Source organism: Micromonospora sp. DT46, from assembly GCF_049841735.1.
In the GTDB taxonomy this organism is placed as follows: Bacteria; Actinomycetota; Actinomycetes; order Mycobacteriales; family Micromonosporaceae; genus Micromonospora; species Micromonospora reichwaldensis.
The window spans coordinates 724,775-781,682 of record NZ_JBNCKW010000002.1 but is presented as its reverse complement, the minus strand read 5'-3'; the positions used below and the strand labels follow the sequence as shown (position 1 = coordinate 781,682).

Sequence of the window (56,908 nt, the reverse complement as noted above, 5' to 3'; positions counted from 1 at the left end):
TCGCGCAGGTAGCCGTAGCCGCCGTGCAACTGGAGCGCCTGGTCGACCACCTCGGCGCAGGCGGCCACCGCGACGTTCTTCGCCATCGCCACCTCGGTCACCACCGGCTCGCCCGCCGCCACCCGGGCCGCCACCTGGTGCACGTACGCGCGGGCCGCCTCGGTGCGGGTGTGCATCTCGGCCAGCCGGTGCCGGATCAGTTGCCGGCTCGCCAGGGGGCGGCCGAACGTGGACCGGTCCCGGCACCAGCGCACCGCCAGCTCCACGGAACGCTGCGCGATGGCGTACGCCTGGGTGGCGAGGGAGAGCCGCTCCGCGGCGAAGTTCTGCATGATCGCCAGGAAGGCGGTGTCCTCCGCGCCGACCCGGTTCGCCACCGGCACCCGGACGTCGACGAAGGACAGCTCGGCGGTGTCGGAGCAGTGCCAGCCGAGCTTCTCCAGCCGACGCCCGACCGTGAAGCCCGGCGTGCCCTTGTCGATCACCAGCAGGGTCAGGGCGCCGGTGCCCGGCGGCAGGGTGCAGACGGCGGTGGTCACGAAGTCGGCCCGTACGCCGCTGGTGATGTAGGTCTTCGACCCGTTGACCACGTAGTGGTCGCCGTCGCGCTGGGCGTGGCTGCGGATGCTCGCCACGTCCGAGCCGCCGTCCGGTTCGGTGATCGCCAGCGCGCCGATCATGGTGCCGGCCAGCGTGGGCCGGACGTACCGGTCGATCAGCTCCGCGTCGCCGGAGGCGACGATGTGCGGCAGGGCGATGCCGTGGGTGAACAGCGCCGCGATCAGTCCGGACGAGCCGCCGGAGCGGATGATCTCCTCGGTGACGATGACCGAGTCGAGCAGGTCGCCCCCGCTGCCGCCGACCGATTCCGGGAAGCCGATGCCGAGCAGGCCGAGCTTGGCGGCGGTGGCGTGCAGTTCCCGGGGGATCTCGCCGGCCCGCTCCCAGCCGTCCAGGTGCGGCAGCACCTCCCGGGTGACGAAGGCCCGGGTCAGCTCCCGCAGTTGCCGGCGCTCCGGCGTGTCCACGATGGTCATCGGCCCTCCCGGGGCGTCGCGCCTACGGCCGGGGAGTCCGGGCCGGGCGTGAGTTCCGCCGGCAGGTCGACGAGCCGGGACCGGAGCAGCTCGCCGAGCGCCTTGGCCTGCGGATCGAACCGGGTGGAGGCCGCCACCCCCTGCCCGAGCAGGCCCCGGACGACGAAGTTGACGGCCCGCAGGTTCGGCAGCTCGTACCGCTCCACGGTCAGCGGCGCGGTCTCCGGCAGCAGCTCGCGCAGCCGCGCGGTGGTCAGCCAGCCGCGCAGCCACCGCCAGGTGGCGTCCGTGCGGGCCCAGACGCCGAGGTTGGCGTCGCCGCCCTTGTCGCCGGAGCGCGCCCCGACCAGCTCGCCGAGCGGCGCGCGCCGGACGGGCCGGTCGGCCGCCGGGGCCGTCCCGTCGGGCGCCGTCCCGTCGGACGCCGTTGCGTCGGGTGTCGGTCTGTCGGGTGTCGTTGCATCAGGCGGGCCGGCGGGGGATCCCGGCTCGTCGGGCGGGCCGGCGGTCCGCGCCGGCGGCGGGATCGACACCCGCTCGCCGGAGGGGAGCACCGCGACGTGCGGCACCGCGTCCTGCGGCACGGAGTCGGCGGTGAACACCCCGTAGGGCGTCGCGTCGCCCGGCAGCGTGGTCAGCGTGCAGCCGGGGTAGGAGGCCAGGGCCAGTTCCACCGCGGCGGCCGAGAAGGCCCGCCCGGCCCGCGCCTTGTCGCCGTCGCGCAGGTGTACGTGCAGCAGCGCGCTCGCCGCCTCGGTGTCGACCGCGTCGGCGTGGTCGGTGCGGGCCAGGGTGAACGCCAGCCCTTCCGTGCCGACCGCCGCCTCGACCTGGCTCCGCACCAGGGCCGCCTTGGCGGGGATGTCGAGCCCGCACAGGACGAAGGTCATCGAGTTGCGGAAGCCGCCGAGGTTGTTGACGCCCACCTTGAGCGTGGCTGGCGGGGGCGTACCCCGGACGCCGCTCACCCGTACCCGGTCCGGCCCGTCGGCGCTCAGGGTGACCGTGTCCAGCCGGGTCACCACGTCCGGCCCGAGGTAGGCCGGGCCGCCGACCTCGTAGAGCAGCTGGGCGGTGACCGTCTCCACGGTGACCGCGCCGCCCGTGCCCGGGTGCTTCGTGATCACACAGGAGCCGTCGGGGTGCAGCTCGGCGACCGGGAAGCCGGGGCGCCGCCCGCCGTCGGGCAGCTCCGTGAAGAAGCTGAAGTTGCCCCCGGTCACCTGCGCCCCGCACTCGACCAGGTGACCGGCGACGGTCGCCCCGGCCAGCGCGTCCAGGTCGTCGCGCCCCCAGCCGAACCGGGCGATCGCCGGCCCGACCACCAGTGACGCGTCGGTCACCCGGCCGGTGACCACCACGTCCGCCCCGCCGTCGAGGCAGGCCGCGATGCCGTACGCCCCCAGGTAGGCGTTCGCCGTCAGCGCGTCCGGGCGGGCGAGGGCGTCGCCCTCGACGTACCCGACCCGGACGGTCAGGCCGAGCCGGTCGGCGAGGGACCCGATGGCGGCGGCCAGGCCGGCCGGGTTCAGCCCGCCGGCGTTTGTCACGATCCGTACGCCCCGGTCCAGCGCCGTGCCGAGGCAGCCCTCCAGCTGGCGGAGGAAGGTCTTCGCGTAGCCGAGGGAGGGGTCGCGCAGCCGGTCCCGGCCGAGGATCAGCATGGTCAGCTCGGCGAGGTAGTCGCCGGTCAGCACGTCCACTTCGCCGCCGTCGAGCATCTCCCGCCACGCCGTGAACCGGTCACCGTAGAAGCCGGAGGCGTTGCCCACCCGCAGCACGTCGCTCACGCCGGCACCCCGCCCGCCACGCCGGTCCAGCCGGCCGCCCCGGCAGCGGGGACCGCGTCGGTCGTGTTGGCCGCGTTGGCTGTGTCGGGTGCGGGAGCCGTCGGCGGGCGGCCGGGACCCGGTGGGCCGGCGAAGGCCTGCGCGACGTCCAGCCAGGCGTCGGCGACCGGGCCGGTCGCCGCCAGCGCCAGGTCCGCGCGGTGCCTCCGCTGGGTGACCAGCAGGCAGAAGTCGAGCGCGGGACCGGTGACCCGGTCGGCGGCGTCGGCCGGGCCGTACGCCCAGGTGTCGCCGTCCGGCGCCGCCAGCTCGACCCGCACCGGCGCCGTGGGCACCGGCCGGCCGTGGGCGGCGAAGCTGTGGCCGAGGGTACGGAAGCCGAGGTGCGCCACGTGCCGCAGTCGGGCCGTGCCGGGGCGGGTCACGCCGAGCGCGTCGGCCACGTCCGTGCCGTGCGCCCAGGTCTCCATGATCCGGGCGGTGGCCATCGAGGCGGCCGACATCCGGGTGCCGAACCAGGGCAGCTTCCCGCCCGCCGGCACGCGCGCCAACGCGTCGGCGAGCGCCGCCCGGCCGGCCCGCCAGCGGGGAAGCAACCCGCTCGGCGGGGCGAGGAACTCCGCCACTCCGACGTCGACGAGCCGGGCCGGGTCGGGGGCGGCGAGCACGACGGCGAGGAACGCCTCGGCGTCGGTGGCGGCGAGCAGTGCGACGTGGTCGGTCCAGGCGAGGTGGGCGATCTGGTGCCCGACGCTCCAGCCCGGGGACGGCGTGGCGCGCTCCCAGTCGGTCGGCGGGCCGGTCACCAGGTCGTCGAGCTGCTGGGATTCGTCGGCCAGGTCCGCGAGCAGGTCCTTGAGGTCGACCATGGTGCCTCCGGGGGCTGGGCGGGCGGCCAGGGCGGGCCGGTCGGGGCGGGCGGTCAGGGGGTGAGCAGGGTGGCGAGCTGGCGCTTCCAGGTGTGCAGCAGGGCGGCGCGGCGGGACGAGTCGTCGTTGAGCAGGTTGGCCACGCCGAGCCCGCGGAGCAGGTCGAGGGTCGCCTGCACCGCCTCGCGTACGCCCGGACGGCGTTCGTCCACGTCGAGCAGCGCGACGGTGAGCCGGTGCATCTCGCGGCCGACCCGGGCCTCCAGCGGCACCAGGGCCTCGCGCAGCTCCCGGTCGGTGCGCGCGGCGACCCAGAGTTCGAGGGCGGCGACGAAGAGCGGGCCGGTGAAGGCCGCGCCGAGCAGGTCGATCACCCGGTCGAGCCGCTGGGGGCCGGGCGGCAGCGCCTCGGCCTCGGTGCGCAGCTCCTCCGCCCGCCGCTCCGCGAGGTGGGCGACGGCGGCCGTGACCAGCGCGGCCTTGGTGGGGTAGTGGTGCAGCTGGGCGCCGCGCGAGACGCCGGCCCGGGCTGCGACGACGGTGGTGGTGGTGCCGGACCAGCCGTGCTCGACCAGGCACTCGACGGTCGCCTCCAGCAGCCGCGCCTGGGTGGCGCGGCTGCGTTCCTGCTGAGGGACGCGGGTCGATGCGGACATGGAGACAGCGTGCCGCCGCAGAAACAAACAGTCAAGACTGACTTTTTCTCGGCGGGCGACTCGACCGCATGCCTCGCCGGTCCCGGTGCTTGCAAGCCCGCCATCCGCGCCACCGCGATGGCCCGCGGACAACGTGGCGGGCAGGGCGCCGGGCAGGGCGGCGGATGACCTACGCGGCCCTGTCGAACTGATGTCGTAGCCGACTCACGCGACCGCGCCTTCCTGCGGCGACCGTAGAGACGCGGCGCCGGATTCCTCTGATGTCGTAGGCGATTCAGTTCGACAGGGCGGTGGCCGGGTTCTTCCTCCGTTCATCCTCCGCGTCCTTGTCCCGTCGCCCTCCGCGTCCCTCGTCCCGCCGTCCTCAGCGGCCGTCGCGCGGGGCGAAGACCGCGAGGGCCGCGGCGTCGCTGTGTCGGGAGCGCAGGTACTCGTCCGCCCAGTCGGCGGCGTCGGGAAAGCCCGACTCGGCCGCCACCCGGCCGCAGGCGGCGTCCACGTCGAAGGGGGTACGCCGCAGGTCCACGCCGGGCCCGAGGAGCGCCCAGAAGGCGCCGGGGCCGCCGTAGGGCATCCCGATGCTGCCCGGGTTGACGATCAGCCGGCGGTCGGCCAGCCGGGTGAACGGCATGTGGGTGTGCCCGCAGACCACCGTTCCCACCTCGGCGGGGACGTCGGCGAGCACCTCCGCCCAGCGTTCCATCCGGGAGTCGACGAGCACGACCTCCTCGTCGTCGCGGGGGGTGGCGTGGCAGAACAGCACCGGACCGAGGCCGGCGATCTCCAGGGTGACCGTCAGCGGCAGCGCCGCCAACCGGGCCAGCTGGTCGTCGCGCAACTGCTCGGCCGCCCAGTTGGAGACGTCGACCGGGGAGAGGTGCCCGGCCCGGGCCTCCACCAGCTCACGGTCGGCGTTGCCGCGGACCCAGCAGGCCCGGTCGCCGAGGTCGGCGAGCACGTCCAGCACCTCGACCGGCTGTGGGCCGGCCGCGATGTCGCCGGTGAGCACGATCAGGTCGGCGGCGGCGACGTCCGGCTCGGCCAGCACGGCCTCCAGCGCCGGCAGCGCACCATGGATGTCGGAGAGAACGGCGACCCGGTTCAGCATCGCTCCACCGTGCCCACCGGCCCGTGCCGGTGTCCAGCGGTTCTGCCCCGGGCAGACAGGGCCCGGGGCAGATCAGCGGGTGCGTCAGACGCGGGCGCGGCGGGCCAGGCGCTCCGGGTCGAGGATGATGATGCTCTTGCCGTCCAGGCGCAGCCACCCACGCGAGGCGAAGTCGGCCAGCGCCTTGTTGACGGTCTCCCGGGAGGCGCCGACGAGCTGGGCGATCTCCTCCTGGGTGAGGTCGTGGGTCACCCGCAGCACGCCGCCGTCGCGGGTGCCGAAGCGGCCGGCCATCTGGAGCAGGTTCTTGGCGACGCGGCCGGGCACGTCCGTGAAGATCAGGTCGGCCAGCGAGTCGTTCGTCCGCCGCAGCCGGCGCGCGAGTACGCGGAGCAGCTGCTCGGCGATCTCCGGCCGGTTGTTCAGCCACGGGCGCAGGGCCTGCTTGCGCAGCCGCACCAGCCGGGTGTCGGTCACCGCGGTGGCGGTCGCCGTGCGGGGGCCGGGGTCGAAGAGCGACAGCTCGCCCACCATGTCCGACGGGCCCATCACCGCGATCAGGTTCTGCCGGCCGTCGGCAGCCCGCCGACCCACCTTGATCTTGCCGGACAGCAGGATGTAGAGACTGTCGCCGGGCTCGCCCTCGTTGAAGACGATCTCGCCCTTGCGGACCTCGAGCGTCTCCATCTCCTTGGCGAGCGCCTCGGCAGCCTCCGGGTCGACGCCCTGGAAGATCCCGCTGCGGGCCAGTACCTCGTCCATCGCGCACCTCCGCCTGCGCGTGCCGTCCGTCGGCCGGGTCCGCCGTCCGCTGATCCCTCGCGCGTCGCCAGTCTAGGCGCACGTGAGCAGCAATCAGAGGTGCACCCCTGGAAACTTGATCGTTGGGCGTAACCTGCCGGGCCTGATCAAGCAGTAAAATCGCGCGCCCTCCCGGACGCCGATCCTGCCCCCGACACCCGGGTCGTAGGGTCACCACGTGCTGAGTGAACCCGTGCTGACCGCCCGCCAGGAGGACGGTCGGGACGTCCCGCTGCTGTTCTGGCGCGCCGACCGCCCGCTGCGCGCGGTCAGTTCCGCGCCGCTGGGCGGCGGGATCGGCGTCCGGCACTGGGTCGTCAACGCGACCGTGCCCATGTCGTACGACCGGGACGACCCCGCCGACCACCTGGCCGAACTGGCCGACCGGCTCGACCTCGACGGGCCCGGGGTGGGCCTGCTGACCGGGGTGGACGTCGCCGAGGTGGTCGCCCGGACGGACACCGGCGTGCGGGCCTGGGCGACGGTCGGCCTGGGCACTCCGGTCCGGGCGGCGGAGCCCGCCCCCGCGGCGCTGGCCCAGCGGGTCGGCACCGTCAACATCGTGGTGTACGTCCCGGCGCGGCTCGGCGACGCCGCCCTCGTCAACGCGGTGGCCACCGCCACCGAGGCGAAGGCGCAGGCGATCGCGGAATTGGGCGTGCCGGGTACCGGCACCCCGACGGACGCGGTCACCGTGCTCTGCCCGGTCGACGGCCCCGAGTCGGCGTACGGCGGACCGCGCTCCACCTGGGGCGCCCCGCTGGCCCGGGCCGTGCACGCCGCCGTGACGGCCGGCGGGGCGGGCACCGTGGTCCCGTGGTCGGACCGACTGGCGGGCTGAGACTCCGTCCGATCGGCCCTCGTTTCGGCGTTGCCCAGCCGATAAGGTCGCGCTCGATGTACGCTGCCGCCTCCTCTCCGCGTCGCCGGGCCGCACTCGCCCTCGGCGGACTCCTCGCCGTCCTGCTCACCGCCGGCTGCGGAGGTCCCGGATCCGGGTCCGACGCGGTCTGGCAGCCCGGCGCGGGCGGCGGCAACACCGGCGCCCCGGTCCGCTCCGGCGAGCCCACGAGCACCACCCAGCCCGCCGAGCAGGCGATCTCGCTCTCGGCGACCGGCGACATCATCATGGGCAACGCGCCGAACCGGCTGCCCCCCAACGGCGGGAAGGGCTTCTTCGACTCGGTCGAGAAGGCGCTCGCCGCCGACCTGGTGATGGGCAACCTGGAGGAGCCGCTCACCGTCGACACCGGCACCGGCAAGTGCGGCCCGAACTCGACCCGCTGCTTCCAGTTCCGGGCCCCGCCGGAGTACGCCGCGCACCTGCGCGACGCGGGCTTCGACCTGCTCAACCAGGCCAACAACCACGGCTACGACTTCGGGCCGAGGGGCTACGAGAACACCCAGAAGGCGCTGGAGAAGTACGAGCTCGCGCACACCGGGGCGCCCGACCAGATCACCGTGGTCGACGTCAAGGGGGTCAAGGTCGCGGTTGCCGGCTTCTCGTCGTACGTCTGGTCCAACAGCCTCACCGACATCGCCGCCGCGAAGAAGGTGATCACCAAGGCGGCCGGCATGGCCGACATCGTGGTGGTGCAGGTGCACATGGGCGGCGAGGGCTCCGAGAAGACGCGGGTGCGGCCCGGCACCGAGATGTTCCTCGGCGAGAACCGGGGCGACCCGGTCAAGTTCTCGAAGGCGATGATCGACGCCGGGGCGGACCTGATCGTCGGGCACGGCCCGCACGTGCTGCGCGGCATGGAGTTCTACAAGGGCCGGCTGATCGCGTACAGCCTGGGCAACTTCGCCGGCGGAGGCAACTCGCTGAGCAACGCCGGCCGGCTCGGCTGGGGCGGGGTGCTGAAGGTCTCGCTGAAGCCGGACGGGAGCTGGGCCGGCGGCTCGTTCGTCTCCACGTACATGAACTCCATCGGCAAGCCGACCATGGACAAGGACGACCGCGGGCTGGGCCTGATGAAGCAGCTCACCAAGAGCGACTTCCCGGAGACCGGGGCCGACTTCGACGACTCGGGCGCGATCAGCGCGCCGCAGGGCGGCTGACCGGGGCGGCACGGCGCGTGGACCCGGCCGACCGTCGGCCGGGCGACGTAGGCTGGCCGGCGTGACCACGAGTTCCTCCGGCTTCACCGAGACCGACCTCGGGCGCACCCGTCGCGCCCGGCGGATCGGCCGGGCGCTGACCGACACCCACCCTGACGCGCACTGTGAACTGGACCACTCCAACGCCCTGGAGCTGGCCGTCGCGACGATCCTCTCCGCGCAGTGCACGGACAAGAAGGTCAACGAGGTCACCCCGAAGCTCTTCGCCCGCTACCCGAGCGCGGCCGACTACGCGGGGGCGGACCGGACGGAGCTGGAGGAGCTGATCCGGCCCACCGGCTTCTACCGCAACAAGACCGACTCGCTGATCAAGCTCGGCCAGGCCCTCGTGGAGCGGTACGACGGCCGGGTCCCCGGCAAGCTCGCCGACCTGGTGACGCTCCCCGGCATCGGCCGCAAGACCGCCAACGTCATCCTCGGCAACGCCTTCGACGTCCCCGGGATCACCGTCGACACCCACTTCCAGCGGCTGGTCCAGCGCTGGCGGCTGACCGCCGAGACCGACCCCGTCAAGATCGAGCACGCGATCGGGGCGCTCTTCCCCCGGCGCGACTGGACCATGCTGTCGCACCGGATCATCTTCCACGGCCGGCGGGTCTGCCACGCTCGCAAGCCGGCCTGCGGGGCGTGCACCCTGGTGAAGCTGTGCCCGTCGTACGGCACCGGCCCGACCGAGCCGGCGGCGGCCGCGAAGCTGCTCAAGGGCCCCCGGGCCCGGGACCTGGCGGTGGCGGCCGGGGTCGACCCGGAGCTGGTGCCGGTCCAGGCCGTCGTGGCGGAGGCCCCGTGAGCGCGAGGAGTGAGCCGGTGTTGCGAGCCCCGCAGTCGCGAACCACGGTGAACCGATGAGCGCGAGGAGTGAGCCGGTGTTGCGAGCCCCGCAGTCGCGACCGGTGAAGCGCCGGCTCGTCGCCCTGCTCGTACCCGTGCTGCTGGCCGTCGCGGGGTGCACCGCCGGCACCGAGGAGAAGGACCCGGGCCCCACCGACCGGCAGAAGGCCGCCGCCAGCCGGCCGTCGCCCTTCCAGGACTGCTCCGCCCTCGGTACGCCGCCCGCGTCCGCCGCACCCGCCGCCCCGGCCGGGGGCGGGGGCCAGGCGTTGCCCGAGCTGACCCTGAACTGCTTCACCGGCGGCGCCCCGGTCGCCCTGCGCGCCCTGCGCGGCCCGGCGGTGATCAACGTCTGGGCGTCCTGGTGCCCGCCCTGCCGCAAGGAACTGCCCGCCTTCCAGCGGCTCAGCCAGCGGGCCGCCGGCCAGCTCCAGGTGGTCGGGGTCAACAACCAGGACGGCCGCGAGGCGGCCCAGGCCATCGGCGAGGACTTCGGCGTCCGCTTCCCGGTCCTGGTCGACCAGGGTGAGCGCCTGAAGCGGGAGCTGAACCGCAAGGCCATCCCCCTGACCGTCTTCGTCGACGGGCAGGGCCGCATCCGGCACGTGGACTCCAGCGGCGCCCTCGACGACGCCCGGCTGGCGGACCTGGTCCGCCAGCACCTCGGCGTGACGGTGCCGGCGTGAGCCGTCCGACACGCGCGACGGGGCGCGGGGGTGCGGGCACGGGCCACCGGCAGGACGCGGGAGTGTCGGCGTGAACCGGCGTCCGCCGGGCTGGTTCGACCCGCTGCTGACCCGGCTCGGTAGTGCGCGCAGCGAGGACTTCACCCGGCTGGTCACCCCGGAGAGCGGGGGGCGGGAGAGCGCGGTGCTGGTGCTGCTCGGCGAGGAGCCCGGCGCCGGCCCGGACGTGCTGATCCTCCAGCGGGCGGCCACCCTGCGCAACCACGCGGGGCAGCCCGCCTTCCCCGGCGGCGCGGCCGACCCGGAGGACGCCGACGCCCGGGCGACCGCGCTGCGCGAGGCGAACGAGGAGGTCGGCCTCGACCCGACCAGCGTCACCGTCCTGGCGGAGCTGCCGAAGCTCTGGATCCCGGTCAGCGACTTCGTGGTCACCCCGGTGCTCGCCTGGTGGCACGCGCCGCACCCGGTGCATCCCCGGGAGCCGGCCGAGGTGGCGCACGTGGCCCGGCTGCCGGTCGCCGAGCTGGTCGACCCGGCGAACCGGATGCGGGTCCGCCACCCGAGCGGCTGGATCGGCCCGGCCTTCTCGGCGCGCGGGATGCTGGTCTGGGGCTTCACCGCCGGGGTGCTGGCCGCCCTGCTCGACATGGGCGGCTGGGCCCGGCCGTGGCCCCGCGACCGGGTCGTGGACCTGCCGCCGACCGGGGCCACCCCGGCGCCCTCGGCCGGCACCGACGCGGTCGACGAGACCCCGGTGCGCTGACCGGACGGTCACCTTCCGCAAGCGATGGTCATCTCGCGAGCCCGGTGCCCGTACGCTTGACGCGTGTCCGCCGTGGATCTCGTACTGCTGCTGCTCATGCTCGTGTTCGCGATCAGCGGATACCGCCAGGGCTTCGTCATCGGGGTGCTGTCGTTCTCCGGCTTCTTCCTGGGCGCGTTGGTGGGCCTCCAACTGGGGCCGCTGCTGGCACAGCAGTTCGTCGACAGCGGCACCCGGGTGCTGATCTCCCTGGTGGCGATCTTCGGGCTGGCGGTGGTCGGCCAGGCGCTCGCCGGCTGGCTCGGTTCGCACCTGCGCAAGACGATCACCAATGACGTGGCCAAGCGGGTCGACGACGTCGGCGGGGCGTTCGTCTCGCTCTTCGCCGTGCTGCTGGTCGCCTGGCTCGTCGCGGTGCCGCTCGGCTCGTCGTCGCTGCCCTGGCTGGCCTCGTCGGTGCGCAACAGCGCGCTGCTCACGGTGGTCGACCGGGTCCTGCCCGACCAGGCGCAGCAGCTCTCCACGGCGCTGCGGGACACCGTCGACACCAACGGCTTCCCTGACGTCTTCGGCGACCTCGCGCCCACCCGCGCCCGTCAGGTGTCCCCGCCGGATCCGGCGCTCGCCGGCTCGCAGGTGGTGGTCAACAGCCAGCGTTCGGTGGTCAAGGTGCTCGGCTCCGCCCCGAGCTGCTCGCGCCGGATCGAGGGCTCCGGCTTCGTCTACGCCGACGACCGGGTGATGACCAACGCGCACGTCGTCGCCGGGACCCGGTCCACCGTCGTCGAGCTGAACGGCGAGCGGTACGACAGCAAGGTGGTCGTCTACGACCCCGACCGGGACCTGGCCGTCCTGCACGTGCCGGGGCTGCCCGGCCCGTCGATGCGGTTCGCCGCCGGCAACGCGGGCAGCGGCGCGGACGCGATCGTGCTGGGCTTTCCGCTCGACGGGCCGTACAACGCCCAGTCCGCGCGGATCCGGGACGTCAACCGGATCACCGGGCCCGACATCTATTCCGGCGGCAACGTGACCCGGGAGGTCTACACGATCCGGGCGCTCGTGCAGAGCGGCAACTCCGGGGGCCCGCTGGTCTCGTCGAACGGGCTGGTGCTCGGGGTGATCTTCGCGGCGGTGGCCGACGATCCGAACACCGGCTTCGCGGTGACCGCGGCCGAGGCCCGCCCGGTGGCCCTGGCCGGCGCCGAGCGCACCCGCGCCGTCGGCACCGGCGAGTGCACCTGACCGGTCAGCTCCCCGTACCCGCCGCCGGCCCGTGACCCGTGGGCGGCGTCGGGCGGCCCGGCGGGTCGGCCCGCCAGACGGTGAGGGCGGCGGCGGTCGCGGCCACCACGGCCGCGCCGAGCAGCCAGCCGGCCAGCACGTCGCTGGTCCAGTGCACGCCGAGGGCCACCCGGCTGAACCCGGTCACCAGGGCGAGCAGCAGGGCGGCCGTCCACACCACCCGGCGCCCGGCCGGCCGGGCGTACGGGAGGAACACCACCAGCAGCACCCCGGCCGCGAGGGCGGCGTTGAGCGCGTGCCCGGACGGGAAGGCCAGGCCGGGCGCCTCGGCCACCGGGTCCGGCAGGTCCGGCCGGGGCCGGCCGACGAGCAGCTTGAGCAGCGGGCTGAGCAGGCCGCCGACCGTCATGGTGACGGCCACCCAGACCGCCAGCTGCCGGGCACCCCGGCGGACCAGCCAGAGGACCAGGACCAGGGCGCCGACGCGCAGCGGCATCGGGGCGAACACGTCGGTCCAGAGGGTCATCAGGCGTACCCACGCCGGGTGGTCGGCGGCGTAGCCGACCAGCGTGTCGGTGACCGCCGTGTCCAGCCGGCGCAGCGGGGACCAGTCCCCCAGGACCAGGACGGCCAGCAGCGTGAACGGCACCGCCACCAGGAACGCGGCCGCCGCGGCGAGGGTCAGCCGCAGACCCCGGGCGTGGTCCGGGTGCAGGCGGCGGCCCCGCCACGAGGAGCGCGGCGGGGCGGTGAGCGTACGCGGGCCGGACGGGCTCATGACCGTGCTCCTACCCGGGACGCGGCCCGGTCAGACCCGATCCGGGGCGTCCACCCGGGGCCGGTTGCCCGGTCGGGGCGCCGGCGGTTCCTCCCGCGAGGGCGACGACGACCGGGCCGGCCGGTCAGGGCGCCGGCGGGCGACGCCACGTCCCGGTGCTGCGCCGGGGCGAGGCCAGCGGGGTCCACTGGCGGAACCGGCGCACCATCAACGCGGCCCCGGTCAGCAGGGCGACGAAGAACGCGGCCCCGGTCCACAGCTGCTCCGGAGTGGTCTCCTCCTGCGCGCCCGCCGGCTGCGCCGCCCACCGGGACTGCTGGCGCGGCACCGTGAAGCCGCGCGGGTCGCCGCCGACCCCCGCGACGTCGGGCTGCGTCGCCCCCGGGGCCGGGCCGAAACCGACCACGCCCGGCGAGGACTCGTCGTCCAGTGGGTTGCGGCCCACGGGGCTCACCTCGGCGTCCAGCGCGGCGACCGGGTTCACCATGCCGTACCCGAAACGGTCGTCCCGGCCGGTGGGGCCGATGTCGCGGGCGGTGGCGAGCAGCCGGTTGACGACGTCGCCGGCGGGCATCTCCGGGTAGCGGGCCCGCACCAGCGCGGCGGTGGCGGCGACCAGCGGCGCCGCGAAGCTGGTGCCCTGCACCCGCCAGTAGCCGCCCGGCCGGGCCCCGACCAGGCCGGTCGCGGGGGCGGTGAGCACGGTGGCCCGCCCGGTGATCGAACCGGACCAGAGGTTGTCGCTGTCGCGCTCCGACCCGGCGACCGCGATGACGCCCGGCTCGCGGGCCGGGTACCAGACCTTCGCGTTGGACGAGTTGCCCAGGTTGCCGGTGCAGGCGACCACGACGACGTCCCGGGCGAAGGCGTAGTCGAGCGCCGCCGCCAGGGCGGGGCTGTCGCCGCTGCCGCCGAGGGACAGGTTGATCACGCGGGCGCCGTTGTCGACGGCCCAGCGCACGCCCTTCGCGACGATCAGGGCGTCGTCGTAGCGGTTCTCGGCGTCGAGGACGCGCACCGGGAGGATCCGGGCGTCCGGCGCCAGGCCGACGGCCCCCCGCGCGTCGTCGTTGCGGCCGGCGATCAGCCCGGCCACGGTGGTGCCGTGGCCGACCGGATCGGGGTCGCCGGCGGCGCCCCGGGGCGCGACCAGGTCGAGGCCGGGCAGCACCTGGCCGGCCAGGTCGGGATGGGCGGCGTCCACGCCGGAGTCGATCACCGCGACGGTGACTCCCCGCCCGGTCGAGCTGCGCCACGCGGTCTTCGCCTGCAACACGTCGAGCTGCCACTGCTCGTCGCGGACCTGGTCGGGGCGGTTCTTGCTGTCGGGCGCCGCGAGCGCCACCGGGACGACGACGGCCGGCGGGTCGAGGACCGGCCGGGCGGCGGGCTGCGGAGGGGCGGCGTCGGCCGCCGTGACCGGACCCGCGACCGACACGACGGCGGCCGCCAGACCGAGCAACGTACGTCCGGCGATCCGCCGAGCCGCTGGCGGACAGCTGTGCCGCACGGTCGTCACATCCTCAGGGATTCATCGCGACGCAAACATGACGATCGGAGATTACCGGTTCCTCGCCGCCTTGCGGGGCGTTCCCGGGACACCGGTCACGGCGGCGGCAGATGGGCCAACTGGACGAGGCGTACGCCCTCGCGCCTGGTGACCAGCCGGCCGCGCCCCGGGGGCAGCGGACCGGGCCGGACCGGGCCGACCAGCGCCCCCTCCTCCGGGCTGCCCGCCATCACCAGCCCCGAGGTGGAGAGCTCCCGCAGGCGCTGCACGAGCGGCTCGTACTGGGCCCGTCCGGCGCCGCCCGAGCGGCGGGCGAGCACCAGGTGCAGCCCGACGTCCCGGGCGTGCGGCAGGTGCTCCTCCAGGGCGCGCAGCGGGTTGGACGGCCCGCCGGCGACCAGGTCGTAGTCGTCGACCAGCACGAACAGTTCCGGCCCGGACCACCACGACCGCTGCCGCAGCTGCGCGGGCGTGACGTCGGGCCCGGGCACCCGCCCCGCCATGTAGCCGGCGGCGGACTCGACCAGGTCGGTGGTGTGCGCCGCGGCGGAGCCGTAGCCGATCAGGTGCGGCGACGCCGATTCGGTCAGGTCCACCAGGCTGCGGCGGTAGTCGACCAGGATGACCCGGGCCTGCTCCGGGGTGAACCGGGTCATGATCGAGGTGGCCAGCGCGCGCAGGAACGACGACTTGCCGCACTCGGCGTCGCCGAAGACCACGAAGTGCGGCTCGGTGCCGAAGTCCAGCACCACCGGGCGCAGGTCCGCCTCGGCGATCCCCACCGGGATGCGCAGTCCGGTGGCCGCGGCCAGGTCCAGCTCGGCGTACGGGAGCACCGGCGGGAGCAGCCGCACCGGGGGCGCGACCGGGCCGGCCCAGCCCCCGGCGGACTGCTTGACCAGATCCGTGGTGTCCCCGCCGGAGGCGGCGAGCTGCGGCAGCGCGGTGAGGAAGTGCAGGCTCTCCGCCGTGACGCCCCGGCCGGGGGTCTTCTCCGGCACGTTCGCCGCCGCCCGGCGGGCCACCAGCGAGTCGGCCGGGTCGCCGAGGCGCAGCTCCAGCCGGGAACCGAAGAGGTCCCGGATCGCCGGCCGGAAGTCCAGCCAACGCACCGCCGTCGCCACCACGTGCACCCCGTACGACAGCCCCCGGGTGGCCAGGTCGGTGATGAGGGGCTCCAGGTCGTCGTACTCGCCGCGCAGCGTGGCCCAACCGTCCACCACCAGGAACACGTCGCCGAACGGGTCGGCCCCGGGCTGGCCGGTGCCCGCGAGCGCGGCCCGGCGCTGCCGCCAGGCGGCCATCGACTCCACGCCCAGCTCGGCGAAGCGCTGTTCCCGGTCGACCAGCAGGGTCGCGATCTCGCCGACCGTACGCCGGACGGCCGTCGGGTCGGCGCGGCCGGTGACCCCGCCGACGTGCGGCAGGTCGCGCAGCGCGGCCAGCCCGCCGCCGCCGAAGTCGAGGCAGTAGACCTGTACCTCGGCCGGGGTGTGGGTGAGCGCCAGGGCGCAGATCAGCGTGCGCAGCGCGGTCGACTTGCCGCTCTGCGGGCCGCCGACCACCGCGACGTGGCCGGCGGCGCCGTCCAGCGCCAGCCAGAGCGCGTCGCGGCGCTGCTCGAAGGGCCTGTCGACGACCGCGACCGGCACCTGGAGCGCGCCGTGCAGCTCCGGGTTGCCGAAGGTGAGACCGCGCGCCGGGTCCACGCCGACCGGCCCGAGCAGCTCGTCCAGCGCGGGCGCCCGGCCGAGCGGGGGCAGCCAGACCTGGTGGGCCGGCGGCCCCTGCCCGGCGAGCCGGTCGACCATCAGCTCCAGCAGGCTCTCCGTGCCGCCCTCGTCGGCCGTCGCGGGCAGGGCGGGCGGCCCGACCGGCTCCGGCTTGGGCACGAGGTGGGTGGAGAAGGCGAGCAGGCGCGGGGCCCCGGTGCCGCCCGCGCCGGGCGCCGCACCGCGCCGGCGCAGCGCCCCCGAGACGTACGCGGCTTTGAACCGCACCAGCGGCTCGGTGCCGAAGCGCAGGTAGCCGTGGCCGGGGGAGCGGGGCAGCTCGTGCGCGTCCGGCACCCCGAGCACCGTGCGGGACTCCAGCGCCGAGAAGGTCCGCAGCCCGATCCGGTACGACAGGTGGGTGTCCAGTCCGCGTAGCCGCCCCTCCTCCAACCGCTGGCTCGCCAGCAGCAGGTGCACGCCGAGCGACCGGCCCAGCCGGCCGATCTGCACGAACAGGTCGATGAAGTCGGGCTTGGCCGAGAGCAGCTCGGAGAACTCGTCGCAGATCAGCAGCAGCGACGGCAACGGGGCGAGCGGGGTGCCGGCGGCCCGGGCCCGCTCGTAGTCGCGCAGGCTCGCGAAGTTGCCGGCCCGGCGCAGCAGCTCCTGGCGGCGGACCAGCTCGCCGTTGATGGCGTCGACCATCCGGTCGACCAGCGGCAGCGCGTCGGCCAGGTTGGTGATCACCGCGGCGGTGTGCGGCAGCCGGTCGAACGAGGCGAAGGTCGCGCCGCCCTTGAAGTCGATCAGTACGAAGTTGAGCTGCTCCGAGCTGTGCGTGGCGGCCAGCCCGAGCACCAGCGTGCGCAGCAGCTCGGACTTGCCGGAGCCGGTCGCCCCGATCAGCAGGCCGTGCGGCCCCATCCCGTCCTGCGCCGACTCCTTGAGGTCCAGCTCGATGGCGCCGCCGTCGGTACCCACCCCGATCGGCACCCGCAGCCGCTCCCGGGCGGACCGGGGCGCCCACCCCTGCTCGGCGGTGAAGCTCTCCGGGTCGCCGAGACCGAGCAGCTCGGGCAGGCCCAGCTCCGCGCCCGGCGGGGCGTCCGGGCCGCGTGCCGCCGTGGCCAGCCGCAGCGGGGCCAGCCGCCGGGCGACGGCCTCCGCGTCGACGAGGTCCAGCCGGTCCGCCGTACCGACCTCGGCGTGCCCGTCGGCGGAGTGGGAGTGCAGCCGACCCCCGCGCTGCTCCAGCAGCAGCGCGAACCGGTCCAGCAGGCGCGGCGGCGGGGTGTCCAGGTCGATGATCGTGACCGCGTCGATGCCGCCGTCGCCGGTCAGGTCGGTGGCGCCGGTCAGGTCGCCCCCGTCGAGCACCACCACCACGTGCGGGCCGTCGGTGGCCGGGCCGGCGGGGCTGAACCGGGACCGGCTGGCCAGCACCTCGTCCAGCAGCCCCTCCAGCTCGACCCCCGCGCTGGTGACCAGCCGGATCAGGCCGAGCGCGTCGGTGCGGGTGGGGTGGTGGGCGTGCGGCAGCCACTTGACCCACTCCCAGGCGGCCCGCCGTTCCGGCCCGGCGCAGACGGCGACGAGCAGCTCGTCCGGGGCGTGGAAGACCGCGAGCTGGGCGAGCATCGCCCGGGCCAGGGCCTGGGCGGCGGGTCCGTCGCCGTCGTCGGCCGGGCCGGCGGCCCGTACGAAGACGCGGGCGAAGCTGCGCAGGGAGAGCGCCACCGGCAGGTCCGGCACCACGGAGTACGCGTCCAGGAACCGGCGCAGCGAGCCGGCGGTCATCGGTTCCAGCTCCTCCAGCGGGCGGGTGACCGGGGGGACCAGCGGGGTGGCGAGGGTCTGCGGGCCGACGGCGACCCGGACCACCCCGAAGTCGGGGTCGGTGGGGCGGCGTTCCCAGACCCGGTGGCTGTCGACGGTCGACCAGAGCCGGCCGGGATCCGGGTGCCGGTAGTAGAGCCCGGCACGCTGCTGCCCGGCGGTCTGCCGGACCCGGCGCCGCAGCACGGTCAGGTGCCGCAGGTAGTCCCGCCGGGCGGCCATCATCTCCGACTTCTTCGGCGTGCCGGAGGCGCTGCCCCACGAGGTCACCAGCATGGCCAGCGAGGAGAGCCCGAACATCCCGCCGACCACGTACGAGTAGGCGCCCCCGCCGCGGCCGAACATCATCGCCATCGCCACGGTGCCGCCGAGCATGGGCAGCACCATGAGCAGCTGCTGCCAGCGCCCGCCGGCCACGGCGGGGATCTCCGGCGGCGCGTCCACCGGCAGCTCACCCACCGGGATCTCCGGCGCCGGTCGGCGGGGCGGCCGCTTGATGACGACAGTGGACACTCGACCTCCTGACAGCGCTCGGTAACCCGAGCCTGGCTCATGGTAGGTAAAGTCCTGTCGTCCGCGCAGCCACCAACCCCGCCGAACATGGAGATCAGTCGATGACGATCGGGCTGGCCCGGGTCACCATCAGCGCCCCCCAGCGGCGGGTCGACGTCGCACTGCCCGAGCAGGTGCCCCTGGCCGAGCTGCTGCCCGAGGTGCTGCGGCACGCCGGCGAGGGGCTCGCCGACGACGGCGAGCGGCACGGCGGCTGGGTGCTGCGGCGCACCGACGGCGCGGTGCTGACCACCGCCCAGGCCCTGCTGCCGCAGGGGGTCCGCGACGGCGAGGTGCTGCACCTCGTGCCGGCCCGCGCGCAGTGGCCCGAGCTGGAGTACGACGACGTGGTCGAGGCGATCGCCGACGGCGCCCGGCGGCGCGGCGGGGCGTGGTCACCCGCCGCCACCCGGGCCGCCGCCCTCGCCGGGGCCGCCGTGCCGCTGGCCGTCGGGCTGCTCGCCGTGACGGCCGGCGGTCCGGCGTACGGGACGGCCTGGCCGGCCGCCGCCGTGGTGGCGCTCCTGCTCACCCTCGCCGGGGTGGTGGCGTCCCGTGCCCACGCGGACGGGGCCGCCGGCGCGACCCTGGGCGGCTACGCCCTGCCGTACGCGGCGGCGGCGGGCGCCCTGGCGGTCAGCTCCGGCGATCCGGTCGGGCCGGTCCCGGGGCTGCGCTGGGTCGGCGCGCCCGAGCTGCTCGCCGGGTCGGTGGCGCTGCTGCTGGTGTCGGTGCTCGGGCTGGTCGGCGTCGCCACCCGGCTGCGGGTCTTCGTGGCGGGCGCCACCGCCGGGTTCGTGGGCGCGCTGGCGGCCCTCGGCGGACTGCTGCTCAGCCCGGCCGGCACGGCGGCGATTCTGCTCTGCGTGCTGGTCTTCGCCGTGGGGGCGGTGCCGCTGCTGGCCATCCGGCTCGGGAAGGTGCCGCTGCCCCCGATCACCCTGCCCACCGGCGAGCCGGGCGACGCCGACCGGGTCCGCGACCTGCCGGACCGGGACCGGGTCTACGCGGCGGTGGCCCGCACCGAGGAGATGCTCACCGGGATGCTGCTCGGGCACGCCGTGCTGGCGGTCGCCGCCGCGGTGGTGCTGGGCCTCTCCGGCGGGACGGCCGGCCGGCTGCTGGTGGCGGTGGCCGCGGCCGTGCTGTTGCTCCGCTCCCGGCTGTTCGTGTCCCTGCGCCATCGGGTGTCGACCGTCGTCGCCGGCCTCGCCGGGTACGCCGTGCTGGGCGCCGTGCTCGTCGACCGCTCCGGCCCGACCGGCCGCCTCACGCTGGTCGTCGGCGGGCTGGCGCTGGCCCTGGTGGCGGTGGTCGCCGGCACCACGTACGCCCGCCGCCCGGTCTCCCCGTACGTCGGCCGGATCGCGGACCTGACCGACACCGCCCTGGTGGTGTCGGTGGTGCCCGTCGCCTGCGCGGTGCTCGACCTGTACGAACGGGCCCGGGGGCTGCTCGGCTGAGCGGCCCCCGGGCCCGTCGGTGGTCTGTGCCGGGTCAGTGCGTGGACTCGCCGCGCGCCTCGGCGTCCCGGGCGCGCTGGTACGACGCCACGATCTCCGCCTCGGCCTCGATCCGCCCCACCCACGTGGCGCCCTCGACCGACTTGCCGGGCTCCAGGTCCTTGTAGACCTCGAAGAAGTGCTGGATCTCCAGCCGGTCGAACTCGCCGAGGTGGTGGATGTCGCGCAGGTGCTCCTGGCGCGGGTCCTCGTAGGGCACGCAGAGGACCTTGTCGTCGCCGCCCTTCTCGTCCGTCATCCGGAACATGCCGATGGTGCGGCACCGGATCAGGCAGCCCGGGAAGGTGGGCTCGGGGACCAGCACGAGCGCGTCCAGCGGGTCGCCGTCCTCGCCCAGTGTCCCCTCGATGAAGCCGTAGTCGGCCGGGTACTGCGTGGAGGTGAAGAGGGTACGGTCCAGCCGGATCCGGCCGGTCGCGTGGTCGACCTCGTACTTGTTGCGGTGACCCTTGGGGATCTCAACCGTCACGTCGAAATCCATCTGCACGCTCCCTCGTTTGCCCACGCTGGCCAACGGAAACCAGCGGCACGCCGCTCCCGCACGGGTGAATGCCCACCCGCGGGCTCCGGCCGCCGCATAGTGTTCGGACCGAAGTAGTGTCACCCAAGCAGATTTTCACGGGGCGAGGAGGGGGCCGTGGGGAGGGAAGATTCACACTACCGTCCGGATGCCGACGCTGGACGGGGTACCGGGGGATCTGCTTCCGGCGAGGCGACCGGGCGGTTCCCGGTGCCCGACGCCTACCTTCCCCACCCGCCCGCGTCCCCGGGCGACCCTGCTGTGACGCGGGTCCCGTCCCCGGGCAACGACGCCCCGGCCGGTGCCGACGCCGCGACCGGTCCTGACGGTCCGACGGGTCCCGGCGCCTCGGCCGGTCCGGCCGGTCCGGGCGCCCCGGCCGGTCCGGGCGGCCAGCCCGGCGCAACGGGCCCGACCGGCGCGGCCGGTCCGGATGCCTCGTCGGGCTCGACCGACCTCTGGGCCGCCGCCGCGAACCGACCCGCCGGTGGTCCATCCGGCCCCGGTGGTCCATCCGGCCCCGGCGGCCCCGACGCGTCGCCCGCGCCGGCCTCCCGCCGCCGCCGGACCCTGCCCGTCGTGCTGGCTGCGGTGCTCGTGCTGGTGCTGGCCGCCGTCGGGATCGCCGTGGTCCGTCCGGGACCGGTGGCGGACTGGCTGGGCACCGAGCCCGCCGAGCGGGGGGCCGCCGAGACGGCGGCGGAACCGGCGCCCGTGGCGGTGCTGGCCGGCGTGGACGCGAACGCCCCGATGCCCACCCCCGAGGGCGTACGCGCCGCGCTCGCCCCCCTCGTCGGCGTGCCCGCCCTCGGCGACCGGGTCCACGTCTCGGTGGCCGACGTGACCACCGGCCAGCCGCTCTTCGGCCGGGGCGAGGACGACGGCACGGTGCCCGCCTCGGTGACCAAGCTGGTCACCGGGGTCACGGTGCTCGCCGCGCGCGGTCCGGCGTACCGCATCCCGACCCGGGCGGTGGCCGGCGCGTCCCCGGGCGAGGTGGTGATCGTCGGCGGCGGGGACCCCACGCTGGCGGTCGACAAGAACGGCTTCTACCCGGGCGCGGCTCGCCTGGACGACCTCGCCAACCAGGCGCGTGACGCCCTCGGCGGCACGAAGCCGACGAAGGTGACGGTCGACTCGTCCCTTTACTCCGGTCCGCTCTTCGAGCCGGGCTGGGACGACGACATCCCCACCGGCGGCTACGGCGGGGCGATCTCGGCGCTGATGACCGACGGGGCCCGCAGCGACGTGACCCGCGCGAAGAAGGACGAGGCGGCCGGCAACCACTGGGCCGAGCGGGTGTCCCAGCCCGACCTCGCGGCCGGCAGGGCCTTCGCCAGGCTGCTCGGCGTGCCGGCCGGCGCGGTCGCCCGCGGCACCGCCCCCGCCGGCTCCACCCCTGCGGCCGACGCGGGCACCACCTCCGCGGCCGCCCCGGGGCCCGGCGCGGAGCTGGGCAGGGTGGAGTCGCTGCCGATGGTCCGGCTGGTCGACATCATGATCAGCGACAGCGACAACATCGTCGCCGAGGCGCTGGCCCGGCAGGTCGCGTTGGCCCGCAACCAGCCGGCCTCGTTCGCCGGCGCCGGGGCGGCGATGGACGCCGTGGCCGGGGAGCTCGGCCTGCCGGCCGACGAACTCACCCTCGCCGACGGCAGTGGCCTGTCGCGCAGCAACCGGATCAGCCCCTCGCTGCTCACCGACCTGATCGCGCTCGCCGGCGACGGCAGCCGCCCCGAGCTGGCCGCGATCTTCGGCGGCCTGCCCGTCGCCGACTGGTCCGGCACCCTCGCCGACCGCTACGAGACGGCGGCGACGAAGGCCGGCGCCGGGGTGGTCCGGGCCAAGACCGGTACCTTGACCAAGGTGCACGCCGTCGCCGGCCTGGTCAGCACTGCCGACGGTCGGCTGCTCACCTTCGCCGTGCTCACCGACGCGGTGCCCCCCGACGGGCTGACGGCCGCCCGGGGGGCGCTGGACCAGATCGGCGCCGCCCTGGCCGGCTGCGGCTGCCGCTGACCGCCGCCTGGCGGGACGGGCGGCGCGTGCCGGCCTGAGCGGGACCGGCGTCACGTAGTGCCGGGGCCGGACGGGGACCGCGTCGGACGGGACCGGCGTCGATCGCCGGGCGCGAGCCCGGGCCGGGGTGTCGCGGCGCGGGTACGGTGGGGTGCATGGCGCAGTTCGTGGACTGGGATCTGGCCGCCGCGACCGCGGGGGCGCTGAGCAAGTCGGGCCCCCGGGTTTCGTACACCGAGGCCACCGACGTGGTCAGTGACCTGCGGCGGTTGACCGACGAGGCGGCGGGGCACGTCGCGGACTACACGGGTCTCCGCTCGCAGGTGTCGCACCCGCCCGTGCGGGTGGTGGACCGGCGGGACTGGGCGGCGACCAACATCGCCGGGCTGCGCGAGGTGATCACCCCCCTGGTCGGCCGGCTCACCAAGGACAAGCAGCCAAGCGCGCTGACCGAGGCGATCGGCTCCCGGGTCACCGGCGTACAGGCCGGCACCGTGCTGGCCTACCTCTCCGGCCGGGTCCTCGGCCAGTACGAGGTCTTCTCCGCCGACCCGGGGCAGTTGCTGCTGGTCGCGCCGAACATCGTCGAGGTGGAGCGCAAGCTCGGGGCCGACCCGCGCGACTTCCGGCTCTGGGTCTGCCTGCACGAGGTGACCCACCGCACCCAGTTCACCGCCGTGCCGTGGATGCGGGCGTACTTCCTCAGCGAGGTGCAGGCCTTCGTGGACGCGTCGTCCAGCGGCGGCGAGCACCTGCTGGAGCGGCTGCGCCGGGGCGTCGCCACGCTCTCGGACGCGGTGAAGGACCCGGAGAGCCGCACGAGCGTGCTGGACATCGTCCAGACCCCGGGGCAGCGGGCCGTGCTGGACCGGCTCACCGCGCTGATGACCCTGCTGGAGGGGCACGCCGAGTTCGTCATGGACGGCGTCGGCCCGCAGGTCGTCCCGAGCGTGGATCGGATCCGGGCGGCGTTCAACCGGCGCCGGGAGGCCGGCAACCCGCTGGAGAAGGCCATCCGCCGGCTGCTCGGCATCGAGGTCAAGATGCGTCAGTACGCCGAGGGCCGCAAGTTCGTGCACGGCGTCGTGGACCGGGTAGGCATGGCGGGCTTCAACAAGATCTTCGACTCGCCGCTCACCCTGCCCCGGCTGGAGGAACTGGGAGACCCGGACGCCTGGGTGGCGCGGGTGCACGGGCCGGTCGGCCCGGCCCCGACCGCCGGCTGACCGTACGCCCGTGGCCGCGCTCGCTCCGCCGGTGGCCGCGATCCGGGTCGCGGTCCGCCGGGCGCTGGCCGACCTGCCGCCCGGAGGGCCGGTGCTGGTCGCCTGCTCGGGCGGCGCGGACTCGCTCGCGCTGGCCGCCGCCACCGCGTTCGTGGCGCCCCGGCTGGGTCGCGCCGCCGGCCTGGTGACGGTCGACCACGGCCTCCAGGAGGGCTCGGCGCGGCGGGCCGCGGCGGTGGTGACCTGGGCCCGCGAGGTCGGCCTGGCCCCGGTCGAGTCGGTGCGGGTGGAGGTGGCCGGGCGCCCGGGCGGGCCCGAGGCGGCCGCCCGCGAGGCGCGCTACCTGGCGCTCGCCGAGGTGGCCGGCCGGCTCGGGGCGATGGCCCTGCTCACCGGGCACACCCGCGACGACCAGGCGGAGACCGTGCTGCTCGCGCTCGCCCGGGGCGCCGGCCCGCGCGGGCTGGCCGGGATGCCCGCCCGACGGGACCTCGACGGGGTGCCGCTGCTGCGCCCGCTGCTGGAGGTCGGCCGGGAGCAGACCCGCACGGCGTGCGCGGTGCTCGGGCTGAACCCCTGGGAGGACCCGCACAACGCCGATCCGTCGTACGCCCGGGCCCGGGTCCGGGCCGACCTGCTGCCCGCCCTGGTCCGCGCGCTCGGGCCGGGGGTGCTGGACAACCTGGCCCGGACCGCCCGGCTGGTGGCGGCGGACAACGCCGTCCTCGACGAGCTGGCCGACGCCGCGCTGGCCGACGTCCGCCATCCCGACGGCGGGCTCGCGGTGCGGGCGCTGGCCGAGCTCCCGCCGGCGGTACGCGGCCGGGTGCTGCACGCCTGGGCCCGGGAGTTGGGCGCCTCACCCGCCGCCCTGTCGCACCGGCACGTGACCGCGCTGGACACGCTGGTGACCGGCTGGCGGGGGCAGGGGGCGGCGCACCTGCCGGGCGGGCTGCGGGTGCTGCGCCGCGACGGCCGGCTCGCCGCCATCGGCTCCCGCTGATCCGCTCCGCCGGACGGTGACCCCGTGGCCCGGGCGCCGGTCCGTCGGCCCGGGGCCCGGTTCCGGGGCCGCGGGATCCGCCGGGAGGCGGTAGACATGGCGCATGGCGTACCCCCGACAGCCGCTCTTCGCGCCGCACGGCGCGGTGGCGACGAGCCAGCCGCTGGCCGCGGCGGCCGGCCTGGCCGTGCTGCGACGCGGCGGCAACGCCGTCGACGCGGCCCTCGCCACCGCGATCACCCTGACCGTGGTGCAGCCCCCGTCCAACGACATCGGCGGTGACCTGTTCGCGATCGTCTGGGACGGCGAGCGGCTGCACGGCCTCAACGCCTCCGGCCGGTCCCCGGCGGCCCTGACCCGCGAGCTGGTGCTCGCCGCGACCGGGGGGTCCGGCGCGGCCCCGGTCGACGCCCTGGGCGGCGCGCAGCGGGCCGGGCCGGCGATGCCCGCCCGGGGCTGGCTGCCGGTGACCGTCCCCGGCGCCCCGGCTGGTTGGCGCGACCTGCACGACCGGTTCGGCTCGCTGCCCTTCGCGGATCTCTTCGCCGACGCGATCGGCTACGCCGAGCACGGTCATCCGGTCTCCCCCGGCGTGTCGGGGATCTGGTCACGTGCGCTCGCCGCACCCGGCCCGACCGGCGCGGAGTTCGCCGAGTTCGACCGCGTGTTCGCGCCCGGCGGCCGGGCGCCCCGGGCCGGGGAGCGCTGGCGCAACCCGGACGCGGCGCGGACCCTGCGGCTGATCGCCGACACCGGGGCGGAGGACTTCTACCGGGGCGGGATCGCGGAGGCGCTGGCCGCGCACGCGGCCCGCACCGGCGGCCTGATCACCGGCGACGACCTGGCCCGGCACGCCTCGACGTGGGTGACCCCGGTGTCCGCCCGCTACCGGGGCCACGAGGTCTGGGAGTTGCCGCCCAACGGGCAGGGCCTGGCGGCGCTGCTGGCGCTGCACATCCTCGACGGGGCCGACCTCGCCGGGCTGCCGCTCGCCGAGCGGCTGCACCGGCAGATCGAGGCGATGAAGCTCGGCTTCGCCGACGCGCACGCCCACGTCGCCGACCCGGAGCGGGTGCCGGTGCCGACGGAGGCGCTGCTCTCGCCGGCGTACGCGGCGGCCCGCCGCGCGCTGATCAGCGAGCGGGCGGGGGAGCCGACGGCCGGCGACCCGGAGCGCGGCGGCACGGTCTATCTCTGCACCGCCGACGCCGGCGGCATGATGGTCAGCCTGATCCAGTCGACCTACCTGGCGTTCGGCTCCCGCGTGGTGCTGCCCGGGCACGGCTTCGCCCTGCAGAACCGGGGGCTCGGGTTCCGCCTCGACCCCGCCCACCCCAACGTGGTGGGGCCGGCGAAGCGGCCTTACCACACGATCATCCCCGGCTTCCTCACCCGCGATGGGCGGCCGGTGGGCCCGTTCGGGGTGATGGGCGGGCACATGCAGCCGCAGGGGCACGTGCAGCTCGTCTCGGCGACCCTGGACGGCGGGCTCGACCCGCAGGCGGCGCTGGACGCACCGCGCTGGTACTGGCACGCCGGCCGGTCGGTGCTGGTCGAGTCGGAGCTGGTCGCCACCGCCGAGGGGCGGGCCGCGGTCGACGAGCTGCGGGCCCGGGGGCACGAGATCGCCGTCGCGGAGGAGACGGGGGTCTTCGGGCACGGGCAGGCGATCTGGCGACTGCCGGACGGCGGCTACGTCGTCGGCTCGGAGCCCCGGGTGGGCGGGGGGATGCTCGGCTGGTGACCGGAGCCCCGGGCGTGCCGTCGGCCCCGCTTCCGGTGCCGCGGTCCGACGTCGCGGGTCCGGGGCTCAGGCCTCCACGCGTTCGCGGAACGTGGTCCGGTAGGTGTGGGGCGTGGCGCCGACCCGGCGGGCGAAGTGGTGCCGCAGCGCCGCCGAGTCGCCGAAGCCGGCCCGGTCGGCGACGGCCTCGACGCTGAGCCCGGTCTCCTCCAGCAGCCGCCGGGCCAGCAGCACCCGCTGGTTGGTCAGCCAGTCGTGCGGCGTGGTGCCGGTCTCGGCGCGGAACCGCCGGGCAAACGTGCGCGGCGACATCTCCGCCCGCGCGGCCAGCTCGTCGACGGTGACCGGGCGGTCCAGGTGCCCCATCAGCCATTCCAGCACCGGCTCCAGCGTCGGCGCCTCAGGGGTCTCGGGGATGGGTGCCTCGATGTACTGCGCCTGTCCGCCGTCGCGGTGCGGGGGCACCACCATCCGGCGGGCCAGCCGGGTGGCCGTCGCCGAGCCGTGCTCCTGGCGGATCAGGTGCAGGCAGGCGTCGATGCCGGCGGCCGTGCCGGCGCTGGTGAGCAGCCGGCCGTCCTGCACGTAGAGCGAGTTGCAGCGGACCCTGGCGGTCGGGTGACGGCGTTGCAGTTCGTCGACGTACCGCCAGTGGGTGGTGCACTCCCGGCCGTCGAGCAGGCCGGCCTCGCCCAGCACGAACGCGCCGGAGCAGACACTGAAGACGTACGCCCCCCGGTCGGCGGCGCGGCGCAGCGCGGCGAGCACCGTGCCGGGCACGACGGTGCCGTGATGGGCCGGGACGGCGACCAGGTCGGCCTCCTCCATCGGGCCGAGGTCGGCGTGCGGGGTCAGGTGGAAGCCCGACGAGGTGCGCACCGGGGCCCCGTCGGGGCTGCACACGTGGAAGCGGTGGTCGGGGAACCCGTCGGCGGTGCGGTCGGTCCCGAAGACCTCGGCGAGGACCCCGAGCTCGAACGTGGCGACCTGGTCCAGGGCGAGGACGGCGACCGATCTGAGCATGTGACGAGGGTAACCGCACGGGTGGCAGGAAATCGAGGGTGCGTGGCATTCCTGCCACTGTCCGGGTGGCGGTGGCCGGCGGAGACTGGTTCCAGTCCGGTGCGCACCGGCGGCGAAACCGACAGCAACCATGCGAAAGCGAGCGCCGCCATGGAGATCCTGCTCTTCCTCTTCTTCTTCGTCCTCCTGGCCCTGGCCTCGGCCGCCGGCCTCACCGTCGACAGCCGGGACTCGGCCGACTGGAAGCCGTCCGACGACGGTCGCCGCTGGCGGTCGCGTGCCTGCTGAGGTGGTTCGCGGCCTTCGTCAGGGTTCGTCCGGGGTGGGACCGCGCCCAGAAGGGGCGGCCCCGCCGACGGAGGCCATCCGGCGTACGGCAGGCTAGGAGCCATGGCTGACGGCTCCTGGTACGACGCCGACATCGACCACGTGATCATCTCCGAGGCGCAGATCCGCGAGAAGACCGCGGAACTCGCCAAGCAGGTGTCGGCGGACTACGCCGACGTCGATGACGGGCTCCTGCTGGTCTGCGTCCTCAAGGGCGCGGTGATGTTCATGGCCGACTTCGCCCGGGCGCTGGGCCGCAGCGGGCCGCCCGCCGAGCTGGACTTCATGGCCATCTCCTCCTACGGCCAGGGCACCACCTCCTCCGGCGTGGTCCGCATCCTCAAGGACCTCGACCGGGACATCGCCGGCCGGCACGTGGTCGTGGTCGAGGACATCGTCGACTCCGGCCTGACCCTGTCCTGGCTGCTGCGCTACCTGGAGTCCCGCTCGGCCGCGAGCGTCGAGGTGGTGGCGCTGTTCCGCAAGCCGGACGCGGTCAAGGTGCCGGTGCCGGTGAAGTACGTCGGCTTCGACATCCCGACCGAGTTCGTCGTCGGCTACGGCCTCGACTTCGGCGAGCGCTACCGCGAGCTGCCCTACGTCGGGGTGCTCAAGCCTGAGGTGTACGCCCGCACCTGAGCCCTCGCCGGCCCGGTCACATCGGCACCGGTCGAGCGGACGTTCAGCGGGCTCTCAGCGATTCGGACTACGGTAGAGGCCGGTGGCGTGGAGGCATCCTCCACGCCCGACCCCTCGAACCGCGGGACCGGGCGGACGGGAGGCCGGGCGCGGAGCTCCCGTCACGCCGGCTGGACCCGGTTCGCCCTACGCGTAATTGTTGGGCTCGCAAGCGCGCTCCACGCGCGCACGATGATCGGATCGTGCGCGATGTCGGGGTTCGCAAGCTCGCTCGGTGCGCGCACAGCTGTTCCCTTTGTGCGCGACTGCGGGGCTCGCAAGCTCACTCCTCGCGTGCACGGTGTACCGTCGAATGACCGCGGCGCGGCAGTTTCGTGCCTCGGGGTCGAGCCGGCCCGCACGGCGGCTCCGGCCGCCGCCACAGGCGGCGACACCATCAGACGGTCAGGACGTCGATCAGGAGGATGCGGGCGCCTCGGCGCTCGACAACAGCATGGAACGTACGCGTTTCTTCCGCCGACCGGTGGTCTGGATCATCCTGGTCATCCTCGGCGCCGTTGTGCTCAGTCAACTGTTCACCGCTGGTCCCAGCTACCACCGGGTGGACACTTCCATTGCGCTCGACCAGCTCAACAAGGGCGGCATCGACAAGGTCGTCTTCCAGGACAAGGAGCAGACGCTCCGGCTCGACCTGAAGGACAAGGCCAAGTTCGGTGACACCGACACCGACCGGATCGAGGCGCAGTTCCCCTACGAGGTCGGCGACGAGGTCTGGAACGAGGTCCTCGAGGCCAAGGCGAACAACCGGGTCACCGGCCCGGCCAACGTCGAGGTGTCGTCCGACAGCATCTGGGTGAGCCTGCTGGTCAACCTGCTCCCGATCGCCCTGCTGGTGCTCCTGCTGCTCTTCTTCATGTCGCAGATGCAGGGCGGCGGCTCCCGGGTGCTCAACTTCGGCAAGTCCAAGGCGAAGATGATCACCAAGGACACGCCGAAGACCACGTTCGCGGACGTGGCCGGCGCCGAGGAGGCCGTCGAGGAGCTGCACGAGATCAAGGACTTCCTGCAGAACCCGGCGAAGTACCAGGCCCTGGGCGCCAAGATCCCGAAGGGCGTCCTGCTCTTCGGCCCGCCCGGCACCGGTAAGACGCTGCTGGCCCGCGCCGTCGCCGGCGAGGCCGGGGTGCCCTTCTACTCGATCTCCGGCTCGGACTTCGTGGAGATGTTCGTCGGTGTCGGCGCCAGCCGGGTCCGCGACCTCTTCGAGCAGGCCAAGGCGAACGCCCCGGCCATCGTCTTCGTCGACGAGATCGACGCCGTCGGCCGCCACCGCGGCGCCGGCATGGGCGGCGGTCACGACGAGCGCGAGCAGACCCTCAACCAGCTGCTCGTCGAGATGGACGGCTTCGACACCAAGGGCGGGGTCATCCTGATCGCCGCCACCAACCGGCCGGACATCCTCGACCCGGCGCTGCTGCGCCCGGGCCGCTTCGACCGGCAGATCCCGGTGGACGCCCCCGACATGGAGGGCCGCAAGGCGATCCTGCGGGTGCACGCCAAGGGCAAGCCGTTCACCCCCGACGTCGACCTCGACGCGGTGGCCCGGCGTACCCCGGGCTTCAGCGGTGCCGACCTGGCCAACGTGATCAACGAGTCCGCGCTGCTCACCGCCCGCAAGGACCAGCGGGCGATCAGCAACGACTCCCTGGAGGAGTCGATCGACCGGGTGATCGCCGGTCCGCAGCGCCGCACCCGGGTGATGAGCGACCAGGAGAAGAAGATCACCGCGTACCACGAGGGTGGGCACGCGCTGGTCGCCTGGGCGCTGCCGCACGCCGCGCCGGTGCACAAGGTGACGATCCTGTCCCGCGGTCGGTCGCTGGGCCACACCCTGGTCCTGCCCACCGAGGACAAGTACACCCAGACCCGCGCCGAGATGGTCGACACCCTGGCGTACGCGCTGGGTGGCCGGGCCGCCGAGGAACTGGTCTTCCACGAGCCGACCACCGGCGCCGGCAACGACATCGAGAAGGCCACCCAGCTGGCCCGCGCGATGATCACGCAGTACGGCATGAGCTCCAAGCTCGGCGCGATCAAGTACGGCACCAGCGGCGACGAGCCGTTCCTCGGCCGCAACATGGGCCACGAGCGGGACTACTCCGACGTCGTCGCCGCCGAGATCGACGGCGAGATGCGGGCGCTGATCGAGCTGGCCCACGACGAGGCCTGGGAGATCCTGGTGGAATACCGGGACGTCCTGGACAACATCGTGCTGGAGCTGATGGAGAAGGAGACCCTCTCCACCGCCGACATGGCCCGGATCTGCGCCCGGGTGGCCAAGCGGCCGCCGATGGCGCCGTACAACGGCTTCGGCAAGCGCCAGCCCTCCACCGAGCCGCCCGTGCTCACGCCGGCGGAGAAGGACGCGCTCAAGGTGCAGGCCCAGGCCGACGGCGCCCAGGCGACGGTGGGCGGCGGCACCTCGAACAACTCCAACAACTCGGACGGTACGCACTGAGCACGGACCCGACGGCCAGTTCCCGGGAGCACCGGGGACTGGCCGTCTCCGCGACCGAGCCGGACGGCGACGACACCCTCGACTACGTCGCCGCGCGCCTGATCAGCGGCAAGCTCACCGGTCGGCCCGTCGAGGAGACCATGGACCTCGGGCGGATCGAGAAGGCGGTCCGCGAGATCCTCATCGCCGTCGGGGAGGACCCGGACCGCGACGGGCTCCAGCAGACGCCGGCCCGGGTCGCCCGGGCGTACGCCGAACTCTTCGCCGGCCTCCGGGTCGACCCGGCCCAGGTGCTCAGCACCACCTTCGAGGCCAACCACGAGGAGCTGGTGCTCGTCCGGGACATCGACGTGATGAGCCTGTGCGAGCACCACCTGCTGCCGTTCCGCGGCAGCGCCCACATCGGCTACATTCCCGGGCCGGACGGCCGGATCACCGGCCTGTCGAAGCTGGCCCGGCTGGTCGAGGTCTTCGCCCGCCGGCCGCAGGTCCAGGAGCGGCTCACCTCGCAGATCGCCGACCTGCTGATGGAGCGGCTCGCGCCGCGCGGCGTGGTGGTGGTGCTCGAATGCGAGCACATGTGCATGGCGATGCGCGGCATCCAGAAGTCGGGTGCCAAGACCATCACCTCGGCCGTACGGGGCACCCTCCAGCGCGACGCCAAGTCGCGCGCCGAGGCGATGGCGCTGATCATCCCCCGCTGATTGCGACAGACCGGCCGGCCGAACCCACACCCGGGTCGGCCGGCCGTCGCGCGTCAGCCGGCCAGCATCGCGAGCAACAGGCCCGCGCTGACCAGTACCGCCGGGACCAGGCACACCAGGGCGCCGAGCCGGGCCGTGCGCTCCACCCGGCCACCCGCCGGCGGCGGAAAGAGCCGCCCGACGCCGATCCAGCCCGCCACGAACGCCACCGCCGGCATCGGCAGCCCGCAGACCAGCGCGGCCACGCTCGCCGCCCCGGTGCCGGTCGTCACGAACAACACCAGCTGGATCGCCGGCACCAGCAGCGCCAGCGGCCCGTACACCAGCAGGTTCCGCAGGCGCGGCGGCCAGGCGGCCAGGCGGGGCAGCCCACGCGCGGCGAGCGTCGCGTCCGCGGCGTCCGCCCGGCCCCGGGCGGTGCGCAGTGCGGCCAGCACCGCCGCCGGCCCGCCCGCCATCGCCCGGGTCGCCTCGGTCAGCTCCGGCGGCGTCGGGACCAGCGAGATCGGCGGTACGCCCCGCTCGTGCAGCCGGGCCTCCTGCGACGCCAGCCGGGTGCGTACGGCGGTCAGTTCCTCGCGGGCGGCCTGCACCGACCGGGCCTGCTCGCCGGCGGCGGTGGCCGCGTCGCGGCGTACCCCGTCGAGCTGGCGGGCGGCGGCGAGGTACTCGGTCCACGCGGCCCGCACCGGGTCGACGCCCCCGACGCTCTCCGCCTGCCCGGCCGTGTCGGCGCGTTCCGGCGTCGGGTCGGCGCCGGAACGCTGCCGCCCCGGCGCGGCGTGCCCCGTCGTGGTCCGTGCCCCGCCACGGGTCATCCGGGCTCCCCCTCCTCGCCGAACGGGACCAGCACGGTGCCCTGCTCGCCGGGACCGTCCCAGAGCACCGCCCGGCCGGGGCGGGGCCGCCACTGCACCTGCCGCCCGAAGACCGACGTCAGCTGCGCACCCGGCAGGTCCACCACGGCCACGGCGGCGAGCTTGTCCACCTCGCCCTCGGGTTCGAGCAGCGCCGCGAACGACGGCACCGTTCGCCAGCGGCCCAGCAGGTGCCGGCCGGCGGGCGGGCCCTCCAGCAGCCGCGCGCGCAGCCGCTCCGGAGGCAGCTGCTCCGGGGTCGGCACGTCCAGCCCGAAGACCACCAGGTAGGCCGGCACGGCGTCGTCCACGGCGGCGAGCAGGCCGGTCAGGTCCACTATGTCCACCGGATGCCGCCCGGCCAGCTCGGTCGCCAACGCCTCGGCCACCGGCCGGCACTCCTCGTCCGGCGCGGCGAGCACGAAGCGGGCGGCCCCCGGCGCGTGGTGCACCGCCACGCTGCGCGCCGCGGTGACCAGCAGCCGGGCCGCCTCCGGCCCGGGACCGAGCACGGCCAGGTTCCGCCCCGGAGCCGGCCCGAGCGACACGGCGACGGTGCTCCGGGGCACGTCCACCGCCCGACCCAGCAGGGCGGCGGGACCGGGCGCCTGCCCAGCGAGCGCGGCCCGGTGCCGGGGATCGTTGCGCAGGAGCGGGCGGGCGTAGCCGGCGAAGACCACCGGCGGGGTGGCCCCCTCCGGGCGGGCCGACCAGAGCCGGTGCCGCAGCGCCTCCACCGTGTCGGGGTGGTCCTGCGGATCCGGGAACCGGACCATCCGCTCGTGCCCCCGGATCGCGCCCCGGGGCCCGCCGAGCCCGCCTGCGGTGTTCACCACCGCGCTGCCCACCGGCAGCCCGGCGGCAGAGTCGTTCGTCGGCTCCAGCACGGCGCCCCCACCGGGCAGCGCCACCCGCACCGGGAACTGCCCCAGCACCGAGTCCCGGTCCGTACGTGAGCCCAACCCCAGGTCGCCCTCGCCGGCCAGCACCAGGTGCACCCCGTACGCGCGCCCGGTCCGGGCCAGCGCGTCCAGCCGGGCGGTGGCGTCGGCGGCCAGCCGGTCCCGCTCGGCGAAGAGCAACGGGAGATTGTCGAGCACACACACGATCCGGGGCATGGCTTGGTGCTGCCGCAGCTCGGCGAAGCGCTGCCCGCCGGCCCGGGCGCCCGCCTCCTCGCGCCGGCGTACCTCCGCCACCAGCTCGTCCAGCAGGCTCAGCACGTACTCCCGGTCGGCGGCCATCGCGGCGGCCCGCACCTGCGGGATCCACGACCGGTCCCGCTCGGTCTGGAGGAACTCCACGAAGGACTCGGCGTCGGCGAGATCCGCCAGGTAGAGAGCCAGCTCCTCGGGGCCGTACCTGGCGGTCAGGCCGAGCAGCGCGGTGGTGAGGAACGTGGAGCGACCCGTGCCCGAGCGGCCGCTGACCAGCCAGTGCGGCGTCAGCTCCGTGAAGCCGAGCGACACGGGACGGCCACCGGCGTCCCCGACGGTCGTGGTCAGCCCGCCCACCCCGCTCGCCGTCCACAGCTCCTCGTCGGCCGCCGGCAGCAGGTCGGTCAGCGCCAGCCGGGAACCCGCCTCCACCTGCGCGGCCAGCCGATGGCAGACCGCATCGACGAGTTCGGCCGGCGGATCCGCCTCGATGAAGACCGGCGAGTTCAGCCCGCCCGGCGGCTCGGCGCCCGGGCCGGCGAACGACCCGCCCGGCGGGTCACCCAGCAGCGCGTACGCGGTCCGGACCGCCAGCGCCGTCGCGCGCGGCAGCGGCTTCCGGTCGCCTGCCGGGGGCCAGCCCGCCACCACGAGGTGCAGCCCTGCGGACCGGCCCGGCTCGGCCAGGGCCTCGATCCGGGCCAGGTCGGTGGGACCGGTCGACTCGGGCAGCGCGGCGATCACCAGCAGTAGCGTCCGGTCGTGCCGGCGTCGCCCGCTCGACCCCGGGGTCACCCACTGCTCGGCCTCGGTGAGCACGGCCCGCAGCCCGGCCACGTCCACCGCCGGGGGCGGCAGCAGGCCCGCGTCCGCGAGCGGCGCGAACGGCGCGAGGGCCGAGCCGGTCGCGTCCACCGCGCGGACCAGCAGCGCCCCGGCCGGGGTCGCCGCCAACAGCCGCAGCAGTACGCCCCGCAGCAGCCCCGCCACCCGGGGATCCCGGGCGTCCACGTCCACCGAGAGGTGACCCGTGCCGAGCAACGGCACCAGCGCGGGGAACCGGGCGTCGTCCAGCGGTGCCGCCGTACCGACCCGGACGAAGGGAGGCGGCCCCTCACCGGCCGGTGTGGCCGGTGCCACCGTCTCCAGGGGAGCGCCCGCCCAGCCGGGGGCCAGCACCGCCGCCGCGGACCGGAGGCGGTCGGCCAACTCGTACTGGCGGCGCTGGTCGGCGGGAACGGGCCGGGTGTCGTCGAGGACGCTCGCGGCGGCGGTCGCGGTGGCGGCGGCCCGCCGGTGCAGTGCGGCGGCGCGGTTGGTGCGTGCCTTCGGACCGGCCACCGCGTCCACCCCCTCCGCCCGAGGTCGACAACCCCTCCCCGCGCAGAGACCGTAACCCAGCCGGGCCGACTCGTCCGGGATGCGCGGCGGCACTGCGCCGGGGATGTCGTGGATCTCACCGATGGGGAGTGGTCCGTCACGATCCGCTGGATCTGGGGCATTGGGTCTACCGCGTCCAGCCGCTAGCCTCAGAGGGTGGAATCAGTGCAGCCCCCCGCCGGTTCCCAGGTCTCCCGCGTACCGGCGCAACGGCCCCCCTCCGACCACCTGGCGCCGCCCTCGCCGGCCCCGGTGCCGGAGCGGCCACGGCGGCGGCTGCGCACCATGGTCACCGTGGTCGCGAGCGTTGTCGCGGCACTCTGCCTCGGCGGAGTGGCCGCCGGATTCGTGCTCTACAACCGGGCTGCGGCCCCGGACCGTGGATCGCCGGACGTTGCTGTCGTCAGCTACTTGCAGGCCGCGCTTGTTTCGCGTGACCAGAATCGAGCTCTGCTCTTCACCTGCGCCGGCCCACTACAGTCGATCGAGGATCTGCGGACTCAGATCGAGCGACGTGAACGGGAACTCGGTACAAGCTTTTCGATCAATATCGAGAACATCGTAGTGGTCATGAACGGCTCATCAGCGGCCACGGTGACGGCCGTCATTCGTCGTAGCGCCACCGTAGACGGGGTGCAACAGAGCCTGACCGACCCTTGGCGCTTCGAGGCACAGGACAAAGACGGGTGGCGGGTCTGCGCCGGAACGCCGGAGAGTTGAGTCCTCACTCAATCCAGAGCAGATGCACTGGAACCTCCAGTGTGGTGGGTGACTGGCCTCGCCAGGCCCAGCGGTACCACTCCACCTCCGGCGCAACCCGGACGCAGATGTCGCCCTCCGCGCCGGAGTAGGTCTCGGTGACGGCTCGCAGGTCCCGGTGCTCGACGGAGTCGACGACGTGCACCACTCGGCGGCCCGTGACGGCGTGCGACTCGAAGACCGGGGTCGGGGCGCGGTGCGGCGGGGCGTCCAGCGAGACCAGGCGGACGCCCGTCTCGCGATCCATCGACGCGTCCGGTCGCCGGGCTCCCACCGTCTCCACCCACACCCGCTCGACCGGGACCAGCGGGGCGAAGACCTCTACCTGGTCGAACTCCGCCCTGTACCACTCGTGCTCGGGGATGACCGGCACGTAGGTTCGACTGCCCTGTACCACCCGGTCGTCGGCCCGAAGATCAGCGCGCCAGCCCAGCCCGGGCAGGCCGACCAGCACGCGCTGCCCACGCAGCTCGACGCGTCCGGTGGCCGGCACGATCTCGATCGGCCGGGGCGGTCGGGGCGCCCAGTCCGGATGGTCGGCGAACGGGTCGGGAAGCGGGTCGCTCATGACGGCGAGCGTCTCATCCCGCGCCCTTGAGTGGCGCGCCACGCGAGCGCATGAAGGGCACCGGATCGATGGCGCCGCGGCTGCTCCGGTCCTCATCCTCGTGCACCTCGAAGTGCAGGTGCGGGCCGGAGGAGTTGCCGCTGCTGCCCACCTCGCCGATGACCGTACCGGCCTCGACGAGTTGGCCGACCTTGACCCGGGGCTTGCTGACCATGTGGCAGTAGCGGGTGATGAACCCACCGGCGTGCAGGACGTCGACGAACCAGCCACAGCCGCCCTTGTTCGGCCAGCCGTCGACGTTGCATGTGCGCCGGCCGCTCTTGTCCGGGTCGCACCGGGAGATCAGGACGCGTCCGGTGGCCGCTACCCGGATATCGGTGCCCTTCGGCGCGGCGATGTCGACCCCGTTGTGCGTGGGACGGCTCGCCGTCTGGAAGCCCGAGCCGACGCCGCCGGGGATGGGAGCCGTCCAGCCGGAGGCGGCGATCTGTCCTCCGGCGGCGCGGTCGCAGGCCTTCCTACCGTCGATCAGCGCGATCCGGGCAGCTCCGCCGGCCAGCGCGTTGACGATCTGGCTGGCCACGTCCTCGTGTTTGGCGTACGCGTCCGGGAAGGCGCTGATCTGCACGGCCTGCGCGGCCCGGGTGAGCGGCATCGTCTCCCAGCCCTGCACCTTGACCAGCTTCTCGTAGAACTTCCGGGAGGCGTACTCGGGCGTCATCCGCTGCGCCACGGTGCCCCAGCCGGCTCGCTGCTGAAAGAGACCGACCGAGTCGTGGTCGGCACCAATTCCTTCGTTCGGCAGATTCCCGGACTCGGCGACGGTCCGGTTAGCCAGGTTGAGAAGTCTGGATTCCTGCATGGCGGTCGCCACAGCGATTACCCACCCGCGGGGTGGCACCTTCATCTCCTGCCCTACCTTGATGATCCTCGCGGCATTGCGGAGCTGACGCTCGCCGTACTGGGATATCCGGGGCATGTCGCCCACCACGTTTACCTGGGATTCCTCCTTACAGTCCTGACTGGCGAACTTCATACCGCTGCCCGCCTCGCCACCCAGTTCCGTGAGGAAGAAGGCCCCAGCACCGCCGGTGCAGCAGAGCAGGGCGAGCGTCGCCGTCAACGCGGCGGCCAGTGCGCCGAGTCGGAGCTGCCGACCGCGCGGTCGCGTCCCGTCGCTCATTTCTGCTCCCAGTCCACGGCATCCACCAGCCATCGCCCGTCGGGCGCCACGAGTTCGAGGCGGAGCTGACCCGTGTCGAGCGGAACCAGCACCTCGACGAAGTTCTCGGCCCGGGACCGGAGAGTGACGTCGCCGTCGACCTGACCGGTCGGCACCCCGGACGGGTCGGCGCCGGCCAGCTTGTCGGTCAGCACCGGGGTGGAGAGGGGACGTAGGCCCTCCTGCCACTGCTCCGCCGTGGTGCCCGGCTTGCCGAGCCAGGCGGCGACGAAGCGTTCGGCGGTCTGCTCGGGCGTCAGTTCGCCGGGGCGGGTGACGGGGGAGGGGGGAGCGCCCGTGGAGAACGCCCCGTCGTCGCCGGCGGTCGGGTCGACCGTGGTGATCGGTTGGTTGGGGCGGTTGCTGAGCCCGGAGGTGGGGTCACCGGGCCCGGAGACCAGCCGTGCCGCTCCGATGATCCCGAACACGAGGACGGCGATGCCGATGGCGACGCCGAACCGGGACCGGAGGACCCGGGTCACCAGGAATTCGATCGCCCGCCGCACCGCGCTCACCGCGCCTCTGAGCGGATCCGGGGAGTGGGCCGGTCAGGCTCGCGGTCCGTGGACCCGGGACGGTAGATGACGAACGAGGGGTTCTCGTCCGGCACGTCCGGCTCCGTCCAGGTGGCCGGCTGCCGCCGCCGGGGTCGAGGGGCGACCGGGCGGGAGGCATCCTTTTCCTCGGAGGGCGCCCCCTTCTCGGCGGCCGACTCGCGGCCGTCGGGCCGCTGCCGCTCCTCCCCGCCGGGTTTGGCGGCATGCCCACCGCGGGTGGCGGCGTGCGCTGGATCCTCCCGCCGGGCCTCGGGCCGGAGGGTGGGCTGCTCCGCCACGACAGCCCGACGCCGGCCCATCGCCGGCTCGGCCGTGCCGCCGGGTTCAGCGACGTCGAGCCGGGCGGCGGTGCGCATGTCCCGGAAGAATCGCCGGTGCCACGAGCCAGCCGAGCTGACCGCCTCGCTGCTGTCCTTGCCGCCCAGCTGGGTGATCCGTCGATAGGGACGCAGCAATAGCCAGCCGACCACACCGCAGAGCCATACCAGCACCACCTGGAGCCAGCCGGGCAGGGTCGGCGTGCTCATGATGAGGTCGACCGCGAAGAGATAGATGGCGGCACCGGTGCCGAAGATGGCGATGTTGAAGACGGCGGCGACCACCGCGTTCGCCAACCGCCGCAACCCGGCGCTGGCCGGCCGCATCAGGCCCACCGTGCCCAGGATCGGCGCGGCGATCACCGCCCAGCGGAAGATCAGGAAGCCCAGCAGCACGAGCAGCGAGGCGGTCAGGTCGAACATCGCGAAGAGAACCGCGGCCAGTACGGCGATGAATCCGGCACCCACCCGGTCCATGTCCCGGACGCCCTGGAGGTACTCGTACGCCTCCGGGTCTTCCTCCTTGATCTGCTCAGCAACCTTCATCCACTGCTGTTGCTTCGCCTCGATGGTGGCTCGACGTGTCGCCGGATTGGCGCGGATCGACTGCGCCTCGCCCCAGGTCAACGACCGGGCGTCGTACAGGGCCTGACCGTATTTCTTAGCAGTCTCGCTGTCCGCCGATCCAAGGACTCCCCGCAACCAGTTCCGGTACAGCATGGATTCGGTGGCGGTGTCGCTGGCTCGGACGGCGGGCTTACGGTTGTCCTTGCACCGTTCCGGGTTTGGATCGATGCACCGGCCTGGACCAGGCTCCTTCATCTGTGGCCCCACGGCGTCGTGTACCACGCCCAGGGTGGTGACGAGGGTGCCGTCGGCGATGTTGGCCGACTTGACCGGCCAGGCAGCCAGGGCGGTCACCGCCACCATCACCAGCAGGGCCCAGCCCGCCGTGGTCATCGCGTTGCTCATGTCCGACTGGCGGGAGCGCCAGAGCAGGTACAGGCCGACCACGCAGAGGGTGACGATCCCGAAGACGCTGAACACCTTCTGATAGACGGCCTTGGTCGCCTGGTCCACCAGCGGATCGGCCCAGCCCCACATCGAGCGCGGGTCCCAGGCGCGTTCCCGCAGGGCGTTGGAAGCGCCGATCACCGCAGTGGCAATCATGAATTCGCCGTTTGCGACGGTGGTCGTGAACTTGTAATCCGGGTGGAGGACTGTGGAGGCGCAACCGATGTCGTACGTCGTGTAGCTGTACCCGGCGTATCCATAGAGGCTGTATCTGCCGGTGACGCCGGTAGTTGCTTCGGGCGGCGAGCTGGCGAACCAGCCAGCCAGACCTGCATCGGGAGCGCCAGGCGTTGGTGGCTCGAGACACTCTGCCCGGGCTGCTGACACGTCCTTCAGTTTGGCGACGCAGGCGCGGAAGTCGGCCTGCCACTCCGGCGTGGTGCAGAGCTCGGCCTTCGCCTGGGCGGTCAGCGGTGCGGGGGCGGCCGCCATGGCGCCGACGGCCGGCCAGCCGATCGTGGCCCCGGCGAGTACGCCGAGCGCGAGCAGGAACGCCGCCAACCGTGCCCGGGCCCGCGCCATGTCACGCCTCCATGTTCGGCAGGATTGCCGGCAGCACCCCGGCCGCCGTGGCGATCGCGGCGGGGGTGGTGTCGAGGTGGTCCAGCAGCCCGTCGACGTACGAGACGTCGACCCGGACCTTCTGCACCCGGCCGTCGACGTCCCGCATGACGAATTCCCGGAAGCCGAGCCGGCTCGAACTGGTGGCGTCGGCGGTGGAGAGGGAGGCCAGGGTGGCCTCGTAGCCGTCGTTGACCGGCACCCGCAGCAGGCGGAGCGCTTCGGAGGCGATCTCCGCGTCCTCGGCGATCCGGCCGACGAAGACGGTCGAGACCAGGTTCTGCACGTCGAGGCCGAGGATGTCCCGCGGGTTCTGCGAGGCGACCAGCGCGGCGAGGTTCCACTTGCGGGAGTCGCGCGCGAGCCGGACCAGGAACGACCGTCCGGAGCGCCACCCCTCCATGAAGTGCGCCTCGTCCAGGCCGACCAGCTTCCGCGACGACATCGAGCCGCCGTAGCAGCGGCGTACGGCGAGCCGGTGCGCGGTGTGCAGCATCGGCAGGGCCAGCGCCTCCTCGGCGGACCAGTACTCCCGCTCGATCTTCAGGTCGGGCAGTCGCAGCCCGGCCATGGTGATCACGGTGAGGGCGGCGTCCGCGCCGAGCAGTCCCTCCGGCGGGCGGCCGAAGAAGAGCATGGCCAGCGGCATCTCGGCGGTGTCGAGCAGCAGGTTGGCCAGTTCCTTGCCGGCGTCGTCGTCGAGCTGGCTGAGGCAGGCGACCACGTCGTCCAGGGTGGAGGTCTCCTCCGCCGGCACCTGGCGTACGGCGTGCCGGAAGAGGGTGGCGGTGGACGCCTCCCGGGCGACCTGCGGGGGCACCAGCATCATGCAGATGTCCTGCACCAGCATCCGCCGCTCGGCGCGGGCGTTGGAGACCGCGATCTCGAACTCCCGGTCGCCCGAGGCCCCGGTGCCGAACTCGCTGCGCAGCGGCGTCGGGATGAGCGAGTACGGGGCCAGGGTGCCGTGCTCGGAGCCGGTCAGGTTCAGCACCCGCGCGTACGGCCGCAGTTCCGGCATGGCGCAGAGCCGGGCGAGCGGGCCGGACGGGTCGAGCAGCGTCACCTGGACCCCGCGTCGGGCCGCGAGGTAGCCGAGTGCGCCGAGCAGGGTGGACTTGCCGCCGCCCGGTTCGGCGACGAAGACGGCGAGCCCGGAGCGTTCGCGTACTTCCATCGGGAAGTGCAGGTCGAGGAAGACCGGCCGACGGCAGGTGCCGGCGGTGCGCCCGATGAGGTCGCCGCGCCGGTCGCCGACGGTGGAGGCGGCCTGGGGGAGCGCGGCGGCGAGCAGGTTGACCGGCATCCGCCGGACGTAGCCGGTGTTGGCGATCGGCTCGCCGGGGATGAACTCGCGGGCCAGCCAGTCCTGGTTCTTCGGGTGTTGCAGCGAGATCCGCAGCTCGCGGGAGTAGAGCTGGATCAGCCGGCGGGCCCGCTCCAGGCACTCCTCGCGGTTGCGGCCGCCGACGGCGATCCGGTGCCAGCCGTGCGCGCGGGCGGAGTCGACCGGCAGCCCGGTGGTCATCTCGTCGCCGATGACCAGGGCGCGCTTGGCCAGCCGCTCCAGCTCGGGCGGGGCGTCGATGCCGTGTTCCGCGTAGTCGAGCTGCTGGGAGCGGATCATCCGCAGCCGGTGCTCCAGGTTACGGAAGGAGTCGCCGGAGCCGAGGATGTCGACGCGGGTGGAGAGCTCCATCGGCCACGGCAGCCGCTCGTGGAAGTGCAGCCAGGGCTCGTGCCGCTCGGGGATCTCCAGGGGCTCCATCCGGCCGACCGCCAGCACGGCGACGTGCCGTTCCTCGCCGGTCATCCGGTTGACCAGCTTGACCGTCGAGCCGTACGGGGTGCGGTAGCGCTCGACCTGCTCAGTGAGGGCGAGCAGGTCGCCGCGTTCCCACTGCCCGTCGGTGAGCGGGGAGAGCTGACCGGGCGGCGCCATGCAGAGCGCCACCGAGCGGTAGAGCAGCCACTCCAGTTCCTGTGCCGTGACCCGCCGGCCGCGCATGCCGAATGCGCCCAGCACCTCGTCGAACTGCTCGACGGTGCGGCCGAGCTTGCGGCGCTCGCCCTCGGCGACGCCCCGGCCGAAGGTGCGCAGCAGCCGTTCGGTGAGCGAGTCGCCGAGGGCGCGCCGAGCGAAGGTTACGCCGAGGTAGGTCTGCCCCTCGGCGTGGTTGACCGAGAGCAGGTGCCGCTGCGCGGCCACGAGGTGGTCGCCCCAGCCGGCGGTGCCGGGCACGTCGGGCAGCGGCGCGGCGGTGTGCGCGTCGATGATGCGGGCCCACTCGTCGGCCGGGAAGGGCCGCGTGGTGCGCCGCAGGTGCAGGCGGAAGCCGGCCAGGCCGGCGTACTGCTCGGAGATCGCCGAGAGCAGCGCCTCCCGTTCGGCGTCCGGCCGGAACGCCCAGCGCACCTCGGGCAGCCAGTACCAGGCGGTGACGGTGTTGGGGGTGAAGGTCAGGTGGCCGGCGATCTCGGTGATGGCCAGCTCGACCGCCGGGTCCCGGTCCCCGAACTTGATTTTCGGCGGCTTGACCCGGGTGGGCTTGGTGGGCTTGACGGGCTGGTCGCGCCGGCCGGCGGAGCGCTGGCGCGGCGGCGCCACCTCCCGGCCGGCCCGCTCCGGCGGGCGCTCCCCGGTGCGGCGGGACGTCGGCTCGGACGCCGGGTCCGACGCGGGCGGGCCGAGCGGTGCCGCGTGCTGGCGGGGCGCCGGATGGGACGTCGGCGGTGCCGCCGCGACGGGCGGCACGTCCTCCGCCTCCGCCGGTGGGCGGAGCGTGGGCAGCCGGTCCCCGGACTGGTGCGGTACCCGGGACCTGGCCGCTCGGGCGGGCGGCTCGTACGCGTCGGCCGGGGGCTGGTCGGCGGCCGTCACCCCCGGGGCTGTCCGGTGGGCCGGCTGGCCGGTCCGGGGAGCCGCGTCGGCCGGGTGGCCGGTCCGGTGGGCGTCGGCCCCGTGACCCGCGCGTGGGGGCGGCGGAATGGGGGCGGGAGCCGGCGGGAGCGCCGCCGGGGCCGGCGTGGCGGCGGGCGGCTGCTGGCCGATGGCGGGTTGCTCCCGCCCGCCGGCCCGCTGCGGGGGCGCCGTCGGCCGGGTCGCGCCGGGGCGCGTACCGCCGAACAGGTCGAGGAAGGGCGAGTCGATGTCGGCGCTGTCGGCGGGTTGCGGCTCGGCCGGCGGCGGCGTCCGGCGTGGCGCCGGCCGGGGGGCCTGGAAGACGCCCACGCCACCGTGCCCGGGTGTCGTCACCAGGGCCGGGTCGAGGGAGACCTCGTCCGTCTCGGGATCATCAGGGTAGTCGAACGACCGCGCACGGTTACCGTGCGGGACGGCCGGACGCCCTGCCGGGGAACCCGGCGTGGAACTGCGATTCATACGACCGCCTCATCCGCGTCGTTCGACTGCCTGGTCGGGGTGCGACCGGTCATGCCAGTTCCTCCCGGATCCTGATCCGACTGCCGACCAGGCGGGGGTCCCGCTGCTCCGCGGCCGGCTCCCGGGTCCGTCGCCAGTCGGTCAGCGCGGTGCGGATCACCATGCGCGCGGGCCGGTCCGGATCGACGTACCGGAAGATGAACGAGGTGCTCACGATGGCGAGCGCGATCTCCCAGGCGGGGAAGAGCTCGACCTGCAACGTGAACAGCCAGTGGATGAACATGTAGAGGGGAACGAGCAGCATGAACAGCCCGTACTGGGCGTACGGCAGGTGGACGGGAAGGGTGTAGCCGGGCGGCCCGAGGTAGACCAGGCGAGCCCGGTAGATGTCGTCGTCGGTGCGCAGCCGCATCTCGTGCCCGCGCCTATTCGAAGATCAGGTCGATCAGGTAGTCGCCGATGAAGAAGAGTGTGGCGGCTCCGGCGATGAAGGCGAGCCCGACGATCGCGATCGCCGAGCTGGTGAGGACCTTGGAGATCTCACCCCGGCTGGCGCGCCCGATGAAGATGACGCCCAGCACGGCCAGCAGGATCGGAGCGATCTTGCTGGCGAAGAACGTGACGACACCCTCGGTGTCGATGCCCTTGGGCGCAGGCTCGGCGAGTGGAGTCGACGCCAGGGCGGAGAGCGTGTGGGCGGCGGCGGACGTCGCCGTCTCCATCAGCTCGATGGCGATCACTGGAACCTCCCCAAGTCGCGGCCGGCGGCGCCGCGGTGGTGCAGTAGTCATGCCTGGCGGGAACGGTGCTCCCTATGCGCAGCGTCGGCGACCCTGCGTTCGTTACCCACCACGGAGGGTGGTGGGCTTTGGGCGGATTCTCCCGCTTCGGCCCTCCCTCCAGGCTTCGCCATCTCGATGCCGGGCAGTTCCAAAGCGTACGGGCACCCACTGTTTGCGACAAGCCGCGAAGAGTCTGCCCGATCCGACCGGGACGACCGATCGTACACCCGTTCGAATGCGCATGTCATCGCCCTCGACCCGGTCCGTCCGGGGCGCTCCGGCCGACCGGTACCGTCTAGCCGTGACCGATCTGGTACGGGCCTCGGACCCGGTGGTGATGGGCGTCCTCAACGTCACGCCCGACTCCTTCTCCGACGGCGGACGGTACGCCGACCTCGACGCCGCCGTCGGACACGGCGTGCGGCTGCGGGCCGACGGCGCCCACCTGGTGGACGTCGGCGGCGAGTCCACCCGGCCGGGCTCCGACCGGGTCGACGCGGCGACCGAGACGGCCCGGGTGGTGCCGGTGATCCGGGAACTGGCCGCCGCCGGCGTGCCGGTCAGCATCGACACCACCCGCGCACGGGTCGCCGAGGCGGCCCTCGCCGCCGGCGCGGCCGTGGTCAACGACGTCTCCGGCGGCCTCGCCGACCCCGACATGGCCCGGGTCGTCCGCGACGCCGGCTGCCCATGGGTGCTCATGCACTGGCGGGGCCACTCCCGGGAGATGGGTGAGCTGGCCCGCTACTCCGACGTGGTCGCCGACGTGCGCGCCGAGCTGGGCCGCCGCGTCGACGAGGCGCTGCGGGCCGGCGTCGCCGCCGACCGCATCGTCGTCGACCCGGGGCTCGGCTTCGCCAAGACGGCCGCGCACAACTGGGAACTGAGCACCCGCCTGTCCGAGCTGCTGGACCTCGGCTTCCCGCTGCTCTTCGCGTCCAGCCGCAAGTCGTACCTGGGGCGGCTGCTGGCCGGCCCCGACGGCACCCCCCGCCCCACGGACGGCCGCGACGTGGCCACCGTCGCCACCAGCCTGCTCGCGGTGGCGGCCGGCGCCTGGGGCGTACGCGTGCACGACGTCCGGGCCACCGTGGACGCCCTCGCCGTCTGGCAGGCCACGGGCGCGCCCCGCCTGGCGCCCGCCGCCACCGGTGGGGCCCGGGCGGCCCACGCCGGCGCCGGCCGGGCGGACCGCACCGCCGACCACGGAGGAGACCGATGACCGACCGGATCCAGCTGACCGGCCTGCGGGCGCACGGCCGGCACGGGGTGTACGACTTCGAGCGCGCCCAGGGCCAGGACTTCGTGGTGGACGCCGTCCTGGAGATGGACCTCGCCCCGGCGGCCCGCTCCGACGAGGTGGGCGACACCGTCCACTACGGCGAACTGGCGGAGCGGCTGGTCGCGGTGGTGACCGGCGAGCCGGTCAACCTGATCGAGACGCTCGCCGACCGGCTGCTGGCCGTCTGCCTGGCCGATCCCCGGGTCGAGGCCGCCACGGTCACCGTGCACAAGCCGGAGGCGCCCGTCCCGCACGCCTTCACCGACGTGGCCGTCACGATGACGCGGCGGCGGGACCGGTGACCCGCGCCCTGCTCTCGCTGGGCAGCAACCTCGGCGACCGGCTCGCCCACCTGCGCTCCGCCGTCTCGACGTTCGGCGACAGCGTGCTCCTGGTCTCCGGCGTCTACGAGACTCCACCGTGGGGGGACGCGGACCAGCCCGCGTACCTGAACGCCGCGCTGCTCGCCGAGGACCCGGCCGCGACCCCGTACGACTGGCTGGAGCGCGCCCGGGCGGCGGAGCGCGCCGCCGGGCGCACCCGCGACCCGCAGCGGCGTTTCGGGCCGCGCACCCTGGACGTGGACGTCATCGCTGTGTGGGCCGACGGCGACGAGCCGGTGCTCAGCGACGACCCGGAGCTGACCCTGCCGCACCCCCGGGCCCACCTGCGGGCCTTCGTGCTGCGGCCGTGGATCGACCTCCAGCCGTACGGGCGGCTGCCCGGGCACGGCTGGCTGACCGACCTGCTCAACGCTCCTCCGGTGGCCGACGACGCGCTGGATCTGCGCCCCCGGCCGGATCTGGCGATAGAGTCGACGGCATGACCAAGTGGAGCCGGCCGGCATGACGCAGGCGCAGTCCCCGCGACCGGGCGGGACGGGCCCCGAGCGGTCCCGGATGGGCCCCACCCGGATCTCCACCCTGGTGGTGGCCGCCCTCGGCGCCGCCGCGGTGGCCTGGTTGCTGATCAGCACCCTCTACTACGACTACCTGCCGGAGCTGCCCTGGCTGCCGGTGGTCACGCTCGCCACGCTGGCCGTGCTGGAGGCGTACGCCGCCGTGAACACCCGGGGGCGCATCGAGCGCAGGCCGGGCCGCGAGCCGGTCAATCCGCTGCTGGTGGCCCGGTTCGTGGTGCTCGCCAAGGCCTCCGCGCTGGCCGGCGCGATCTTCACCGGGTTCTACGCCGGGCTGACCGGTTGGCTCTTCGTGGAGCGTACCGACGCCGCGATGGGCGACCGGCCGATCGCCGGCGCCGGCCTGCTCGCCGGGTTGGCGCTGACGGGGGCGGCGCTCTGGCTGGAGCGCTCCTGCCGGGTTCCCGAGCAGGAGGACGACGAGGACCGCGAGCCCGGCGGCCGGGAGGGCCGCCCCGGCCCGCGCTGATCCCGGGGGGTTACGCCCGGCCTCCCGCGCGGGTACGGTGCCTGCGACCGGAGAGCAACGCCGCCCCGGTCCGCCCGCGCGTCGGACCAGGCTGGACGGCGGCCACGTGGGAGGCGGCGTCATGCGGTACGACGAACCGGGGCGTGAGCCGTCCCCCGAGCCCTCGTCCGGCATCCCCGCCTCCGTCCTGGAGAACGTCTTCGACGACCCCGCGCACGGTGAGCCCGGCCGCGACCGGTTCGCCGTGCACGTCGTCTGGGAGCTGCTGCTCCTGGCCGCGTCGGTCGTCCTGGCGTACCTGCTCTGGCGGGAGGAGCCGGCCGCGCTGCGCGGCGACGGGCTGCGTTCCCTGCTCCTCGACGCGGTCGTGCTCGGGCTGCTGGCGCTGGCCGCCGGGCTGACCCTGCGTACGGCCGCTGTGAACCTGGCCGTCGGCCCCGTGGCGGTCGCCGCCGCGCTGCACGTCGCCGAGCAGGGCGACCGGGGCGTCAGCGCCGCCGCCGGCCCGGCCCTGCTGGTCGCCGCGCTGGGCGGGATCGCCCTGGCGCTGGTCGTGGTGGTGCTGCACGTGCCCGGCTGGGCCGCGTCCCTCGCCGCCGCCGCCGGGGTGGTCGTGTACATCCAGCAGCGCTCGGCGTCGGTCCTGCCGCAGGGCGACTACGACCCGGAGCGCGGCGCGCTGCACCTCTTCGTCGGGTTCGCGGCCGTCGCGGTGCTCGGCGGTCTGTTCGGCTCGGTGCGGGCCGTCCGCCGGGTGGTCGGCCGGTTCCGCCCGGTCGTGGATCCCGCCCGCCGTCGGGGCGCGGTGGCGGCGGTGGTCACCTCCGGTGCGCTCGTCGGCTCCACGGTCCTGGCCGCGCTGGCCGGCATGCTGACGGCCAGCCGGGACACCGCCCCGGTCGCGCCGGACCCGGGGCTGGACTGGACGGTGCTCGCGGTCGGCCTGGCGCTGCTCGCCGGCACCAGCGCCTACGGCCGGCGGGGCGGCGTCTTCGGCACCCTGCTGGCGGTCTGCCTGGTCACGGTCTTCTCCGCGTACGCGCAGGCGCGGGGCTGGACGGTGAGCCGGTGGGCGGTCGGCGCGGCGGCGCTCGGCGTCGGGCTGCTGGCCACCCGGCTGGTCGAGGCGTACGGGCGGCCGGCGACCGGCGCGGCGGCGGAACCGGTCCCCGCCGGGGACGGCCGGATCGGCACGGGCTGGACGGCGCCCCCGGCGGACCCGGTCGGCGACTGGCCGCCCGCCGTGCCGAGGCGGTCCCCCGAGAGCCCGGTGGACCCGTGGAGCGACCCCGGCTGGGAGAGCGGCCCGCGCCGGTGGGACGCCGGCGAGCGGTGAGCCCGCGCCGCGTCCACCGGGCCGGGAGTGATCTCGCCGGTTAGGCTCGGCGGCATGACCGACACACCATCGTCCTCCGCCGGCCCGTCGTTCGAGGAACTCGACGCGCTGTCCACCGAGGAGCTGCGGGAGCGGGCGTTCGCGGTCGCCCGGGAGCGCCACGACGTGCGCTTCTTCTGGTCCGTGCTGCGGCACCTGCCGAACGCGGACGAGGCCGCCGTCCTCGACGGCGCGCCCAACTCGGTCGGGCCGACGATCGACGAGGCCGCGGCGCTGTGGCGCGAGCTGACCGGGCACGGCTACGAGGAGTCGGCGCCGCTGCTGCGGGCCGCGTTCATCGACTACCTGATGAAGCACCCGCGACAGTGACGGCGACCGCCGGCCCCAAGCAGGTTTGCCCCCCGCGGTCCGCCGGGAACTGAGCCGATCATGGCGCTCACCAACCCGTCACGCACCGGCGGTCGCTACGGGACGGCGGCGGGCACGGGCGCGCTCGCGGCGCTCCTCCTGGTCGCGGTCTGCGGCAGCCCGGCGTACGTCGGCTGGGCCGCCGGCACGGACCCGAACTCCGCCGGCGGCTGGTACCTGCAACTGCTCTCCTGGCCGGCGTGGCTCTTCAACGGCGACGGGGCGACCGGCAACCTGCTCGTGGCGAACCTGCGGGCCGTCCTGCTGGTCATCCTCGCGGCGCTCTTCCTCTACCTGCTGCCCACCTCGCAGGTGGCCCGGGTGCAGGGGTCGGGGACGCAGTTCTTCTCCGGCTGGGCCGCGTACGTCCTGGCCGGCGGCTTCGCCTCCCTGATCGCCGCCTTCCTCGGCCCGGAACCGTCGCTGCTCACGGCGATCCAGGCGGGCGGCGCCGGCGCGACCTACGGTTTCCTGTCCGGGTGGATCATCGGCGTGGCCAGCCTCGGCGGGCGCGCCTGACCGGGCTGCGCCTCACCGCTCGGGCGCGCCCAGTTCGAGCAGCCGCGCCCGGCTGAGCACGCCGACGGGCCGCCCCCCGTCGGTCACCACGACCCGGTCCGCGGCCGAGGTCAGCAGCACACCCAGCGCGTCGTACGCCGAGCCGCCGAGCGGGATCGTCGGCAGCTCGGCCACCCCGGTCTCGGGCAGCGGTTCGACGGCCTCGCCGGTGACGGGGGTGACCGCCAGCCGGCGGATGCCCCGGTCGGCGCCCACGAACTGCCGCACGAAGGGCGTGGCGGGCGCGCCGAGCACGGCGGCCGGGGTGTCGAACTGCTCGAGGCGCCCGCCCTCGGAGAGCACCGCGATCCGGTCGCCCAGCCGGACCGCCTCGTCCAGGTCGTGGGTGACCAGCACGATGGTCTTGCGCACCTCGGCCTGCAACCGGAGGAACTCCTCCTGCAACCGGGTCCGGGCGATCGGGTCGACGGCCGAGAACGGCTCGTCCATCAGCAACACCACCGGGTCGGCGGCGAGGGCCCGGGCGACCCCGACCCGTTGCCGCTGACCGCCCGAGAGCTCGTGCGGGTAGCGGCGGCCGAACGTGGCCGGATCGAGCCCGACCAGTTCCAGCAGCTCGTCGACCCGGCTGCGGCTGCGCTGACGGGGCCAGCCGAGCAGCCGGGGCACGGTGGCGACGTTGGCGCTGACCGTCTGGTGCGGAAAGAGCCCGACGTTCTGGATCACGTAGCCGATCCGGCGGCGCAACCGGACCGGGTCGACCCGGGTGACGTCCTCGCCGCCGAGCAGGATCCGGCCGCCGGTCGGCTCGATGAGGCGGTTGACCATCCGGAGCACCGTGGACTTGCCGCAGCCCGACGGTCCGATCAGCACCGCCAGCTCGCCGGCCCTGATGTCCAGGCTCAGCTCGCGTACGGCCTCGGTGCCGTCCGGGTACTGCTTGCGGATGCCCTCGAGCGTGATCGACGCCGCGCGCGGTTCGGCGGGGGCGGTGCCCTCCGGGGTAACGTCCACACATGTCCTTCCGCCTGAGCTACCGGGCCGACCCGGGTAACCCGTGGTTCTCCTGGCAGTACGTGCGGGACAACTCTGACACGATCCTCGCCGCCGTGCGTGAGCACACCTCGCTGACCGCTCGCGCGGTGCTGATCGCCGCCCTGATCGCGCTGCCGCTGGCGGTGGCCGCCTACTGGTACCGCTCGCTCGCCGGGCCGGTCCTGGCCCTCACCGGGGTGCTCTACACGGTGCCGTCGCTGGCGCTCTTCGCATTCGTCGCCCCCTACCTGGGCATCGGCGCGGCGACCGCGCTCAGCGTGGTGGTCCTCTACGCGCTCCTGGTGATCGTCCGCAACGCCGTCGCCGGGCTCAACCAGGTGCCCCCCGAGGTCCGCGAGGCGGCGGAGGGGATGGGGTACGGCCGCTGGGGCCGGCTGTTCCGGGTCGAGTTGCCGCTGGCACTGCCGGGCATCCTCACCGGCCTGCGGTTGGCGACCGTCTCCACGGTGGCCCTGGTGACCGTGGGCGTGGTGATCGGGCGCGGCGGCCTGGGGCAGCTCATCTTCGCCGGCTTCCAGAACAACTTCTACAAGGCGCAGATCATGACGGGGACGCTGCTCTGCGTCCTGCTCGCCCTGGTGCTCGACCTGGTCCTGGCCGGTGCGGGCCGGCTGCTGACCCCGTGGCTGAAGGGGCGGTCCCGGTGAATCCGGTCGAGGCGGCGGTGGTCTGGCTCAACGATCCGCTGAACTGGACGAACCCGGGTGGCGTCCTGGAGCGGCTCGGCGAGCACCTGTCGATGTCGGCGGCGGCGGTGGCGCTCGGCTGCCTGGTCGCCTGGCCGATCGGGCTCTGGCTCGGGCACACCGGCCGGGGCGGCGGCCTGGTGGTGCTGGTGTCCAACGTGTCGCTCGCTATCCCCACGCTCGCCCTGCTCACCATCCTGCCGCTGACCTTCCTCGGTTTCGGCCGGCCGTCGGTGGTGGTCGCGCTGGCCGTCTTCGCCGTGCCGCCGCTGCTGGCCAACGCGTACACGGGGGTGCGGCAGGCCGATCCGGAGGCCCGGGACGCGGCGCGCGGGATGGGCTTCTCGGGGTGGCAGTTGCTGCGCCGCGTCGAGCTGCCGCTGGCGGTGCCCTACCTGGCGGCCGGGTTCCGCACGGCGGCGGTGCAGGTGGTGGCGACCGCCGCGTTGGCGTCCTTCGTCAACGGCGGCGGACTGGGCCAGATCATCCGGGCGGGCTTCGGCCTGGACATCGCCGCCGGCGGCGGCCAGATCATCGCCGGCGGCGTGCTGGTGGCCGGGCTCGCCATGCTGCTGGAACTGGTGCTGGCCCTGGTCGAGCGGCTGGTCACGCCGCGCCCGCTGCGGGCGGACCGCCGTCGGGCGCGCCGCCGGGCGGCGCAGGCGGTGGCCGGCGGCTGAGCGTCGGCCGCCCACCCGGATTCCCTCGCCGGGTGGGTTGCGTGGCCGTACCCGGCCACCGTTGCACGGGGACCGGAACACCTGGACGCCACGGACCCCGGAACACCTCGATGACGGGGTGGCGCGGCTGACTTCCGGTGACGATCCGGTGACAAACCTCGCCTCGGGTTGTCGGTCCCGCGTGGAAGATGTTGGGGTGGGAAACCGGGCGGCCGCAACGCGAGCCGCCCGTGGGACACAGCGGGCGGCCGGACGGAGATCGCCCGTCGGACACGCGGCCGGCCCGGCAGGGTCGCGCCGGGACACGGAAGGCGGGCACTGATGCGCGCTCGTACACGCCTGGCCGTCGGTGCGGTGGGAGCCCTCGCCGCGGCGGGGCTGCTGACCGGCTGCGGCGACGCCGGCTCCTCCGGCACGGACGCCCCGGAGCAGGCGGCCTCGGGCGCCGGCTGCGCGCCGGTCGCCGGTGACCAGCTCGTCGTCCTCGACGACGACAAGAAGCTCCAGAACACCGACAACGTCATTCCGGCGGTCAACGCCGACGCGGCCAACCCGCAGTTGATCGCGGCGCTGGACAAGGTCTCGGCCGCGCTCGACACGCCGAAGCTGATCCAGTTGAACAAGGCGGTCGACGTCGACCGCAAGACGGCCCAGAAGGCGGCCGAGGAGTTTGCGGCGGCCAACGGCGTCACCGCGGGCATCGCCAAGGGCCCCGGTGGGCAGATCGTGATCGGCGCGGCCAACTTCACGGAGAACCAGATCCTGGCCGAGCTCTACAAGATCGCCCTGACGGCCGCCGGCTACGACGCCAAGGTGCAGCAGATCGGCAACCGCGAGCTCTACGAGCCGGCCCTGGAGAAGGGCGAGATCCAGGTCGTCCCGGAGTACGCGGCGACCATGGCCGAGTTCCTCAACACCAAGGCCAACGGCAAGGACGCCCAGCCTGTGTCGTCGCCGGAGCTGGAGAAGACCGTCGCGGCGCTCAAGGCGGCCGGCGACAAGGCGGGCCTCGTCTTCGGCACGCCCGCCGCCGCGCAGGACCAGAACGCCTTCGCCGTGACGAAGGCGTTCGCCGACAAGTACGGCGTCAGCACGCTCTCCGAGCTGGCCGCCAAGTGCTCGGGCCAGGCCACGGTGCTGGCCGGGCCGCCGGAGTGCCCGCAGCGGCCGAAGTGCCAGGCGGGGCTCGTCCAGGTCTACGACTTCAAGGCCGGCTCGTTCAGCTCGCTGGACCAGGGCGGCCCGCAGACCAAGAACGCGCTGAAGACCGGGGCCGCGAGCGTGGGCCTGGTGTTCTCCTCGGACGGCGCACTGGCCGTCGGCTGATGCCCGACCGGCCGCCGGTGGCCCCGTGCCACCGGCGGCCGACGGGCGGCCGCCGCGGTCAGCGGTCGACGGCGCGTGGGGCGATCGGCGGCGAAGATGCCGGATGCCCCGTTCACCCTTTCCCGGGCGGGGCAGCTCTCGGTAGGCTCCGGACCCATGCCAGCCCCGGTCGCCCCCGCCGACAAGCGCAGTCCGTCACTGCTTACCGTGCTCTTCTGGATCGGTGTCGCCCTGGCGCCGGTGGCGGCGTTGATCCTGCTCGTCGCCGACGGCAACGGCCCGCTGCGGTTCGCCGCCGTGCTGGCCATCCTGGCCGTCGTCCTGATCGGCCTGTCGATCGCGTTGCGCGCCGACGGTGCGGGCCCGGCCCGCACCGACGAGCTGCTGGACGAGATCGAGGAACTCCGCCGCGAGTTGCGCGGGGAGATCGTGGCCGCCGCCCAACGCGGCAACCAGGCGCTCGACCACGCCCAGCGGGCGCAGGACGAGGTCGCCGCGCTGCGTCGGCGGCTGGACGCGAGCAGCGCCGCGCTGGCCGGCGTCGACGCCCCGGCCGGCGCCGGCCGGGCGCGGGCGTCCGTCGACGACGCGGTCCCCGGCCGCCGGCAGGTGCCGGACCAGGACGACGCGGTGCACCGCCGGGGACGCGCGGACCGGGACGACGAGGAGCCCGCCGGCAGGCCGCAGCCGACTCCGCGTGCCGCGCGGCCCGTGGCCGCCCCGGCCGCCGGGTACGGCACGGACGGGCCGGCCCCGGGCACGGCCGGTGGGTACGGCCCGGACCGGCCGGCCGCCGGCGGAACGGCCGGGGTGTACGGGGCGGCCCGGCCGGCGGAGCCGACGAGCCAGCCTTCGGCCCGTTCGCTCGGGGTGGTGCGGCACACCGAGACCGTGCACGTCACCACCCGGCACACCATCGTGGACGGCGCCGCGTCCGTCCCCGGTGACCGAGGGGCCCGCTACGGCGGCGGGTACGCGGGACGCTGGTCGCCGGAGCAGGAGGAGCGGCCGTGGCCGGGTGAGCCGGACGACCGTTCCTGGGCCGGTCACGGGCGCGGCGAACCGGACGACCGGTCCCGTCACGACGACCGGCCACGCCGGGAAGACGACGTGTCGCGGCCGGGCCCCGGGGCTGCCCGGGACGACCGGCCCCGGCCCGCCCAGCCCGGCGGCCGGGAGCGATCCGGCGAGCGCGACGAGCGGGAGTGGCCGGGGCGGCACGACGAGCGCGGACAGCAGCGGGCCGACCCGGGTCGGGGCGGCGCGGGGGCACCGGGCTGGGATGCGCCGGTCGAAGCGCGCGGGCACGGCCGGGCGTACCCGCCGGACGAGGCGGGGGCGGAGAGCGGGGAGTACTGGTCGCAGTTGCGCGCCGGGGACCGGTGGGCGGCCGTGCGCGACGACGACCGGGGCCGGGAGCTGCGGGTCGGGGAGCGGCGTGCCGAGGTGCACGCGGACGCCACCGGCACCGAGTACCGGGTCGCGGACCGCTGGGCGTCGGTCCGGCGGGACGAGCCGCGCCGGGGTCCGGACCGGGCGGACGACGGGTGGCGCGGCGGCTGGTCGGAGCCGGACGGCGCCCCGGCCCTGCCGGCCGGCGGGGTGCCGGTGCCCGACGAGTGGCGTGCGCCCCGTCAGCGGGGACAGCAGCCCGAGGCGCGGCACGACGCCGGTCAGCCCGAGGCGCACCGCACCCGTCGGGCGGAGCCCGAGCCGCAGCGGTACGGCCGGCGGCAGGAGGAGCCCTACGGCTACCCGCCGCAGGACGACGAGCCCCGCGCGGGCGGAGCCCGCAACGCCGACCGCTGGCGCTGACCCCGGACGGCGGTTCCGACCGGGCAGCCGCCGCGCCGCCCGCCGCGACCGGACGGGCGTACGCGGCCGGGTCACTTGTCGATGTCGCCGACCACGAAGAACATCGAGCCGAGGATGGCGATCAGGTCCGGTACCAGGCAGCCGGGGAGCAGGGTGGCCAGCGCCTGCACGTTCGCGTACGACGCGGTGCGCAGCTTCAGTCGCCACGGCGTCTTCTCGCCCCGGGAGACCAGGTAGTAGCCGTTGATGCCGAGCGGGTTCTCGGTCCAGGCGTAGGTGTGCCCCTCGGGGGCCTTGAGCACCTTCGGCAGTCGGGTGTTGACCGGCCCGGTGAGCCGGTCCACCCGGTCCAGGCACTGCTCGGCGAGGTCGAGCGAGGCGTACACCTGGTCGAGCAGCACCTCGAAGCGGGCGTGGCAGTCCCCGGCGGTCTTCGTCACCACCGGCACGTCCAGCTGGTCGTAGGCCAGGTAGGGCTCGTCGCGGCGCAGGTCCAGGTCGAGGCCGGAGGCCCGGGCGACGGGCCCGGACGCGCCGAACGCGGCGGCGTCCGCCGCGGAGAGCACCCCGACGCCGACCGTACGGGCCAGGAAGATGTCGTTGCGCCGGATGAGGTTGTCCAGGTCCGGCATCCGCCGGCGGACCTCGGCGATGGCGGCCCGCGCCCGGCCGGTCCAGCCGGCGGGGATCTCCTCCTTGAGCCCACCGACCCGGTTGAACATGTAGTGGATCCGGCCGCCGGAGACCTCCTCCATGACCGCCTGGATGGTCTCCCGTTCGCGGAACGCGTAGAACATCGGCGTGATCGCGCCGATCTCCAGCGGGTAGGAGCCGAGGAACATCAGGTGGTTGAGCACCCGGTTCAGCTCCGCGAGGGCCATCCGCAGCCAGGTGGCCCGCTCCGGCACCTCCATGCCCATCAGCCGTTCGACGGCGAGCACCACGCCCAGCTCGTTGGAGAAGGCCGAGAGCCAGTCGTGCCGGTTGGCCAGCACGATGATCTGTCGGTAGTCGCGGACCTCGAAGAGCTTCTCGGCGCCCCGGTGCATGTAGCCGACGATCGGCTCGCAGGCCACCACCCGCTCGCCGTCGAGCACCAGCCTGAGCCGGAGCACGCCGTGCGTGGAGGGGTGCTGCGGCCCGATGTTGAGCACCATGTCGGTGCCGAGCTGATCGCCGCCGGCCCCGGTGCCGACGGTCAGCTCGCGGAGGTCGCCAGCGTCCGTGGTCATGGACGTCATCGTGCCATGAACCGCGCGGGGTCGACGCCGACCGGTTGCCGCAGCCACCAGTGCCCGCCCAACCCGGCCGGGTCGGTCAGCTCGGCCACCGCCGACGCGGCGGCGAGCGCCCGCACGTACCCGGCCGGGTCGCTGGCGGCCAGGCTGAGCGGGGGTCGGCCGCCGTCGGCCCCGAGCGCCCGCAGCGCCTCCCGCTGCGACACCAGGTCGTACGCGCACCGCGCGACCCGGGCGCCGGCGGAGGCGACCGAGTCGACGGCGACGTGCGCGGTGACGTCGCGGCTCCCGTCCGGCACCGGGGGCACCTGCCGCCCGCCCCGGTACCCGGTCAACGTCCCGTCCACGGGCCGGCCGTCCCGCAGGTGCCCGTAGTCCACCGCCAGCGCCAGCCCCCGGTCGAGCTTTCCCACCGCCTCGGCCCAGGCCTCGTCGCGCGTCCGGCCGATCTCGGCTCTGACTGCTGTCAGGGGTTCCAGGCGGTCGCTCCGGGCGGTCAGGTTTGATCCCTCCGCCGATCGGGCCGTCCGGAGCCCCGACCCGGCCGGGCCGGTCCCGTCGATGTCGGCCGCCGGCACCGGCCACCACCGGGTGAGCCAGTCCGCGTCGGCGGGGTCGACCGGGTCGTCCACGGTCTCCTCGCCGGTGGCCGGGTCGACCAGCAGGTAGCGCCACCCTTCGGCGGTGTGCACCGCCACGTCGAGCGGCACGTTGTCCAGCCACTCGGTGGCCACCAGCAGCCCGGTGATCCCGTCGGGGATCTCGTCGAGCCAGTCGATCCCGTCGGGCAGGTCGGCCGGTCGGGGAGCCTTCTCGACCGCGGTGAGGCGTACCCGGGAGGCGAGCGGAACCGACGCGGAGGGCGCGGGACCGGCGGCCGGCGGGCCGGAAGAGGCCGAGGGCCGGGCGGCGGCCGGGGGAGTCGGGGGGGGGGGGGGGGGGGGGGGGGGGGGGGGGGGGCGGGGCCCCCCCCCCCCCCCCGCGGGCGCCCCCCCCCCCCCCCCCCGGCACCAGAAA

General features: G+C 74.7%; 48 protein-coding genes and 2 pseudogenes (1 of these 50 only partly in view). 27 read left to right on the top strand and 23 right to left on the bottom strand.

Annotation, left to right across the window (positions count from 1 at the left end; genetic code table 11):
* The 6 genes and pseudogenes from ACLQ20_RS07980 to ACLQ20_RS07955 form a co-directional block, all read right to left on the bottom strand.
* Window positions 1-1,037, bottom strand: the 5' portion of a protein-coding gene (locus ACLQ20_RS07980) for an acyl-CoA dehydrogenase family protein (protein ID WP_425854732.1). It extends 103 nt beyond the left edge of the window; 1,037 of the gene's 1,140 nt are visible here — the first part of the coding sequence; its start codon is at window positions 1,035-1,037; its stop codon lies off the left edge, out of view.
* Entirely contained in the window at window positions 1,034-2,827 is a 1,794-nt protein-coding gene (locus ACLQ20_RS07975) for an acyclic terpene utilization AtuA family protein (RefSeq protein WP_425854730.1), read from the bottom strand. The genes ACLQ20_RS07980 and ACLQ20_RS07975 overlap by 4 nt, the downstream gene beginning before the upstream one ends.
* 89 nt (window positions 2,828-2,916) lie before the next feature.
* Window positions 2,917-3,696: pseudogene (locus ACLQ20_RS07970) on the bottom strand (TIGR03084 family metal-binding protein); the annotation flags it as partial.
* A 53-nt stretch (window positions 3,697-3,749) separates the two neighbouring features.
* A complete protein-coding gene (locus ACLQ20_RS07965; protein WP_327029854.1) occupies window positions 3,750-4,352 on the bottom strand; it encodes a TetR/AcrR family transcriptional regulator in 603 nt (200 codons plus the stop codon).
* A 364-nt stretch (window positions 4,353-4,716) separates the two neighbouring features.
* On the bottom strand, window positions 4,717-5,460 hold the full coding sequence (locus ACLQ20_RS07960) for a metallophosphoesterase family protein (RefSeq protein WP_151455801.1): 744 nt from the start codon (window positions 5,458-5,460) through the stop codon (window positions 4,717-4,719).
* A gap of 84 nt (window positions 5,461-5,544) precedes the next feature.
* Window positions 5,545-6,222 carry a Crp/Fnr family transcriptional regulator gene (locus ACLQ20_RS07955; protein WP_089003062.1) on the bottom strand — a complete coding sequence of 226 codons (678 nt, stop codon included), beginning with the start codon at window positions 6,220-6,222 and terminating at the stop codon, window positions 5,545-5,547.
* Window positions 6,223-6,439: 217 nt separating this feature from the next.
* On the opposite strand from ACLQ20_RS07955, the gene ACLQ20_RS07950 reads away from it, so the two are divergent.
* The 6 genes from ACLQ20_RS07950 (at window position 6,440) to ACLQ20_RS07925 (ending at window position 11,904) form a co-directional block, all read left to right on the top strand.
* Window positions 6,440-7,102, top strand: a complete 663-nt coding sequence (locus ACLQ20_RS07950) for an adenosylcobinamide amidohydrolase (RefSeq protein ID WP_425854726.1) — start codon at window positions 6,440-6,442, stop codon at window positions 7,100-7,102.
* Window positions 7,103-7,158: 56 nt separating this feature from the next.
* Entirely contained in the window at window positions 7,159-8,322 is a 1,164-nt protein-coding gene (locus ACLQ20_RS07945; protein ID WP_151455803.1) for a CapA family protein, read from the top strand.
* Between the two features lie 61 nt (window positions 8,323-8,383).
* A complete protein-coding gene (gene nth / locus ACLQ20_RS07940) occupies window positions 8,384-9,172 on the top strand; it encodes an endonuclease III (protein WP_151455804.1) in 789 nt (262 codons plus the stop codon).
* Window positions 9,173-9,275: 103 nt separating this feature from the next.
* The gene (locus ACLQ20_RS07935; RefSeq protein ID WP_327031115.1) at window positions 9,276-9,899 is read left to right on the top strand and encodes a TlpA disulfide reductase family protein; all 624 of its coding nucleotides are present in this window, start codon (window positions 9,276-9,278) and stop codon (window positions 9,897-9,899) included.
* Between the two features lie 70 nt (window positions 9,900-9,969).
* Window positions 9,970-10,662, top strand: coding sequence for an NUDIX hydrolase (locus ACLQ20_RS07930; RefSeq protein WP_151455805.1), 693 nt, complete (start codon window positions 9,970-9,972; stop codon window positions 10,660-10,662).
* A gap of 63 nt (window positions 10,663-10,725) precedes the next feature.
* Window positions 10,726-11,904, top strand: a complete 1,179-nt coding sequence (locus tag ACLQ20_RS07925) for a MarP family serine protease (RefSeq protein ID WP_151455806.1) — start codon at window positions 10,726-10,728, stop codon at window positions 11,902-11,904.
* A gap of 4 nt (window positions 11,905-11,908) precedes the next feature.
* Here the strand turns inward: ACLQ20_RS07925 and ACLQ20_RS07920 are convergent, their stop codons facing one another.
* The 3 genes from ACLQ20_RS07920 to eccCa form a co-directional block, all read right to left on the bottom strand.
* A complete protein-coding gene (locus ACLQ20_RS07920) occupies window positions 11,909-12,682 on the bottom strand; it encodes a phosphatase PAP2 family protein (protein ID WP_151455807.1) in 774 nt (257 codons plus the stop codon).
* 124 nt (window positions 12,683-12,806) lie between these two features.
* A complete protein-coding gene (mycP, locus tag ACLQ20_RS07915; RefSeq protein ID WP_425854846.1) occupies window positions 12,807-14,213 on the bottom strand; it encodes a type VII secretion-associated serine protease mycosin in 1,407 nt (468 codons plus the stop codon).
* Window positions 14,214-14,287: 74 nt separating this feature from the next.
* The gene (gene eccCa, locus ACLQ20_RS07910; RefSeq protein WP_425854723.1) at window positions 14,288-18,256 is read right to left on the bottom strand and encodes a type VII secretion protein EccCa; all 3,969 of its coding nucleotides are present in this window, start codon (window positions 18,254-18,256) and stop codon (window positions 14,288-14,290) included.
* 101 nt (window positions 18,257-18,357) lie between these two features.
* Between eccCa and eccD the strand changes: the two genes are divergently transcribed.
* The gene (gene eccD / locus ACLQ20_RS07905) at window positions 18,358-19,758 is read left to right on the top strand and encodes a type VII secretion integral membrane protein EccD (RefSeq protein ID WP_425854721.1); all 1,401 of its coding nucleotides are present in this window, start codon (window positions 18,358-18,360) and stop codon (window positions 19,756-19,758) included.
* 34 nt (window positions 19,759-19,792) lie between these two features.
* On the opposite strand, the gene ACLQ20_RS07900 is transcribed toward eccD, so the two are convergent.
* Complete coding sequence (locus ACLQ20_RS07900) at window positions 19,793-20,299, bottom strand: inorganic diphosphatase (RefSeq protein WP_151455811.1); 507 nt, start codon at window positions 20,297-20,299, stop codon at window positions 19,793-19,795.
* Window positions 20,300-20,908: 609 nt separating this feature from the next.
* On the opposite strand from ACLQ20_RS07900, the gene dacB reads away from it, so the two are divergent.
* The 4 genes from dacB (at window position 20,909) to ACLQ20_RS07880 (ending at window position 26,330) form a co-directional block, all read left to right on the top strand.
* Window positions 20,909-22,357: a D-alanyl-D-alanine carboxypeptidase/D-alanyl-D-alanine endopeptidase gene (gene dacB, locus ACLQ20_RS07895; protein WP_358121533.1), complete on the top strand. Its 1,449-nt coding sequence runs from the start codon at window positions 20,909-20,911 to the stop codon at window positions 22,355-22,357.
* A 155-nt stretch (window positions 22,358-22,512) separates the two neighbouring features.
* A complete protein-coding gene (locus tag ACLQ20_RS07890) occupies window positions 22,513-23,583 on the top strand; it encodes a zinc-dependent metalloprotease (protein WP_151457677.1) in 1,071 nt (356 codons plus the stop codon).
* 10 nt (window positions 23,584-23,593) lie between these two features.
* Window positions 23,594-24,586, top strand: a complete 993-nt coding sequence (tilS, locus tag ACLQ20_RS07885) for a tRNA lysidine(34) synthetase TilS (RefSeq protein ID WP_358121489.1) — start codon at window positions 23,594-23,596, stop codon at window positions 24,584-24,586.
* 103 nt (window positions 24,587-24,689) lie between these two features.
* Window positions 24,690-26,330: a gamma-glutamyltransferase family protein gene (locus tag ACLQ20_RS07880; RefSeq protein ID WP_425854718.1), complete on the top strand. Its 1,641-nt coding sequence runs from the start codon at window positions 24,690-24,692 to the stop codon at window positions 26,328-26,330.
* A 66-nt stretch (window positions 26,331-26,396) separates the two neighbouring features.
* On the opposite strand, the gene ACLQ20_RS07875 is transcribed toward ACLQ20_RS07880, so the two are convergent.
* The gene (locus tag ACLQ20_RS07875) at window positions 26,397-27,353 is read right to left on the bottom strand and encodes a GlxA family transcriptional regulator (protein ID WP_132238610.1); all 957 of its coding nucleotides are present in this window, start codon (window positions 27,351-27,353) and stop codon (window positions 26,397-26,399) included.
* A gap of 150 nt (window positions 27,354-27,503) precedes the next feature.
* Between ACLQ20_RS07875 and ACLQ20_RS07870 the strand changes: the two genes are divergently transcribed.
* From ACLQ20_RS07870 to folE, 4 genes are all read left to right on the top strand, one after another.
* Window positions 27,504-27,641 carry a hypothetical protein gene (locus ACLQ20_RS07870; RefSeq protein WP_358121493.1) on the top strand — a complete coding sequence of 46 codons (138 nt, stop codon included), beginning with the start codon at window positions 27,504-27,506 and terminating at the stop codon, window positions 27,639-27,641.
* A gap of 102 nt (window positions 27,642-27,743) precedes the next feature.
* The gene (gene hpt / locus ACLQ20_RS07865) at window positions 27,744-28,319 is read left to right on the top strand and encodes a hypoxanthine phosphoribosyltransferase (RefSeq protein WP_151455493.1); all 576 of its coding nucleotides are present in this window, start codon (window positions 27,744-27,746) and stop codon (window positions 28,317-28,319) included.
* A gap of 493 nt (window positions 28,320-28,812) precedes the next feature.
* Window positions 28,813-30,837, top strand: a complete 2,025-nt coding sequence (gene ftsH, locus ACLQ20_RS07860; protein ID WP_132238612.1) for an ATP-dependent zinc metalloprotease FtsH — start codon at window positions 28,813-28,815, stop codon at window positions 30,835-30,837.
* Window positions 30,838-30,875: 38 nt separating this feature from the next.
* Window positions 30,876-31,541, top strand: a complete 666-nt coding sequence (gene folE, locus ACLQ20_RS07855; RefSeq protein WP_121401600.1) for a GTP cyclohydrolase I FolE — start codon at window positions 30,876-30,878, stop codon at window positions 31,539-31,541.
* Window positions 31,542-31,594: 53 nt separating this feature from the next.
* Here the strand turns inward: folE and ACLQ20_RS07850 are convergent, their stop codons facing one another.
* Both ACLQ20_RS07850 and ACLQ20_RS07845 read right to left on the bottom strand, forming a co-directional pair.
* Window positions 31,595-32,359, bottom strand: coding sequence for a hypothetical protein (locus ACLQ20_RS07850; protein WP_425854717.1), 765 nt, complete (start codon window positions 32,357-32,359; stop codon window positions 31,595-31,597).
* Window positions 32,356-34,905 carry an FtsK/SpoIIIE domain-containing protein gene (locus tag ACLQ20_RS07845; RefSeq protein WP_425854715.1) on the bottom strand — a complete coding sequence of 850 codons (2,550 nt, stop codon included), beginning with the start codon at window positions 34,903-34,905 and terminating at the stop codon, window positions 32,356-32,358. Before ACLQ20_RS07845 ends, ACLQ20_RS07850 begins: the two co-directional genes overlap by 4 nt.
* 315 nt (window positions 34,906-35,220) lie before the next feature.
* Between ACLQ20_RS07845 and ACLQ20_RS07840 the strand changes: the two genes are divergently transcribed.
* Complete coding sequence (locus ACLQ20_RS07840) at window positions 35,221-35,655, top strand: hypothetical protein (protein ID WP_358121500.1); 435 nt, start codon at window positions 35,221-35,223, stop codon at window positions 35,653-35,655.
* Between the two features lie 4 nt (window positions 35,656-35,659).
* Here the strand turns inward: ACLQ20_RS07840 and ACLQ20_RS07835 are convergent, their stop codons facing one another.
* From ACLQ20_RS07835 to ACLQ20_RS07805, 7 genes are read right to left on the bottom strand one after another with little or no spacing between them, the layout of a single operon-like run.
* A complete protein-coding gene (locus ACLQ20_RS07835) occupies window positions 35,660-36,262 on the bottom strand; it encodes a hypothetical protein (protein WP_358121502.1) in 603 nt (200 codons plus the stop codon).
* Between the two features lie 13 nt (window positions 36,263-36,275).
* A complete protein-coding gene (locus ACLQ20_RS07830; RefSeq protein WP_358121504.1) occupies window positions 36,276-37,445 on the bottom strand; it encodes a M23 family metallopeptidase in 1,170 nt (389 codons plus the stop codon).
* On the bottom strand, window positions 37,442-37,999 hold the full coding sequence (locus ACLQ20_RS07825) for a hypothetical protein (RefSeq protein ID WP_151455497.1): 558 nt from the start codon (window positions 37,997-37,999) through the stop codon (window positions 37,442-37,444). Before ACLQ20_RS07825 ends, ACLQ20_RS07830 begins: the two co-directional genes overlap by 4 nt.
* A complete protein-coding gene (locus ACLQ20_RS07820; RefSeq protein WP_425854712.1) occupies window positions 37,996-39,954 on the bottom strand; it encodes an MFS transporter in 1,959 nt (652 codons plus the stop codon). Before ACLQ20_RS07820 ends, ACLQ20_RS07825 begins: the two co-directional genes overlap by 4 nt.
* 1 nt (window position 39,955) lies before the next feature.
* On the bottom strand, window positions 39,956-43,375 hold the full coding sequence (locus ACLQ20_RS07815; protein ID WP_425854710.1) for an ATP-binding protein: 3,420 nt from the start codon (window positions 43,373-43,375) through the stop codon (window positions 39,956-39,958).
* Between the two features lie 49 nt (window positions 43,376-43,424).
* Window positions 43,425-43,787 (bottom strand): hypothetical protein, encoded by a 363-nt coding sequence (locus tag ACLQ20_RS07810; protein ID WP_089003089.1) that lies wholly within the window; start codon window positions 43,785-43,787, stop codon window positions 43,425-43,427.
* 13 nt (window positions 43,788-43,800) lie between these two features.
* Window positions 43,801-44,115: a hypothetical protein gene (locus ACLQ20_RS07805; protein ID WP_121401588.1), complete on the bottom strand. Its 315-nt coding sequence runs from the start codon at window positions 44,113-44,115 to the stop codon at window positions 43,801-43,803.
* Window positions 44,116-44,458: 343 nt separating this feature from the next.
* Between ACLQ20_RS07805 and folP the strand changes: the two genes are divergently transcribed.
* The 7 genes from folP to ACLQ20_RS07770 all read left to right on the top strand — a co-directional run bounded on the left by folP (window position 44,459) and on the right by ACLQ20_RS07770 (window position 49,090).
* The gene (gene folP / locus ACLQ20_RS07800) at window positions 44,459-45,379 is read left to right on the top strand and encodes a dihydropteroate synthase (protein ID WP_425854708.1); all 921 of its coding nucleotides are present in this window, start codon (window positions 44,459-44,461) and stop codon (window positions 45,377-45,379) included.
* A complete protein-coding gene (gene folB, locus ACLQ20_RS07795; protein ID WP_151456509.1) occupies window positions 45,376-45,741 on the top strand; it encodes a dihydroneopterin aldolase in 366 nt (121 codons plus the stop codon). Before folP ends, folB begins: the two co-directional genes overlap by 4 nt.
* Window positions 45,738-46,265, top strand: a complete 528-nt coding sequence (gene folK, locus ACLQ20_RS07790) for a 2-amino-4-hydroxy-6-hydroxymethyldihydropteridine diphosphokinase (RefSeq protein WP_151456510.1) — start codon at window positions 45,738-45,740, stop codon at window positions 46,263-46,265. The genes folB and folK overlap by 4 nt, the downstream gene beginning before the upstream one ends.
* Window positions 46,266-46,284: 19 nt before the next feature.
* Window positions 46,285-46,827: a DUF3180 domain-containing protein gene (locus tag ACLQ20_RS07785; protein ID WP_425854705.1), complete on the top strand. Its 543-nt coding sequence runs from the start codon at window positions 46,285-46,287 to the stop codon at window positions 46,825-46,827.
* 121 nt (window positions 46,828-46,948) lie between these two features.
* Window positions 46,949-48,163, top strand: a complete 1,215-nt coding sequence (locus tag ACLQ20_RS07780) for an ABC transporter permease (RefSeq protein WP_425854704.1) — start codon at window positions 46,949-46,951, stop codon at window positions 48,161-48,163.
* Window positions 48,164-48,217: 54 nt separating this feature from the next.
* On the top strand, window positions 48,218-48,532 hold the full coding sequence (locus ACLQ20_RS07775) for a hypothetical protein (protein ID WP_151456512.1): 315 nt from the start codon (window positions 48,218-48,220) through the stop codon (window positions 48,530-48,532).
* A gap of 60 nt (window positions 48,533-48,592) precedes the next feature.
* Complete coding sequence (locus tag ACLQ20_RS07770; protein WP_151456513.1) at window positions 48,593-49,090, top strand: hypothetical protein; 498 nt, start codon at window positions 48,593-48,595, stop codon at window positions 49,088-49,090.
* Window positions 49,091-49,102: 12 nt separating this feature from the next.
* On the opposite strand, the gene ACLQ20_RS07765 is transcribed toward ACLQ20_RS07770, so the two are convergent.
* A complete protein-coding gene (locus tag ACLQ20_RS07765) occupies window positions 49,103-50,104 on the bottom strand; it encodes an ABC transporter ATP-binding protein (protein ID WP_151456514.1) in 1,002 nt (333 codons plus the stop codon).
* Between the two features lie 2 nt (window positions 50,105-50,106).
* Here ACLQ20_RS07765 and ACLQ20_RS07760 point away from each other — a divergent pair, with 2 nt between their 5' ends.
* From ACLQ20_RS07760 to ACLQ20_RS07745, 4 genes are all read left to right on the top strand, one after another.
* Window positions 50,107-50,793 carry an ABC transporter permease gene (locus ACLQ20_RS07760; protein WP_327029835.1) on the top strand — a complete coding sequence of 229 codons (687 nt, stop codon included), beginning with the start codon at window positions 50,107-50,109 and terminating at the stop codon, window positions 50,791-50,793.
* Complete coding sequence (locus ACLQ20_RS07755) at window positions 50,790-51,512, top strand: ABC transporter permease (protein WP_151456516.1); 723 nt, start codon at window positions 50,790-50,792, stop codon at window positions 51,510-51,512. The genes ACLQ20_RS07760 and ACLQ20_RS07755 overlap by 4 nt, the downstream gene beginning before the upstream one ends.
* Before the next feature lie 321 nt (window positions 51,513-51,833).
* Window positions 51,834-52,838: a glycine betaine ABC transporter substrate-binding protein gene (locus tag ACLQ20_RS07750; protein WP_151456517.1), complete on the top strand. Its 1,005-nt coding sequence runs from the start codon at window positions 51,834-51,836 to the stop codon at window positions 52,836-52,838.
* Between the two features lie 156 nt (window positions 52,839-52,994).
* Window positions 52,995-54,653 carry a hypothetical protein gene (locus tag ACLQ20_RS07745; protein ID WP_425854700.1) on the top strand — a complete coding sequence of 553 codons (1,659 nt, stop codon included), beginning with the start codon at window positions 52,995-52,997 and terminating at the stop codon, window positions 54,651-54,653.
* A gap of 71 nt (window positions 54,654-54,724) precedes the next feature.
* On the opposite strand, the gene ACLQ20_RS07740 is transcribed toward ACLQ20_RS07745, so the two are convergent.
* Both ACLQ20_RS07740 and ACLQ20_RS07735 read right to left on the bottom strand, forming a co-directional pair.
* The gene (locus ACLQ20_RS07740; protein WP_192581633.1) at window positions 54,725-55,894 is read right to left on the bottom strand and encodes an NADH-quinone oxidoreductase subunit D; all 1,170 of its coding nucleotides are present in this window, start codon (window positions 55,892-55,894) and stop codon (window positions 54,725-54,727) included.
* Window positions 55,891-56,766: pseudogene (locus ACLQ20_RS07735) on the bottom strand (SAM-dependent methyltransferase); the annotation flags it as partial. The gene ACLQ20_RS07740 and the pseudogene ACLQ20_RS07735, both read right to left, overlap by 4 nt.
* Window positions 56,767-56,908: the final 142 nt, after the last annotated feature.

Coding starts and splice junctions, on each gene's coding strand:
- ACLQ20_RS07835 (WP_358121502.1), bottom strand. CDS start 36,262: ATGAGCGACCCGCTTCCCGACCCGTTCGCCGACCATCCGGACTGGGCG.
- ACLQ20_RS07815 (WP_425854710.1), bottom strand. CDS start 43,375: ATGAATCGCAGTTCCACGCCGGGTTCCCCGGCAGGGCGTCCGGCCGTC.
- hpt (WP_151455493.1), top strand. CDS start 27,744: ATGGCTGACGGCTCCTGGTACGACGCCGACATCGACCACGTGATCATC.
- ACLQ20_RS07770 (WP_151456513.1), top strand. CDS start 48,593: ATGGCGCTCACCAACCCGTCACGCACCGGCGGTCGCTACGGGACGGCG.
- ACLQ20_RS07745 (WP_425854700.1), top strand. CDS start 52,995: ATGCCAGCCCCGGTCGCCCCCGCCGACAAGCGCAGTCCGTCACTGCTT.
- ftsH (WP_132238612.1), top strand. CDS start 28,813: ATGGAACGTACGCGTTTCTTCCGCCGACCGGTGGTCTGGATCATCCTG.
- ACLQ20_RS07900 (WP_151455811.1), bottom strand. CDS start 20,299: ATGGATTTCGACGTGACGGTTGAGATCCCCAAGGGTCACCGCAACAAG.
- ACLQ20_RS07750 (WP_151456517.1), top strand. CDS start 51,834: ATGCGCGCTCGTACACGCCTGGCCGTCGGTGCGGTGGGAGCCCTCGCC.
- ACLQ20_RS07870 (WP_358121493.1), top strand. CDS start 27,504: ATGGAGATCCTGCTCTTCCTCTTCTTCTTCGTCCTCCTGGCCCTGGCC.
- ACLQ20_RS07955 (WP_089003062.1), bottom strand. CDS start 6,222: ATGGACGAGGTACTGGCCCGCAGCGGGATCTTCCAGGGCGTCGACCCG.
- ACLQ20_RS07960 (WP_151455801.1), bottom strand. CDS start 5,460: ATGCTGAACCGGGTCGCCGTTCTCTCCGACATCCATGGTGCGCTGCCG.
- ACLQ20_RS07760 (WP_327029835.1), top strand. CDS start 50,107: ATGTCCTTCCGCCTGAGCTACCGGGCCGACCCGGGTAACCCGTGGTTC.
- ACLQ20_RS07920 (WP_151455807.1), bottom strand. CDS start 12,682: ATGAGCCCGTCCGGCCCGCGTACGCTCACCGCCCCGCCGCGCTCCTCG.
- ACLQ20_RS07875 (WP_132238610.1), bottom strand. CDS start 27,353: ATGCTCAGATCGGTCGCCGTCCTCGCCCTGGACCAGGTCGCCACGTTC.
- ACLQ20_RS07830 (WP_358121504.1), bottom strand. CDS start 37,445: ATGAGCGACGGGACGCGACCGCGCGGTCGGCAGCTCCGACTCGGCGCA.
- ACLQ20_RS07810 (WP_089003089.1), bottom strand. CDS start 43,787: ATGCGGCTGCGCACCGACGACGACATCTACCGGGCTCGCCTGGTCTAC.
- folB (WP_151456509.1), top strand. CDS start 45,376: ATGACCGACCGGATCCAGCTGACCGGCCTGCGGGCGCACGGCCGGCAC.
- ACLQ20_RS07820 (WP_425854712.1), bottom strand. CDS start 39,954: ATGGCGCGGGCCCGGGCACGGTTGGCGGCGTTCCTGCTCGCGCTCGGC.
- ACLQ20_RS07780 (WP_425854704.1), top strand. CDS start 46,949: ATGCGGTACGACGAACCGGGGCGTGAGCCGTCCCCCGAGCCCTCGTCC.
- ACLQ20_RS07965 (WP_327029854.1), bottom strand. CDS start 4,352: ATGTCCGCATCGACCCGCGTCCCTCAGCAGGAACGCAGCCGCGCCACC.
- ACLQ20_RS07850 (WP_425854717.1), bottom strand. CDS start 32,359: ATGACCCGTGGCGGGGCACGGACCACGACGGGGCACGCCGCGCCGGGG.
- eccD (WP_425854721.1), top strand. CDS start 18,358: ATGACGATCGGGCTGGCCCGGGTCACCATCAGCGCCCCCCAGCGGCGG.
- ACLQ20_RS07880 (WP_425854718.1), top strand. CDS start 24,690: ATGGCGTACCCCCGACAGCCGCTCTTCGCGCCGCACGGCGCGGTGGCG.
- ACLQ20_RS07840 (WP_358121500.1), top strand. CDS start 35,221: ATGGTCACCGTGGTCGCGAGCGTTGTCGCGGCACTCTGCCTCGGCGGA.
- ACLQ20_RS07785 (WP_425854705.1), top strand. CDS start 46,285: ATGACGCAGGCGCAGTCCCCGCGACCGGGCGGGACGGGCCCCGAGCGG.
- ACLQ20_RS07945 (WP_151455803.1), top strand. CDS start 7,159: ATGTACGCTGCCGCCTCCTCTCCGCGTCGCCGGGCCGCACTCGCCCTC.
- ACLQ20_RS07740 (WP_192581633.1), bottom strand. CDS start 55,894: ATGACGTCCATGACCACGGACGCTGGCGACCTCCGCGAGCTGACCGTC.
- ACLQ20_RS07775 (WP_151456512.1), top strand. CDS start 48,218: ATGACCGACACACCATCGTCCTCCGCCGGCCCGTCGTTCGAGGAACTC.
- ACLQ20_RS07890 (WP_151457677.1), top strand. CDS start 22,513: ATGGCGCAGTTCGTGGACTGGGATCTGGCCGCCGCGACCGCGGGGGCG.